The organism is Pseudocitrobacter sp. CD920760 (assembly GCF_057782505.1).
Map to the genome: position 1 here is coordinate 2,402,974 of NZ_CM173490.1, position 56,920 is coordinate 2,459,893.

Sequence of the window (56,920 nt, forward strand, 5' to 3'; positions counted from 1 at the left end):
CATATCACCGTCGGCGAGGATTTACTGGCGCTGAACGCCAGCCAGCAGGATAAAGTAGCGCACTACGTTGATAAAGAAGTGCATTTCGGTATTCGACCGGAGTATGTGGATGTCGCCACTGCACCCTTTGGCGCGAGCTGCGGGCGAGGGACGTTAATCCGTATTGAAAATATGGGGCACGAATATTTTCTTTATTTACAGGTCGGTGATTTCGAACTGACGGCGCGGATCGCCTCCGATGCGGCGAAACCGATTATCGACAACGGGTTACAGCAGCAGGTGTGGTTCCGTTTTGAGATGGACAAATGCCACATTTTTGACGGGGAAACGCAGGAAAATATTTCGCTGTAAAAAAGCCCGCCAGGTTCGCTGGCGGGCTTCATGTTTACTCTTCTTTCAACAGGTGGCCCATCTTGGCCGCCTTGGTATCGAGATAGTAGGCGTTTTTCGGGTTGCGCCCAACGATGAGCGGGACGCGTTCAACGATGTTGATACCCGCTTCGGTCAGGATCTCAACCTTTTTCGGGTTGTTGGTCAGCAGGCGCACTTCGTCTACGCCCAGCAGCTTGAACATATCCGCACACAGCGTGAAGTCGCGCTCATCGGCGGCAAAGCCGAGCTGGTGGTTGGCTTCAACGGTGTCGTAGCCCTGATCCTGCAGCGCATAGGCGCGAATTTTATTCAACAGGCCGATGTTACGGCCTTCCTGACGATGATAAAGCAGAATGCCACGACCTTCTTCCGCGATGTGCGTCAGGGCCGCTTCAAGCTGGAAACCGCAATCACAGCGCAGGCTAAAGAGCGCATCGCCCGTCAGACATTCGGAGTGAACGCGTGCCAGTACCGGTGTTTGCCCGGAAATGTCACCAAAAACCAGGGCGACGTGATCCTGCCCGGTTGCCAGTTCTTCAAAGCCCACCATCAGGAAATCGCCCCAGGGGGTTGGCAGTTTGGCTTCTGCCACACGTTTAAGCTGCATGTGATTCTCCAGATTATGTCAGCGCCAGTAGCGCTTTCTGTTTTTTGTATTTTGCCACAACGTGCTTTGGTTCACCTAATGGTGCGCAAGTGACTGCTGTTAAAGCGCACAATTTTGCCAGTTTCGCCGTTATGTTATTATTCGGTTATTATTGAGGATTCAAAGACAAAGGAGCCGTTATGCTAACAATTGCCAGACGAACCGCCGTGGGGGCCGCCGCATTGTTAGCGATGCCGCTCGCCGTCTGGATCTCCGGCTGGACCTGGCAGCCAGGCCATTCAGAAGTGTGGCTGAAAGCGCTGTATTGGGTCACGGAAACGGTCACCCAGCCGTGGGGAATCATTACCCACGTGGTGCTATTTGGCTGGTTTTTATGGTGTTTACGCTTTCGTCTGCGCCCGGCAATCATGCTCTTTGCGATTCTTGCCGGGGCCATAATGATCGGGCAGGGGGCGAAATCGTGGGTGAAAAGTGTGGCGCAGGAACCACGGCCTTTTGTTATCTGGCTGGAAAAAACGCACCATATTCCCGTTGATGAGTTCTACACTTTAAAGCGTAAGGATCGCGGCGCGCTGGTTAAAGAACAGCTTGCACAACAACAGGATATCCCTTCGTTCTTGCGTAAACACTGGCAAAAAGAGACCGGGTTTGCGTTTCCGTCAGGGCATACCATGTTTGCGGCCAGTTGGGCGCTGTTGGCGGTCGGTCTGCTGTGGCCGCGTCGACGCACGTTCACCATCGCGATTTTGCTGGTATGGGCAACGGCGGTTATGGGCAGTCGCCTGCTTTTGGGGATGCACTGGCCACGCGATTTAGTGGCGGCAACGTTGATGTCCTGGCTGCTGGTTACCGTGGCGACCTGGCTTGCACAAAAAATATGCGGCCCGTTGTCACCGCCTGGTGAAGAAGCGCAGGAAATCAGGAAACGCGAGCAGGAAAATTGAGCAAGGGTTGATTTTCCCCCTTTTAACCCTCAAATCCTGAACTGGCCGTGTGCTTTTCCATTTCGTCTGCGCGGCGAAAATGATACTTTATAAGGCTTGATGCGATAGATCGAACGGGATTTATCAGCTGAAACCACATAACGGGAAGTCGTGTGAAATATTTTCTCATTTTCTTATTGGTGTTAGCGGTCTTTGTCATTTCAGTGACGCTGGGCGCACAAAACGATCAGCTCGTGACCTTTAACTACTTACTGGCGCAGGGCGAGTTCAGAATTTCAACATTACTGGCGGTATTGTTTGCCGTAGGTTTTGCGATTGGCTGGCTGGTCTGTGGCCTGTTCTGGCTGCGCGTGCGTGTTTCTCTGCTGCGTGCGGAGCGTAAAATTAAACGTCTGGAAAATCAGATTGCGCCTGAGAGTGTGCCGTCCGTAAACCCGACCGTGCCAGTAACGAAGGAATAACGATTTATGCTGGAGTTGTTGTTTCTGCTCTTACCCGTTGCGGCAGCCTATGGTTGGTATATGGGGCGCAGAAGTGCACAACAGTCCAAACAGGACGAAGCAAGCCGTTTGTCACGTGATTATGTGGCAGGGGTTAACTTTCTCTTAAGTAATCAGCAAGACAAAGCGGTTGACCTGTTCCTCGACATGTTAAAAGAGGATACCGGCACCGTTGAAGCCCACCTTACGCTGGGCAACCTGTTCCGTTCACGCGGCGAGGTTGACCGCGCCATCCGTATTCACCAAACCTTAATGGAAAGCGCCTCGCTGACCTACGATCAGCGTCTGCTGGCGGTGCAACAGCTTGGGCGAGACTACATGGCCGCCGGGCTCTATGACCGCGCAGAAGACATGTTCAGCCAATTGGTGGATGAAACGGATTTCCGTATCAGCGCGCTGCAACAGCTGCTGCAAATCGCACAACTGACCAGCGACTGGCAAAAGGCTATCGACGTTGCCGAACGCCTGGTGAAACTCGGTAAAGAGAAGCATCGCGGCGAAATCGCCCATTTCTGGTGCGAACTGGCCCTGCAACAGATGGGCAATGATGATATGGACAAAGCGATGACGTTGCTGAAGAAGGGCGCGTCTGCCGATCCGTCCAGCGCGCGCGTCTCTATCATGATGGGCCGCGTCTGGATGGCGAAGGACGATTACGCCAAAGCGCGTGAAAGCCTGCTGCGCGTCATCGATCAGGATAAAGAACTGGTCAGCGAAACGCTGGAAATGCTGCAAACCTGCTATCAGCAGATGGGTAAAACCGATGAGTGGGAATCTTTCCTGCAACGCTGCGTAGAGGAAAATACCGGTGCTGCGGCAGAACTGATGCTGGCGCAGGTACTCGACCAGCGTGAAGGCGGCGACGTCGCGCAAACCTATGTGACGCGCCAGTTACAGCGTCATCCTACGATGCGCGTCTTCCATAAACTGATGGATTATCACCTCAATGAAGCAGAAGAAGGGCGTGCGAAAGAGAGCCTGATGGTGCTGCGAGACATGGTTGGCGAGCAGATCCGCAGCAAACCGCGCTACCGCTGTCAGAAATGCGGTTTTACCGCCTATACGCTTTACTGGCACTGCCCATCCTGCCGTGCATGGTCCACCGTTAAGCCGATTCGCGGCCTCGACGGGCAGTAACATTTAAAAAAACGTTCACTTTAGTTACAACATACTCTTCGGTTTTTTACCCCCCGCAAATTCAGCATCGAGAGCGTAAGGCCCAGCAGGACGAATCGCGCCTGTCAATTTGCCCCACTCGCAGGTAGAATGCTCGCCGTTTACCTTTTCTGCGCCTGAATAGCCGGGCGCCCATCAACAAGAAGGTCTGGTCATGACGTCTACTGCTTCATCTTCTTCCCGTATTGCCACATCCTCTCCCGTCGTTGTTGCTCTCGATTACGATAACCGCGATAAAGCGCTCGCTTTTGTCGATCGTATCGACCCGCGCGACTGCCGTCTGAAAGTCGGAAAAGAGATGTTCACGCTGTTTGGCCCGCAGTTCGTGCGTGATTTACAGCAGCGTGGCTTTGATATCTTCCTGGACCTGAAATTCCACGATATCCCGAATACCACCGCCCATGCCGTTGCGGCAGCGGCAGAGCTGGGCGTCTGGATGGTGAACGTGCATGCATCGGGTGGGGCGCGCATGATGACGGCGGCGCGCGAAGCGTTACTGCCTTTCGGGAAAGATGCACCGCTGCTGATTGCGGTCACCGTGCTGACCAGTATGGAAGCCAGCGACCTGCTGGATCTCGGCGTGACGTTGTCACCTGCGGATTATGCCGCCAAACTGGCTAAACTGACCCGTGATTGCGGCCTGGATGGCGTGGTGTGCTCGGCACAGGAAGCGGTGCGCTTCAAGCAGGAGCTGGGGCAGGCATTTAAACTGGTGACGCCGGGTATTCGCCCTGTAGGCAGTGAAGCGGGTGACCAGCGCCGTATCATGACGCCTGAACAAGCGCAGGCAGCGGGCGTAGACTACATGGTGATTGGCCGCCCGGTTACGCAATCCGCGGACCCGGCGTTGACGCTGCGCACCATTAACGCCTCGCTGCAAAAGGAGGCGTAATGAGCGACTCCAATAGCCGTCTGGTGTACTCCACCGACAGCGGTCGTATCGACGAACCCAAGGCCGTTGTGGAACGCCCAAAAGGTGATGGCATTGTGCGTATTCAGCGCCAGACCAGCGGGCGGAAAGGAAAAGGCGTGTGCCTGATTACCGGCATCGATCAGGATGACGAATCGCTGGCCAAACTGGCCGCAGAGCTGAAAAAGAAATGTGGCTGCGGCGGTTCAGTGAAAGATGGCGTGATTGAAATTCAGGGCGATAAACGCGACCTGCTAAAAACATTACTCGAAGCTAAAGGGCTGAAAGTAAAACTGGCAGGCGGTTAAGAAACAAAAAGGGCCCCGATAAACATCGGGGCCCTGAATTCTTATTTCAAATATACGGACGATTAATTATTTGCCCACCTGGTGGCCGATAATCCCGCCGACTGCCGCGCCGCCCAGGGTACCCAGGGTGCTGCCGTCAGTTAATACTGCACCGCCCAGCGCGCCTGCGCCAGCACCAATAGCTGTGTTACGGTCGCGTTTGGACCAGTTTGAACATGCGCTCAGTGACATTACTAAAGTGGCAGCAATAACCGCTGCAGTGATTTTTTTGTTCATTGAAGTCATCGTATTTTCTCCTGAATATTCGATTCACGGAAAAAGCCTATTTTAATTTTAGCCGCGGGCCAGAGATAAAAACGGCTTATGTCGTGAAGCATGTTGCGCAGGTTGTAGAACTGTTACTTAGTCACGCAAGTGATAGTTACTTCCTGTTATATCGCTAACATTAATTCTACGATTTTATCGCATATTAGACAGGTAAAAAGTCCTAATTGGACCTTCGGAAAAATCTCATAGCGGAGTGGGGAGATCAATACGAGGAATGGATGTTTTGTGAGGGGAAAGGCCCCTCACCCTAACCCTCTCCCATAGGGAGCGGGAACCGACCGAGCACTATTTAAATATTCGTGCGTTTTTCTCCCTCTCCCTGTGGGAGAGGGCCGGGGTGAGGGGGACGCACAATTGCCTATGGCCGCTTAACAATATCCACCTTCAGCCCGGAACGCTCCAGTTGAGCTTGCTGCTCCGCCGCCAGCCCATCATCGGTGATCACCCGACTAAACTTCGTCATTGGCCCCAGCGGGTACGCGTGGGTGACGCCAAACTTGCTGCTGTCACTCAACGCAATCGCTTCACACTCTTTTTCCAGAACCGCATTTACTACGTCGGCACGCATCATATCGCGGCCTGTAAAGCCCGTTGCAGCCTGCCAGCCGTCGATACCAATAAACGCCTTGCTGAAATGAACCTGCTGGATGTACTGGCGAGTCAGCGGGCCAACCATGCTTTCGCTTTTCTTCTGGTAGATACCGCCAAGCAGGATAACTTCTGCTGGCATCTCTTTAAGCAGGTGAGCGATATAGCTGCTGACGGTGATAATCGTGATATCTGGTTGCTCGGCAAGCGTACGCGCCAGCAGAGCATTGCTGCTGCCGTTTTCGATGAACACCGTTTCGCCCGGCAGCACCAGTGATGCGGCAAAGCTTGCCAGCTCGCGCTTAAGCGCAAAATTATTCATCATGCGGGTTTCTACGTCTTCGCTGTCCAGCGGAACCGCAAAGCCGTGGGTACGGCGCAGATAGCTCTCTTTCTCGAGCAGGTTCAAATCCTGACGGATGGTGACCTCGGAGACGCCGGTCATTTTAGCCAGATCGGCGACGCTCATGCGGCCTTTATCGATAACCATCTGTAGGATGGATTGTTGTCGGGCATTCATAATTAATTACGTATCAAAAGTCGGGGCGAAAACGCGCAGGCGCATTTTCGCGAGGTGAGCGGTGTCAGATTTCCCACGGGGATTTAGGCTGACCTGTTTGCGTAGCTTGTTGATCGGCAATTTGTGCCAGCAGTTCAGCTTTAAGAATTTCCAGGTTATTGATTGCAGAGTGGTAATCACCTGCCACCAGGATATCGAGAACGGTATCAATACGTTGAGCAACCTGATGCGCATCAAGATTGGACATGGTGTAACCCTGTTTAGAAATTTGAATGAAATCAATGATGCTAAAAATAGCGGCAAAAGAGAAGAGAAAAAAATGGCAGACGATACAACATTAAGTGAAAAGCGGCTTCGTTTAACGAAGCCGCTGTTTAGTCGGGCTTAAACCGCCGGACGGGCGATGACGCTGCGGGTTTCCATGCGCACTTCAGCGATGGTCACATCGATAACGTCAGTCACTTTGTAAGCGACTTCGCCTTTGATCTGTACGGTGCCGTTTTCCTGGCTGCAAACCATTTCGTCACGCACGGCGTGCAGGAACGGAGCCGGAATAAAGGCGACGGCGCCATTGTCGACCAGACGCACGCGCATACCGCCACGGCTGATATCGATAATTTCTGCCGCGAAGCGCGTCTCTTTGCCCGCCTGCGGGTGCAGATAGCGCGCGTACAACCAATCAGCGACATCACGTTCCGCCATGCGGTTCAGGCGACGGCGTTCTGCCATTTGGACCGTAACATCATCCTGCGGACGCTCAGCGCTTTCACCCTTAATGATCGCTTTCAGCAGGCGATGATTGAGCATATCGCCATACTTACGAATCGGGGAAGTCCAGGTTGCGTAGGCTTCAAGTCCCAGACCGAAGTGCGGGCCTGGATCGATACTGATTTCAGCGAACGACTGGAAGCGACGGATGCGGCTATCCAGGAAGCCTGACGGCTGGGCATCCAGCTCACGACGCAGCTTACAGAAGCCATTCAGGGTCAGCACTTCTTCTGGATCGACATGGACGTCGTGCGTTTTCAGCAACGCGGCCAGCGCTTCCGTATTCGCCGGATCAAAACCGGTATGCACGTTATAAATACCGAACCCGAGCTTGTCACGCAGCACGCGAGCCGCGCAGATGTTAGCCGCAATCATTGACTCTTCGACGATACGGTTCGCAATGCGGCGGGGTTCAGCCACGATATCCAGCACTTCACCTTTTTCACCCAGCACAAAGCGGTAGTCCGGGCGGTCTTTAAACACCAGCGCGTGGGTTTTACGCCATTCGCTGCGCAGCTGACACACACGTTCCAGCAGCGTGATTTGACGCGCGATACTCTCGCTGTCGGGTTTCCATTCGCCGGTTTTTTCCAGCCAGTTGGAAACATCGTCGTAGGCCAGCTTGGCTTTCGATTCAATGGTTGCCGCGAAGAATTCGATATTGTCTTCGATGGTACCATCGGCGGCCAGCGTCATGCGGCAGGCCAGCACCGGGCGAACCACGTTGGCGCGCAGCGAGCAGAGGTCGTCGGACAGTTCACGCGGCAGCATCGGGATGTTAAAGCCCGGCAGATAGTTGGTAAACGCGCGCACTTTGGCGATGTTATCAAGCTTGCTGCCTGCAACAATCCATGCGGTTGGGTCGGCAATCGCCACGGTCAAATTCAGCTTGCCGTCGGCGGCTTCTTCCACATACAGCGCATCATCCATATCTTCGGTGCTGGCGCTATCGATGGTGACAAAGTCGAGGGCGGTAAGGTCGCGACGTTCCAGCCCTTCATCCTGCATCTCTGTCGCTACACCGTCCGGCGCTTCTTTTTCCAGATTATGACGGGCGAGGGTTACCCACCACGGCACGAAATGATCGTCGCCGAAAGTGATGAACTGGGTCAGTTCTGCGTAGAAGGTGCGATCGCCTTTCAGCGGGTGGCGGCGCATTTCTGCAACAGCCCAGTCGCCTTCTTTAAAATCGTGATCCACGCCACGCTCGGCGCGACACGGAATAGAATCTTTGATCAACGGATGATCGGGAACAATAGAGAGACGGTCGTCTTTGCGGTGCACGCGCCCGACAAAGCGGCTCAGGAACGGCTCAACCAGTTCTTCCGGTTCGGCGCTCTCTTTCTCTTTTTCAGAATGGATCACAGCGATAATGCGATCGCCGTGCATCACTTTTTTCATCTGCGGCGGCGGAATAAAGTAGCTTTTCTGCGCATCGACCTCGAGGAAACCGAAACCTTTTTCCGTGCCTTTGACAACCCCTTCCGCACGCGGCGTCTGGGAGTGAAGTTGCTGTTTTAGCTGCGCGAGCAGCGGGTTATCCTGAAGCATAATGATGTATTTTCTTGGCCAAAAGAGCGGCTGACAGTTTTACGCGATTCTCACTGTTGCGGCAAGCGCTCTTTCATCCTTTTACGCAGGTTGCCGCTCGCTTCTCAGCGCGATCCGCAATCGATTTAACCAGCCAAATAGCGCGCTCCAGGCGAGCAGCGTCGTGCTCTCTTCCGTGCTGACTCCGTTATCCGTCAGTGACGCAAATTGTGCAGGGCTAAAACGGTCAGGCGCGCGCGTTAACAGGCCAATAGCCTGGGTCACGGCCTGTTCGCGCGGATATTGATGACACCACGCCTGTACAGCACGATCGCCATTACGAATAGCATCGGGAAGCCCGCTGGCGCCTTGCCATTGCGCGCTGTAGTGATTGAAACAGCTCACGCTGCCGTTAATGCGTGCAGGGACCAGCGCCGCCAGAGCGTGCAAGGGAGGATTTGCGGGCAGCGTGCCGATGAGTTGCCCAAGACAATCCAGAATTGTTTCCTCGTGCGCTAACAGCGGAGCTAACGCAGACAGCGTCGGCTGTGATTGCCAGCGCAGTAGCGATTGCGCCTGGGTTTTGCTTGCATAACGCGCATCGACGGCGGGCAAATCGCTTAGCCACTCGCTTTCTGTCGCCACGAACACTTCAGCGGCGGCATCTTCCTGTGTCGGCATGCCGGGTATCCAGCGAACGGGTTGCCCCAGTTGGGCCTGAAAAGTCGCCACTACACGCGCCTGGAAGCCGACAAAACCCACAATCTGATTAATCAAAATAATGTCATAGGTGGTTAACCCGACATCGTCGAGTTGCTGTCGTGCCAGAGGCGTAATTACAGAAGGGGAACTGGCAAGCTGACGGGCGTACTGGGTAATCTGGGCAAGGCGATGGTTGCTTTCGCGTGACGAATCAGGGCCTGGGAGCGGCGCCAGGCGGGCGGCATAGTGATTACAGAGCCGTTGTACCCCGCAAACCTGTGCGACCGTCAGCGCGCTGCTCAGGCGGTCATAGGCGCTGAATGTCCGTAAGCGGCTAACCGCAACTTCATCCGGGAACAGTTCATTCGCCAGATTCCGGCAGGCGTTAAGCCAGGGAGTACAGTCGCGTTGTAGCGATTCCGGCAGCAACAGCCCCAATAAAAAACGGTCTTCAACGTGAGCGGCTTCAGGCACAAGGGGCAGAACATCACTGTGTTGCGATCGGGACTGGGTCTCATGATACCAGTGGCTTTTACCGTAAGCGCGGCGTTGCTCCATGGGCATTCCTTGAATGGTAAGTGGCGAACCGATGCAAGAATGAGAAGCAACACCGGATCGTTATGGATAAATATCCTGGCGTAAGCGCGCGATAGGAGAAAATATTGTTCGGTGCTAATTAATAACTTACTGGAATAACAGAGGGAAAAACGGGGGGAGGGGAAACCCTTCCGCCAACGCGGAAGGGTAAAGAACTTATTTCAGTTCCAGTTCGTTCATTGCAGCGATGCTGAAGCCGCCATCAACGTGAACCACTTCACCGGAGATACCGGCTGAGAGGTTGGAGCACAGGAATGCAGCAGAGTTACCCACATCTTCAATGGTAACGGTACGACGAATCGGGGTAACCGCTTCGCAGTGCGCCAGCATTTTACGGAAATCTTTGATACCGGAAGCCGCCAGCGTACGGATCGGGCCCGCAGAGATGGCGTTAACACGGATACCTTCCGGGCCCATAGCGTTAGCCATGTAGCGAACGTTAGCTTCCAGAGACGCTTTAGCCAGACCCATCACGTTGTAGTTAGGAATCGCGCGTTCTGCACCCAGGTAGGACAGGGTCAGCAGAGCTGAATCCGGGTTCAGCATGCTGCGGCAGGCTTTCGCCATAGCAACAAAGCTGTATGCGCTGATGTCGTGCGCAATTTTGAAGCCTTCACGGGTGACAGCGTTAACATAGTCGCCATCTAACTGGTCCGCCGGCGCGTAGCCGATGGAGTGAACGAAACCGTCAAATTTCGGCCAAACTTTCGCCAGTTCAGTGAACAGGGATTCGATGCTTTCATCTTCAGCCACGTCACACGGCAGCACGATGCTGGAGTTCAGTTGTGCAGCAAACTCTTCTACGCGGCCTTTCAGTTTCTCGTTCTGATAGGTGAACGCCAGTTCAGCCCCTTCACGGTGCATCGCTTGCGCAATACCGTATGCGATGGACAGTTTGCTGGCAACGCCAGTCACCAGAATGCGCTTACCGGAAAGAAAACCCATAGCTTTTAATCCTTATTGTTGATGCTTATTGTTGCCCAAAGATCAGACAACCAGTTGCTTAAGCGAGCAGTACGAACTGATAAACGCGCATTATAATCGACTCTGGCGAGGGTGACTAGCGCTGGACAGCGCTTTTAGCATTCATCGGATGAGTTGGTTATGGTGTTGGTCGAACAATTAATAATAATTAATTGTGATTTATTTTTATTTAAATATTTATTTTAGAAATGAAAATTTAAATAAAATCCTAAATAATCTCGCGAGATAACTTTCAGATTGTATAAAGGCAACGCAGGTGCGTATGATTTGAATAAATATCTATTTTTGGTGCGTTTTTTGTCTGTTTCCGGAATATAATATTGCATGGAGTCCATTCCAGGTCTACCCTCCGCAACGTCGAATCGACAAGCCTTGCCGAAATAACACAGCAATTGAATGAATTGTTATTCATTATAAAATTGATGAATTAATTATTCGGCGAATAAATAGTAATTAAGCATAAGGTAGTGCGAATGAAATTAACAAAAATCGCTCTCTCTGCGGCACTGGTGTTTGGCATGTTTTCCAGCGCTCATGCGGTACAGGGTAACTACGGTAAAGTTCATCTTTGGGGCGAAATCACCGAATCTCCGTGCGATATGGCGCCCTCTGAAATAAATAAAGATGTGCCAATGGGACAGGTTTCATCAAGCAACCTGAACCAGGGGATTAAGTCCGGGATGACGTCGTTCAAACTGGTACTGACCAATTGTAATTCAGCCACATTAACCACCACCAAAACGTCTTTTACGGGCGAAACGGGGCCTACCGGCGTGGCTAACAGCTTTGCCGTTAAGCAGGCGGGTGTCAATATGGCCGATGTCGGTATGATTCTGACTGATATGCAGAGCAGTTCAGTGGTTGAAAATGCGCCTGTAATTAAGCCCGGTGTGTCTGTCGATCAGGTCTGGACACCGTTTAATGGCGATCACGATCTTCTGTTTGGTGCTTACCTGCTGGGAACACCAAGTGGCACCGCTGCTGAAGGCGATTTCAGCAGTGATGTGAATTTCAGTATTCAGTACCAATAAGCTGATTCGATAAATCATCTGGATCCAGGCGGGGAGAACTCCGCCTGTTACATCGGCAGATAAACCGCGCAAGGAAGATAATGAACTTTAAAACGCGCACCCTAACCGTGGCGGTGACAATGTCGTTACTTGCCAGTTTGGCCGGGGCCAAAGCTGATGATGGCGTCGAATTTAATACCGATTTTTTGGATGTTAAGGACAGGCAGAATATTAGTGTCGGGCAGTTTGCTCAAACCGGGTATGTGGTGCCTGGCCAGTATTGGTTAACCGTGAAAATTAACGGGCGAGCACTACAGAAGGAATATTTTATTGCGTTTGCTGTACCTGAGGGTAAACCGGTTGGTAGTGCTTCCGCACCCTGTATTTCACCCGAACTGGCGGAACAGTTCGGTATAAAGCCGGATATTTTTAAGCAACTAAAATGGCTTAATAACGCGTCCTGTCTCGCGCAGGATCAACTGGATGGCATGCGTGTTAAAGCCAATCTGGCGCAGTCAGCGCTGGACGTCTCTATTCCGCAGGCATTTCTCGAATATACCGATCAAAACTGGGACCCACCAGCCCGGTGGGACACGGGAATCAACGGCGCGATCATGGATTACCACCTTGATGGACAGTTTCGCCATGACCAGCAGGGGGGAGACAAGACTTTCGATCTCACCGGAAACGGTATTACCGGGGTCAACATAGGTGCGTGGCGTTTGCGTGCCGACTGGCAGCTTAACTACACGCACAGTAACGTGGAGAATAACGCTGAGGATGAGAAAGTTGAATGGCAGGGCTCGCGTTACTACGCCTATCGCCCCATTCCGCTGCTGCGTTCTAAGCTGACGCTGGGTGAAGACTATTTGCAATCTGATGTCTTCGATAGCTTCAGTTTCATTGGCGCGAGTCTGGTTTCTGATGACACGATGTTGCCGCCTAATTTACAGGGATACGCGCCAGAAATCGTCGGCGTGGCACACAGCAATGCCAAAGTGACCATCACGCAGCTTGGCCGGGTGTTATATCAGACTCAGGTTCCTTCCGGGCCGTTCCGTATTCAGGATCTCAGCCAATCGGTGTCTGGCGAACTGGACGTTAAAGTTGAAGAACAAAATGGTGATGTCCAACAATTTACGGTGAACACCGCCAGTGTTCCATTCCTGACACGTCCAGGATTAGTGCGCTACAAGATGGCGCTCGGCCGCCCCCAGGAGTGGGAGCACAGGATAAACGGCCCGCTATTTGCCAGCGCGGAAGCTTCATGGGGTGTGAGTAATGGCTGGTCGCTGTATGGCGGCGTGATAGGGGATGAAAACTACCAGGCGGTTGCGCTGGGCATCGGGCGCGATCTTTCATTCCTTGGCGCACTTTCCGCTGATGTCACGCGCGCAAAAGCAAAAGTTGATGGTGTGGACACGTTTCGCGGTAACTCATGGCGACTCAGCTATTCCAAACGTTTTGATGAGTTTCACAGCAATATTACCTTTGCGGGTTATCGCTTCTCAGATCGTAACTATATGAGTATGAGCGATTATCTCGATGCGCGAGATTATCAGCAGAATGCTACTCCCGGACGTGACGGCTATTCGTATCGTAATAAAGAGATGTATACGGTGACGTTCAACCAGAACATCCCCGATTACGGGCTCAGCTTCTTTCTTAACTACTCGCGCCGTACTTACTGGAACCAGCCTGATGAAGACAACTACAGCCTTTCTGTCTCTAAAACCCTTGATATCGGGCGATTTAAAAATATCAGTTTGTCGTTAACGGGATATCGGAATCAAAGCAGCGATTATTCCGATGATGGCGTTTATGTCTCTGTGTCGCTGCCCTTCGGCAATAGCGACAGCATCAATTACAGCGGTACGTTTGGCAATGGTAATTCCAATCGGGTCGGCTATTACGGGCGCATTAACGAACACAGCAATTACCAAATTAATGCCGGGATGAACAGTGGCAATCATGCTACTGCGGATGCTTATTACAGCCGCGACGGTAGTTTGGCGCGTACCGATCTCAGCGCCAGTTATCAGGATGGACAGTATTCGTCAGTCGGTTTTTCTCTCGAAGGCGGTGCGACGTTGACGGCTAAAGGAGGCGCATTCCACCCGGTTAGCTCCCGGGGAAGCAGTCGTCTGCTGCTGGATACGGCAGGGGTGGCCGATGTCGCGATAGGGGAATGGGGGAACGAAACCCGTTCTAACCGTTTCGGTAAAGCGGTGATCGCGGATATGGGGATGTATACCCGGCGATCGGTGGGGCTGGATTTGCGCAATCTCCCCGAGAAAGCCGAAGCATCACGTTCTGTCGTACAGGCGACGTTGACGGAAGGGGCGATTGGTTACCGTGCATTTGATGTGATTAGCGGTGAAAGGGTTCTGGGCGTGATTCGGCTGGCGAATGGTGAATTCCCGCCATTTGGCGCAGAAGTCCTTAATGCACATCACCAGAATTTGGGAATACTTGCCGACGGCGGGGAAGTGCTTATTGCCGGGGTAAAAGCCGGGGAAAGCGTGCAGGTGCGCTGGGATGAAAAAATTCAGTGTCAGGCTGTTCTGCCTGCGGTATTGCCAGCAGAGGAATTGACACAAACGCTGTTATTGCCATGTGAGGCTATTAAAGCGAATGAAAACAAGGAGTCATGATATGTCAGTGAAAGGGAAATTGGTCATCAGCATACTGTTTTCTGGCTGCGTGGTATCAGCCAGCCAGGCGTCAGTCACGATTGAACAAACACGCGTGATCTATAACGCTAGCGAAAAAGCGGTTAGCCTGAAGGTGATTAACCGCGACAAAGAGCGGCCTTATCTGGCGCAGACCTGGCTTGAAGATGAGCAGGGTAACAAGATATCGTCGCCGCTGTTAGTGGTTCCGCCCATTCAACGTGTTGATCCTGACAGCAGCACACAGGTACGTATTCAGGCATTGCCTGCAGCTGCACAACTCCCACAGGACAGAGAAAGTTTGTTCTGGTTCAGCATCCGGGAAATACCTCCACGCAGTAAAAACGCCAATGTTTTGCAAGTTGCGCTGCAGACCCGGGTAAAACTTTTCTATCGCCCGGCCGCAATCATGAAATTACCGGAACAACCGTGGCAGGAAAAACTGGTGGTGAGGAAAAACGGAGGAACGCTGCAACTCGAAAACCCGACACCGTACCACATCACTATTGTCAATCTGCTGGCGAAGGCGGGGGCGGCGACGTTACCCGGCTTTGAACCTCTGATGCTCAAACCTTTTGAGAAGCAGAGTGCGCCGTGGAACGTGACGGCACTCACCAGTGATGCGGTCATTAGCTATATCAATGACTTCGGTGGACGTCCTGAACTGGCGATGAATTGTTCGCAAACGCCCTGCGCATTATCTCCCTTGAAGGATAAAAAGGCGGCGAAATGAGATGGTTCGCAGGGGTGTTGCTGGTGATCATGTGTCGGGTCCAGGCGACGACCTATTCATCGACGCAGACGCTGACCATTATTATCGACCCGCCGCCGCCGTGTACGCTTACGGTAGACGATCTGGATTTCGGCGCGGTGGTAATCAACCAAATAGATAACAGCAGCTATAAAAAGTTACCGCTGCATTTTGCTTTTACCTGTAGCGAAGCCGACCAGAGTAAAACGGTAAAAATGAAGATTATTGCCGCCGCATTAGATGACCGTACGGCACAAACTTCTGCACCGGGGCTGGGCGTGCAGTTTTTCAATGGTAATGCCACCACGCCGTTATTACTGAACAGTGATATTGCCGATCAGGGGCAGCCTGCGGATGTGGTGGCGCGTGGGCTATCGGTGATGCCGTTTAAACTGGCCGGGCAAACCCCGGACGCAGGCGACTTTCGGGCGCAAATTACGCTGCAGATGGAGTATCAGTAATGAAACGTTATTTACTGATTGGCCTGTGCTGGCTGGTGGGGAGTTGCTGGGCGGAGAGCGCCAGCTTTTCGGTCTACGGTACACTGGTGAATGGGGCATGCACATTGTCTCCCGAAGACAGTGAGATAGACGTCAATATGCGTCGCTGGTCGCCCGGTTCAGCCGAAGTCGGGACAAGGGGAAGTGCCGTCCCTTTTGTGATTCATTTAACGGATTGCGATCCGACGGTTGCGGCAACCGTCACGGCGACATTTAGCGGTACACCTGATGCCCACAATCCGGCGATTCTGGCGCTTGACAGCAGTAGCGTCGCCAGTGGAGTGGCGATTGCGTTATCCGATCAAAATAGTCGTGACATACCTTTGACGGCCCCGACATATATCTGGCGTTTGGTTGCTGGCGCTAATGATATTCCCTTGCAGGCGCAGGTAGAGGTCGTGAGACAGCCTGTCGTGCCAGGGAATTTCTCGGCGACGTTGAATTTTGAATTGAGTTATCCGTGAGAGGAATAAATGTCGTGCGACAAGTGATATTCATTGTTATTTTACATGTTATGATTATCGGTTATAATAATGCTGAGGCTGTGAATGTATCCTGTAATTATGCAATAAGTGGTGATTCGGCGACTTCTTGTAGCGTTCTCGAAGAAAAATATATCGGAATATCCAGGATGCATATGGGACCTGAATTACAGGACAATACAGCGTATACATATGTTGACCTTTGGGATAATCAGGGGGGATATAAACGAGGCCCATTTTGGGGCACGGGATACCCTGTATGTGTGGGACAAATAAGGCCGATTTGTAGTCAATGGGATATGACTATGTACAACCCAACACTAGAAATAATGCTCCGATATGGATGTTCAGGAAGTGATTGTCGTTCGCCGGTAAGTTCAACGTTTATGTTATATAACAACGGCGGTAATACTCCTGTTGAAGTCCAGGGGGGGGCGCTTCCAATATACAGCTACTCCAGAACGTGGTCGAGTCAATATGGAAACTGCATTGAAACCGGACGTGTACAACCGGATATCGGGTATTCGTATGTTGTAAATGGTACAACGGTAGATTTTACTTGTTCTATTAACATTCCAGTTGGTCAATTTTTCTTATCCAAATACTCTACTAGCATTAATCCGGTAACGCCTTCATCAGGAGGGGCGCAGTTGAGCTTCGTTGATCTTGGTGTTGCTTATGTGCCTGATGAATGGCCAGGAGAACCATTTAGATATAACTATGTTATAACCTACCCACAGGCCTCATGTGATGGCCCGGCGGTTGCGAGTTATGTTTTTGATGAAAATAAACAATCAGAATATTCACTTCATTCTGCCTATCAGGCCGATAGCGTTACCGTTAAACTTGTAGCCAAACAATCCATCGATACCTGTACACACAATGTCTATTCAACGCCGGGAGTCGATGCCAATCTTAAAACTAAAGCAAAATTGTCCGTAAAAAGTGAATCTGCCAATTGCGATGTGCCATTAACCAGCAAAACTGAAGTTCTCACTGATGCTGAAACAACCATTAACTGGACGCTCTCGGGGCTTAGCCAATTAGCAGGCGGGACAGAGGTAAAATGTACACATAATCTGGTGACAGAACTTACGTGGTACTAAAGAAAGGGGACTGAATGTCCCCCTCTCTCATCACCGATCCTTCCGCCACGCATCTGCCGTTAATGCCTCGCCAAAGTGCCCGGCAATCAAGCGTTTGGTTAAATCATGCAGCGGGGAAGCCAGCACGTCGGCGGTGCTGCCGCGCTCGACCACTTCACCCTGGTGCATCACCAGCACCTGGTCGCTAATATGTTTCATCATGCCTAAATGCTGGGTGACATAGATATACGAAATACCCTGTTTCTCCTGCAATTCCAGCATCAGGTTCACCAGCTGTGAGCGCATCGACATATCCAGCGAGGCCAGCGCTTCATCGCAGACAATCACTTTAGGACGCAGAATCAACGCGCGCGCCAGCCCCAGACGCTGTTTCTGTCCTGGCGCCAGCATATGCGGGTAATAGCTGACGTGATCCGGCAGCAGCCCAACCATACGCAGCGTTTCAATAATCCGCTTGCGGCGATCCTCCGCTTCAAGCTCGGTGTTCAGGCGCAGCGGGAAATCGAGAATTTGTGAGATTCGCTGACGCGGATTCAAAGATGTTGACGGATCCTGGAAAATCATACGAATACGCTGGCTACGGAAGGAGTAATCACCATAGTGCAGGGGATGATCGTCAATCAGCAGCTCACCGGTGGTCGGCTCAATCATTCCGGCGAGCATTTTCGCCAGCGTCGATTTCCCTGAACCGTTTTCGCCGATGATCGCCAGCGTCTGTTTTTCACGCAGCGTAAAGCTGAGCGGTTTGACCGCCTGAAGCGTCTGACGATGAAACCAGCCAGTACGATAGCGGAAAGTTTTACTCAGATTGCGCACTTCAAGTAATGTTTCGACCACGTCACTCTCTCTCCATGTTCAGCGGAAAATGACAGGCGAAAAGATGGTTTTTCGCACCGGTCAAACGCGGCGTTTCTATGCATTCCCGCTGTGCATAAGGGCAACGCGGCCCCAGGCGGCAGCCGATCGGCAGCTGCTCCAGCAAGGGGATCGCGCCCGGCATGGTATTCAGGCGGCTTTTGTGCGGCATCGGGCTTCCAAAGTCAGGGATGGCGCGAATTAATGCTTGCGTATACGGATGATGGGGAATGGTCACCAGGTCTTCACTGGGCGCCGTTTCCACCGTTTGTCCGCAATACATGACGTTGATTTTATCCGCCCATTTGGTGAGCATTTGCAAATCATGCGAAATCAACAGAATCGTGGTGTTGTTGTTCTGGTTCAGGCGCGTCAGCAGGCGGAAAATCTGTGCCTGGGTGGTCGGTTCCATGGCGTTAGTCGGCTCATCGGCAATCAACAAACGCGGCTGATTCGCCAGGGCGATGGCAATCATCACTTTCTGGCATTCACCTTCCGTCAGCTCGTACGGGAAACTGCGCATGGCGTCTTTATGATCTTTAATCCCGACGCGGTGCAGCAGTTCGATGACACGACGCTTACGCCAGCCAAAACGCTGCCACCAGCGGCCTTTGTAGGTCCAGCCGGGGATGTTCTGCTTGAGCTGCTTACCGATGCGTTCTGACGGGTCGAGACAGGATTGCGGCTCCTGGAAAATCATCGACACGTTATGACCGACCAGCTTGCGTCGCTCGCGGTTGGAAAGGCGGAGCAGGTCGATATCATCAAAGCGCATACGGTCTGCGGTGACGCGCCAGTTATCTTTATTAACGCCGCAAATCGCTTTGGCAATCAGGCTTTTCCCCGAGCCGGATTCGCCAACCAGCCCGCGAATTTCACCTTCAGCCAGCGTCATACTGACGCGGTCAACGGCCTTCACCCAGCCTTCGTTGGTTTTCAGCTCGATGGTTAAATTACGAATATCCAGTAACGGCATTATTCCACCCCCGCGTTAATGGCACGGCGAATACCGTCACCCAGCAGGTTAACCAGCAGTACGCTAATCATTATCGCCGCACCCGGCAGCATCACCGTCCACGGCGCAACGTAGATAAGCTCCAGCGCATCGCCCAGCATCGCGCCCCATTCCGGAGACGGTAGCTGCGCGCCAAGGTCGAGAAAACCGAGCGCAGCAATATCCAGAATCGCCATCGACAGCGCGCGGGTGATTTCTGTCACCAGCCCGGCTGCGATATTTGGCAAAATCGCGAACCACAAAATATTCAGCGTTGATGCGCCATCCAGACGGGCGGCCACCACATAATCACGCTCAAGCTCATCATGCACCATGCTGTAAATGGAACGCACCATGCGCGGTAACAATGCCAGCCAGACGGCAAACATGGCATGCGACAGATGCGGCCCGGCGAACGCGACGACGATAATCGCCAGCAGCAATGACGGAATAGAGAGCAGGGTGTCGAGGATATGGTTCAGCATAGCGGAACGCAGGCCATGCGTTGACCCGGCGAGAACGCCGAGAACCAGCCCACACAGCGTGGCGGCCAACGTCACCACAAAGGCGCCGCCCACGGTCGGCGCAGCACCGCTAAGCAAGCGGCTTAGCACATCGCGGCCGAGATCGTCCGTGCCAAGGAAGAAGGAGACTTCGCCATAGCGCGACCACGACGGCGGCAGCAGTTGATAACCGAGAAACTGCTGATCGATACCATACGGCGCGAACCAGCTTCCGAATACGCACAGCAGCACCAGCCCGCCGCAGCCGTAAAGGCCAATCATCGCGGTGGTGTCGCCGTAGAATTTACGCCACACGGTACGCAGCGCACCGGGCGGGCGCTTCTCGATGTAGACGCTATCGTAAGGCATACCATTCCTTATGTTTCAGAGGGTTAGCCATTGCACCCAAAATATCAGAGATGACGTTTACCACAATCACCAGTGCGCCAATCACCATCACACCCGCAGAAATCGCGGCGTAATCTTGCTGGCGAATCGCGTTAATCATCCAGCGTCCCAGCCCGGGCCAGCTAAAGACCATCTCGGTGATCATCGCCAGTGTCAGCATGGTGGAGAATTGCAGCCCTAAACGCGGGATTACCGGCGGCAGGGCGTTATGCAGCACATGACGACGTAAGATGGTTAACCGGGAGACGCCGCGTGTCGCGGCGGCTTTCACGTAGTTGGAATCGAATACCGCCATGGTGCTTAAACGCATCAGACGCACCACTTCGGTTGTCGGAGCCACCGCCAGCGTCAGAACCGGCAGCACCATATGACGCAGCGCGCTGGCAATCATCTCTTCACGCCAGGGCGAATCAGAGAGCCAGGCGTCAATCAGCGCAAACCCGGTCACGCTTTTGACCTGATAAAGCAGATCAAAACGTCCGGAAACCGGCAGCCAACCGAGCGTCAGCGAGAAGAAAAGGGTGAACAGCAGGGCCAGCCAGAACACGGGCACAGAAAAACCGACCAGCGCCAGCGCGCTGATTAATTTGTCCTGCCATTTATTGCGCGTAATACCGGCTACCATTCCCACCGGAATACCGACCAGTAGGGCAAAACCGAAGGCGAGGATACACAGCTCCATCGTCGCCGGGAAAACCTCTTTTAGCTGTTCGGAAATCAGCTGGCCGTTGATGCTCGAAACGCCGAAATCCCAGTGCAGTACGCCGTTAAACCAGAACACCAGCGCATTCCAGAACGATGCGCCCTGTAAAGGCGCATGCGGCGTGAAATAGCTCAGGCTGAAGCCGACCAGCGCAAGAAGGAAGAGCGTCACCAGCAGAAGCAGCAAACGACGAAGGGTAAAAATGATCATGGCTTTTTCACCTTTTCTTCTTTCTCACGCGAGACGCCCGCAAACGAGGCGTTGCCGAACGGGCTCAGTACCAGGCCTTTAATATCATAGCGATAGGCCTGTAAACGCAGTGATGAGGCCAGCGGCAGCACCGGCAATTCGCGCGCCAGAATCTGCTGGGCTTCATCGTAAGCATCGATGCGCGACGCCAGCTGTTGTGAGGCCAGGGCTTTGCGCAGTACGTCATCGAACTCGCGGTTACACCAGTGGGCAAAGTTGGTTTGCGAAGATATGGCCGCGCAGCTCAGCAACGGGCGGAAGAAACTGTCCGGGTCGTTACTGTCTGTCGCCCAACCGGACAACGTCAAATCATGGTTCATATCCATCAGGCGCGCCTCCTGGAAACGGCCTTCAACCGGCACAATCACTACCTTCACGCCAACCTGCGCCATATCGGCCTGAATCAGTTCGGCGGTTTTCAGTGGGCTGGGGTTCCACGCCTGGGAACTGGTCGGCACCCACAACTGAAGCGTCAGGTTTTCCGCACCCAGCGACTTCAGCAACTGGCGTGATTTTTCCGGATTGTATTCAGTAATTTTAGCCTCGTTATCGTAAGCCCAGGAGGCGCGAGGCAAAATTGAGGCCGCTGTTTCCGCCGTACCATAATAAATAGACTGCATCAGGCGCTGGTTGTTAATTGACAGGGCCAGCGCGTGGCGAATTTCCGGATTATTCAGCGGCGGTTTATCGGTATTAAACGCCAGATAGGCGATGTTCATCCCCGGACGCAGCGTCAGGCGCAGACGTGGGTCGTCACGCAGAATGGTTAACTGGCTGGCGGCAGGCCAGGCCAGCACATCACACTCACCGGTCAGCAGTTTCGATAAGCGACCGGTACCGCCGGAGCCTAAATCAACAACAACCTGCGGCATCAAGGGCTTGCCGCGCCAGAAATTTTCGTGACGTTGTAACCGAATATATTGCCCGGTGCGATACTCATCGAGCAGGAATGGCCCGGTGCCCACAGGCTGGCGATCGAGCAGCTCTTCGTGGTCCTGCTTCGCCAGTTGGTTGGCATATTCTGATGACATGACGGAAGCATAGTGGGTCGCCAGATGCCATAAGAAGGAGGCATCCGGGCGATTAAGACGGAATTCTACCGTGTGGCTGTCGAGTTTACGCACGCTCTGAACCGTATCAGCGAATTGTAAACTGTCGAAATAAGGGAAGTTGCCGCCATTGACGTTATGCCATGGGTGATTACGGTCAAAGATACGCTCGAAGGTGAAGACGACATCGTCTGCATTGAGATTTCTGGACGGCTTAAACCAGCGGGTGGTCTGGAACTGTACGTCGTTACGCAGGTGGAAGCGGTAGGTTGCGCCGTTGTCCAGCACCTCCCAGCGTTCCGCCAGTTCCGGTACCAGACGATAAGTATACGGGTCGACATCCAGCAGGCGATCATAAAGCTGGGCCGCCAGCGTATCGACAATAAGACCGCTGCCTGCTTTTTGCGGGTTAAACGTGTTGACCTGCCCACTGACACAGTAGACAAAGCCGCTATCGCGAATGTCGGCATTGGCGGGCAGGGAAGCGGGCGGCGCGGCAATCGCCTGACCACAAACTAACCCTAACGCTGCCAGGAGTGATGACAAATTCAGGCGCATAATTCTTTTGTATTTTAGAGTGATCTGCAAAGTGTATCGCACTTCAGGCGCTCAGGTACAAATGTCTGAAAACAACTGCTGAAAAAGCCGCCAGATTGCAGGGTTGGTGTCGCCGAATTGGGCAAAATACGGAATATAAAAGCCTATGGCTGCGAAATTCATCGATTTTACAGACGCTGTTTTTTAATCCGCTTCCGTGGTCGATTAAACCAGGACATTACCCCGGAGAAAAGCAGCACCACCCACACGCATTCGTGCAAAAAAACGCCGATATAGACGCGATTGAAGATGAAAAGCAGGTACAGGATCGTTACACAGCAAAAAATCGTGAAGCTATAGCGAAAGGTTTTAGCGCGCATAATGGGGTTTCGATTGATAAAGATAAGTGATTATACGATCACAATCATTCGTAGATGTAGTGAGTTTTTCGAACGCGAGGTTCGTCCTCATCAACGACTAAGTGGCCTAAACTTTACCTAACCCCTTTTTTCATCTTATCGACGATGTCGGGAGGTGACAATGAGCCTCTATCAACGTATTCATGGCGACCTCTGGCGCCATATCTGGGTGGTGGGCGATCTCCACGGCTGCTACGGATTATTGATGCAACATCTTGACCGCGTTGCATTTCAGCCTATGCAGGATCTGCTGATTTCGGTGGGGGATTTAATCGATCGGGGAAGTGAAGATGTAGAATGCCTGATGTTGCTGAATCAGCCCTGGTTCCGGGCGGTGCGCGGCAATCATGAGGAGATGATGCTGGACGCCCTGGAGGGGAACGGTCACGCAAATCTGTGGGTGGCCAACGGTGGTGGATGGTATTTTGACCTCAATGTGAACGAGCAAAATCGCGTGAAAACGCTGCTGTATCGTATTGCCGAATTACCATTGATTATCGAAGTGGTGACCGGGGATAAAAAAATGGTTATCTGTCACGCGGACTACCCGGATGACCATTATGCCTTCAACAAACCGGTTGACCCTTTTCAGGTGGTGTGGAACCGCCAGCGTATCAATCGCGCCCAACGCGGTTCCATGAGTTTGATTGGTGGGGCCGCTCAGTTTTTCTTTGGCCACACGCCTGTACGTAAACCCTTTAAATCCGCCAATCAGCTCTACATTGATACGGGCGCCGTGTTTTGCGGCAACCTGACGCTGATTCAGCTTCAGCATCGCGTTAAAGCTGATGCTTCTTCAGTAACGCCCGTAACTGGTGATAGGTGAGCCCAAGCAATTCCGCCGCCTGCTTCTGATTAAACCGCGCCTGCTGCAAACTCTTTTGCAGCAGATCTTTTTCCTGATCCAATTGAAACTGGCGTAAATCGAGCGGTAATTCAGGCGTGTTCTGGCTGCTTTTTTCCACGGCTTTTAGCTCACTTCGCCGTTGGAAAGGATCGATAATAATGTCGTCCAGCGGGATTTCGCTGCTGCCATGTCGATAAACGGAGCGCTCTACAACGTTTTTCAGTTCACGAATATTGCCTGGCCAGCGATAGCCCATCAAAGTTTCACGGGCATGCTCGGTGAAGCCTGGAAACAGCGGCATCCTCAGTTCACGGCACATCTGAATAGCGAAGTGGTTTGCCATCAGCATGATATCACTCTGACGCTCGCGCAGCGGTGGGAGCTGTACGACGTCAAAGGCTAACCGGTCAAGCAGGTCGGCGCGGAACGTACCGTCTTCTACCATCTGGGGTAAATCGGCGTTGGTGGCGCACACCAGACGCACATTAACCTGCAACGGCTGGCTGCCGCCGACGCGCTCCAGCTCACCATATTCAATTACGCGCAGCAGCTTTTCCTGCACCAGCATGGGCGCGGTCGCCAGCTCATCAAGAAACAGTGTGCCGCCATCGGCGCGTTCAAAACGCCCCGGATGTCGCTTTTGCGCGCCGGTAAATGCGCCTGCTTCATGGCCGAATAATTCCGAATCGAGCAGATTTTCATTTAGCGCCGCGCAGTTAAGCGAGATAAACGGCCCTTGCCAGCAGGAGGAGAGATAATGCAGACGGTTAGCAATCAGCTCTTTCCCCGTACCTCGTTCACCGATGATTAACACCGGTTTATCCAGTGGCGCGAGGCGTGAAACCTGCTCCAGCACTTCCAGAAAGCCGTTGGCTTCGCCGAGAAGATTGTCTTTGTATTCTGCCATGATGAAATTCACCACTTGTTAGTGTAATTCGCTAATTCACTCTACGTCTAAAGCGGGTAAATTTCAATCACCCTTAGCAGAATCAATAAGATACAAAGTTGGCACGCGAATTGTATTATCCATACAGCAGGCTAATGCCTAAAACAGAAATTATGAGGACTATATTATGGGTATCTTTTCTCGTTTTGCCGACATCGTGAACGCCAACATCAACTCCCTGCTGGAGAAAGCGGAAGACCCGCAAAAGCTGGTACGTCTGATGATTCAGGAAATGGAAGACACGCTGGTGGAAGTGCGCTCTACGTCGGCGCGTGCGCTGGCAGAGAAGAAAGATCTGACGCGTCGCGTTGAGAAAGCTTTTGCACAGCAGGCCGAATGGCAGGAAAAAGCCGAACTGGCACTGCGTAAAGAGAAAGAAGATCTGGCGCGTGCGGCATTGATTGAAAAGCAGAAGCTGACCGATTTAATCACCACCCTGGAACATGAAATTACGCTGGTGGATGAAACCCTGGCGCGTATGAAGAAAGAGATTGGCGAGCTGGAAAATAAACTGAGCGAAACGCGTGCGCGTCAACAGGCTCTGGCGTTGCGTCATCAGGCGGCAAACTCTTCCCGCGATGTGCGTCGTCAGTTAGACAGCGGTAAACTCGATCAGGCGATGGCGCGTTTTGAATCCTTTGAGCGCCGCATCGACCATATGGAAGCGGAAGCCGAGAGCCACCGTTTCGGCAAACAACCGTCGCTGGATCAGCAATTTGCCGAGCTGAAAGCCGATGATGAAATCGGCGAACAGCTGGCGCAGCTGAAAGCCAAAATGAAGCAGGACAACCAATAATTATTCAGGCGGCACGCGGCGTGCCGCTGCTCATCATTGTAAGGAGTACCTATGAGCGCGCTTTTTCTTGCCATTCCGCTGACATTATTTGTGTTGTTTGTTCTGCCGGTGTGGATTTGGCTGCATTACAGCAGCCGCTCGCGCAGCAGTGGATTAACGCAAAATGAGCAGCAACGTCTGTTACGGCTCACCGATGATGCTCAGCGTATGCGTGAACGCATCCAGGCGCTGGAAGCGATTCTGGATGCCGAGCACCCGAACTGGAGGGATAAATAATGGCCTTAGATTTTAATAAAAAATTGTGGCGTATTCCCCAGCAGGGCATGGTGAAAGGGGTTTGCGCAGGTATCGCGCACTACCTGGATGTGCCGGTAAAACTGGTGCGGATTATTACCGTACTGGCGATGATATTTGGCCTGTTTTTCTTTGTGGTCGTCGCCTACATCATCCTGACTTTCGCGCTTGATCCGATGCCGGAGGGGGCGATGGGCGAGGCGAACAGCCCCACCAGCAGTGAACTGCTGGATGCGGTGGATGCACAACTTGCTGCAGGCGAACAACGTCTGCGCGAGATGGAACGCTACGTCACGTCCGATACTTTTTCGCTGCGTAGCCGTTTTCGTCAACTGTAATTGAGGATACACATGAATACTCGCTGGCAACGTGCCGGGCAACAGGTAAAACCCGGTTTAAAAATCGCAGGTAAGCTGGTGCTTCTGACCGCGTTACGTTACGGCCCGGCAGGGGTTGCTGGCTGGGCGGTGAAATCCGTCGCCCGACGTCCGTTGAAGATGCTGCTGGCCGTGGCGCTGGAGCCATTGCTGAGCCGCGCGGCAGCGAAACTGTCGAAACGGTATAACCGACAGTAAAATAAACCAAGCGGCACAACAGGGGTTGTGCCCATTGTTTTCTTTGAGCTTTTACATCTTTCCTTTTCACCCTCATGTAATATCTACCTAATACGTTTTTCCTTCAGGGCATAATGGAACCGCAATGAAGCGACTAAAAAATGAATTCAACGCGCTGGTTAATCGTGGTGTCGACAGACACCTGCGCCTCGCCGTTACCGGCCTGAGCCGCAGCGGGAAAACCGCATTTATCACCGCGATGGTAAACCAGCTATTAAGCCTGCACGCCGGGGCGCGTTTGCCGCTGCTGAGCGCAGTGCGCGAAGAGCGCCTGATTGGCGTGAAGCGCGTGCCGCAGCGTGATATGGGCATTCCGCGCTTTACCTACGATGAAGGGCTGGCGCAGCTATACGGGCAACCGCCGACCTGGCCGACGCCGACGCGTGGCGTCAGTGAGATTCGCCTGGCATTACGTTTTCGCTCCAATGAATCACTATTACGCCACTTTAAAGACACTTCCACGTTGTATCTGGAAATTGTCGACTACCCCGGCGAATGGCTACTGGATTTGCCAATGCTGGCGCAGGATTACCTGAGCTGGTCGCGGCAGATGACTGGCCTGCTACAGGGGCAACGCGGCGAGTGGTCTGCACATTGGCGTACGCTGTGCGAAGGTCTTGATCCGCTAGCTCCCGCCGATGAAAATCGTCTGGCGGCGATTGCCCAGGCGTGGACCGATTATCTGCATACCTGCAAACAGGAAGGCCTGCACTTTATCCAGCCGGGGCGCTTTGTGCTGCCGGGGGATATGGCAGGCGCGCCCGCGTTACAGTTTTTCCCGTGGCCGGATGTCGATGGCGTCGGTGAGGCGAAACTGGCACAGGCTGATAAACACACCAACGCGGGCATGCTGCGCGAGCGTTTTAACTACTATTGCGAAAAAGTGGTGAAAGGTTTTTATAAGGAGCATTTTCTGCGCTTTGACCGTCAGATAGTGCTAGTTGACTGCCTGCAACCGCTGAACAGCGGGCCACAGGCTTTCAATGATATGCGCCTGGCCTTAACGCAATTAATGCACAGTTTTCACTACGGCCAGCGCACGCTGTTCCGTCGGCTGTTCGCGCCCGTTATCGACAAACTGCTGTTTGCCGCTACGAAAGCGGATCACGTTACTGTCGATCAGCACAGCAACATGGTGTCGTTGCTTCAGCAACTGATTCAGGATGCCTGGCAGAATGCGGCCTTTGAAGGCATCACCATGGATTGCCTGGGGCTCGCCTCCGTGCAGGCGACGCAAAGCGGGCTGATTGACGTAGACGGAGAGAAAATCCCGGCGCTGCGCGGTCATCGGCTCAGCGATGGTCAGCCGCTCACGGTCTATCCGGGGGAAGTTCCCGCGCGTTTGCCGGGGCAGGCGTTCTGGGATAAGCAGGGCTTTCAGTTTGAGGCGTTTCGTCCGCAGGTAATGGATGTTGACCAGCCGCTTCCGCATATTCGTCTTGATGCGGCGCTGGAATTTTTGATTGGAGATAAATTGCGATGAACGAACCGTTAAAACCGCGCATCGATTTCGACGGCCCGCTGGAAGCGGAAAAAAGCGAACAATTCCGGCAGTCGCAAACCTTCGCTGACGATATCGCAGATAAGTTTGCACCTGCGGTGATTGATGAAACCCTGCCGGAAGAGGGGCAGGCGGAAGCGGTTGTGGAATCGGTGCTGCGTCCTAAACGTAGCCTTTGGCGCAAGATGGTCACCGCGGGCCTCACTATCTTTGGCATTAGCGTGGTGGCGCAGGGCGTGCAGTGGACGATGAATGCCTGGCAAACTCAGGACTGGGTGGCGCTGGGCGGTTGTGCGGCCGGGGCGCTGATTGTCGGCGCGGGCGTGGGGTCGGTGGCAACGGAATGGCGGCGCCTGTGGCGTTTACGCCAGCGCGCGCAGGAGCGGGACGAAGCCAAAGAACTCATGCAGAGCCACGGCGTCGGGAAAGCCCGTGCGTTTTGTGAAAAGCTGGCGCAGCAGGCGGGTATCGACCAGGCGCATCCGGCGCTGCAACGCTGGTATGCGGCGATCCACGAAACACAAAACGATCGTGAAGTGGTCAGCCTTTACGCGCATCTGGTGCAACCGGCGCTGGATGCGCAGGCGCGGCGGGAAATCAGCCGCTCTGCGGCAGAATCTGCCATGATGATTGCCGTCAGCCCGCTGGCGCTGGTGGATATGGCGTTTATCGCCTGGCGCAATTTGCGTTTAATTAATCGCATCGCCACGCTTTACGGCATTGAACTGGGCTATTACAGCCGTTTGCGCCTGTTCAAACTGGTGCTGCTCAATATCGCTTTTGCCGGGGCCAGCGAACTGGTGCGCGAAATCGGTATGGACTGGATGTCGCAGGATCTTGCCGCGCGCCTTTCCGCACGTGCCGCGCAGGGGATAGGCGCCGGGTTGCTGACCGCACGCCTGGGCATTAAGGCGATGGAACTGTGTCGCCCACTGCCGTGGATCGACAACGACAAACCTAAGCTCGGCGATTTCCGTCGCGAGTTGATTGGTCAGTTAAAAGGCGTCGTCCAGAAAGGCAGCGCGAAGTGATCTACTACAGGCCGACCCCGTGTCGGCCTGTGCGCATTTCCCCCCTGAACGAAAATCTTTACGGCACAATGGCGATTTTTCCGCCATACTGTCAATAATTGTTGACAGCCTGCTTCCCGCCGAACGATAAGTGTCTTATTATTCACGAGTCTTTGGCTTATAAGGGTGAAAATTCCCATGCGTCTTGAAGTCTTTTGTGAGGACCGCCTCGGTCTGACACGTGAATTACTCGATTTGTTGGTGCTGCGCGGCATTGATTTGCGCGGGATCGACATTGACCCTATTGGCCGAATCTACCTCAATTTTGCCGAGCTGGAGTTCACCAGCTTCAGCACCTTAATGGCGGAGATCCGCCGCATCGCGGGCGTTACCGACGTACGTACCGTGCCGTGGATGCCTTCTGAACGTGAGCATCTGGCACTAAGCGCGCTGCTTGAAGCAATGCCGGAGCCGGTACTCTCGCTCGACACCCGCAGCAAAATCGAACGCACTAACCCGGCAAGCTGCCAGTTGTTTGGCATGAGCGCCGACAAAATGCGCAACCATAACGCCAGCCAGCTCATCAGCGGTTTCAACTTCCAGCGCTGGCTGGAGAGCGAGCCGGTGGAAACACAGGCGGAACACGTGGTGATCAGCGGGCAAAACTTTTTGCTGGAAATCACCCCGGTTTACATGAGCGGCGAGCACGAACAACGTATCCTGGCCGGGGCCGTTGTGATGCTGCGCTCGACCGTTCGCATGGGCCGCCAGTTACAGACCCAGACTCCCCAGGATGTGAGCGCATTCAGCCAGATCGTCGCCGTGAGCCCGAAAATGCGTCATGTGGTCGATCAGGCGCGTAAGCTGGCGCTGCTGACCGCGCCGCTGCTGATTGTCGGCGAAACGGGGACCGGCAAAGACCTGCTGGCGCATGCCTGCCACCTGGCCAGCCCACGCGCGGCAAAACCGTACCTGGCGCTAAACTGCGCGTCGATTCCGGAAGATGCGGTTGAGAGCGAACTGTTTGGCCACGCGCCAGAAGGTAAGAAAGGTTTCTTTGAGCAGGCGAATGGCGGCTCGGTGCTGCTGGACGAAATTGGCGAGATGTCGCCGCGCATGCAAACCAAACTGCTGCGTTTCCTGAACGATGGTACTTTCCGTCGCGTCGGGGAAGATCATGAAGTACACGTTGATGTGCGCGTGATTTGCGCCACGCAGAAAAACCTGGTGGAACTGGTGCAGAAAGGGTTGTTCCGCGAAGATCTCTACTATCGTTTGAACGTCCTGACGTTGAATCTGCCGCCGCTGCGCGATCGTCAGCAGGACGTGATGCCGCTTACTGAGCTGTTCGTGGCGCGCTTTGCCGATGAGCAGGGGATCTCTCGCCCGAAACTCTCTGCCGATCTCAGTAATGTGTTAACCCGTTACGGTTGGCCGGGCAACGTCCGCCAGTTGAAGAATGCGGTCTATCGCGCGTTAACGCAGCTGGAAGGTTATGAACTGCGTCCAAATGATGTACTGCTGCCGGATTATGACGTTACCACCACGGCGGTGGGCGAAGAGGCGATGGAAGGTTCGTTAGATGAGATAACCCGTCGCTTCGAGCGTTCGGTGCTGACGCAGCTTTATCGCAGCTTCCCGAGTACGCGTAAGCTGGCGAAACGTCTTGGAGTGTCGCACACGGCGATTGCGAATAAACTGCGTGAATACGGTTTAAGTAATAATAAAACAAAAGAATAATTTTGTTTTTCTTCCCGGCATCGAACGGTTGCCGGGAAGAATTCACCGTATCAACAAAGAAAAACTTGCATCATTATTATTAAACTTTTGCCCTGGTTTTCGTTTTTAAACGCATTGTTTTCCAAAAAACATGTTTTTTTGTGATCCCGATGGGATTTCATCGTCAGTCGCACGAATATTGTTGCCTCTCCAAAACAAGGAGGGCAGTATGAACAAGGGCGATAATCTCGTTAAAGCACGGCGTAAAATCTATATTACGCTCAGTCTTTTTATTCTGGTTTATTTCTTCTCATGGAAAGCAACGCTGGATACCTATTCATTTTGGTTATCAGAAAAGATAGGCCTTGATGGCGTGGCGATTGGTATTGTTTTTTCCGTGAATGGATTTTGCGCAGTATTAATTAAACCCGTATATGGTTTCCTGATTGACCGACTGGGGTTGCGCAAAGATCTGCTCTTTTTTATTGCATTAGTCTCCATCACCGTTTTCCCATTCTTTTTTTACATCTATAAACCATTACTGCAAAATGCGCTCTATTTAGGTATTGCTGTGGGCGCCGTATTCCTGAGCATGGGATATTACGCAGGCTGCGCGGCGGCGGAGTCATATCTGGACCGGTTTGGCCGTCTGTTTGACCTCGAATTCGGCCAGATTCGTATGTGGGGCGCATTAGGTTCGGTCTTTTCTGCGGCAAGTACCGGGTACATTTTTAACATCAACCCGATGATTAACTTTGGCATCAGTTCTGCGGGTGCACTCGTCATTCTGATCATCGTTTTGACCATGAAGATAGACGTCAGCGACGAGGCCAAAAGCCGGGTGATTGCAAAAGAGAAGACAACCCTCGCAGACGTCACTGCGCTGTTCAGATTACGTAGTTTCTGGACCTTTGTGATTTACGTTTGCGGGGTGGTATGGGTGCTTTTCGTGGCGGAACAGCAATATCCTCGATTCTTTATCACCTTTTATGAGAGCAAAGAAGCCGGGCACCAGATGTTTGGTTATCTGGGCGCTGCAAGCCTTGGCTGTGAGTTTATCTTTATGATGATCGCACCTGGTATTGTGAACCGTCTGGGGCCAAAGGCCGGGATGCTGATTACCGGGTTCGTTGTCGCGGCCCGTTTTATCGGCTCCGGGCTCGCCACCAGCGCGCTAACGATTGCGATAATCAAGCTTTCCTGGGGCATTGAAATGTCCTTCCTGCTGGTTTCGGTGTTTAAATATCTGGAGTTTAACTTTGATAAAAAAGTGAATGGCACCATGTATCTGTTGGGCTATCAGAGTGTGAACTATGTCGGCACCGTTTTATTATCACCGTTAAGTGGTTTTCTGTATGAAAAAATTGGCTTTGCGGATACCTACTTGTTGATGGGTAGTACCGTGCTGGTCTTTACGCTTATTTCCGCTGTTCTACTTACCAATAATCGTAAATCAACACCTTTATATCCTGCTGCGAATCATTAACGAGCAAAACAATGAAAAGAGAACACGTTATTCATGATATTTATCAGCACCTGGCCACTATTGTCTCCAGGACGCTGCGGGGTGAATCCAGCTTTGGTCATCAATTAACGCTAAAGGGCGACCCCTATGCCAGCGGGAAATTTGCGCTTGCGTTGGCCATGTTAATAGAGAAATCAGGTACGACTCAAGCCGAGTGGGCAGACGCATGGCCTGAACTGATTGCTGCGCCCTGCGAAAACTGGGGGAAATATTATTTCCTTAAGGCATTGGTAAAACTTAATGCATTAGGGCGACTGCATACGCTGTTTTCACAAGAACAGCTTAATCAGTTGAAAAATAAGCTTCTGTGGCAGGAAATGGTCGAGGAAGATACGTGGCAACTTAACGAACGGTTTCCAACGAATTTCTACGGTGTGGCCTTCAGCGTGGCGCGATTCCGCTACCTACTGGGGTGGGAATCGGCGTACGCCTCGCAGGAAATCCTGACGCGTTTGTGTGAGCATTATCGCGCGCATTCCAGCAACGGCTTCAGCGACGAAACAGAGGGAAAAGGGCGATACGATCGCTACAGCGTGTTGCTGATCGCGGAGATTTGTCAGCGCCATCTGGAAACCGGCCTGATGGTCCCGGATGAGTTAAAAATGGCGCTACGGCAAGCCGCGACGCTGGTGCTGTCTGTGCTGACAGAGGACGGCGGTGGATTCCTGTGGGGGCGTTCAATTGGCGCTTACGGCGACAGTGCATTTAATGAAATTCTGGCCGTCAGCCAGCAGCTTGGCCTGTTAAATGCGCAGGAGCGTCAGGTTGCAGAAACGTTTTCTCTGGCGTGCAGTGAGCGGTTTCTGAGCTTCTGGATTGACCACGATGAACAGAGCGTGAATCTCTGGTTTAACGGGCGTCGGACGGATGCTTATCGCGCCGAGCATCGGCTGGTGGGCGAGAACATCAGCTTATGTGTTCAGCACCTCTATGTGCAGCAAGTTTGGGCGGGAGGTCGAGACAGAGCCGTTCAACGGTTGAACACACCGCTTCAGCTTGCTTTCACGTCCTTTTGCAAAGGTGATTATATTCGCGGGCTTTTCCACTGGCATGATGGCGAACGTTCGTTTGCACTGCCGTTAATTAATGGCGATAAAGGCTATCATGCGTCTTCACCCTACTGTCCGATTCCTTTCTGTGCCGGGTTGCTCAGCGGCGTGGCCGACGAGGAGGGACCGCTGTGGGTGCCCGTCATTCGTGATAGTGACAACCGGATGTTGAGCCCGCTGGTATGGTTTACCGAATGTACGCAGCGGCAAACGGAAAACGGGTGGGAAATTATTATTCATAATGATGCGATGGATGTTATCGCCGTCAACGGTACAGTAAGCCTATTGCCTGCGCGGGAATCCGCGATACGTTCCCGGACACGCTATCTGATTGAAAAGGGCTGCATTACACGGGAAGATACTTTCTTTAATGACAGTAAACGGACGTTGCACGTCAGTATAACCGGCGCGGTGTTTTCTGATGACATGTCTGTCGAATTCACCGGTTACGCGCAGACCAGCAAAACCCCGACATCCCTGTGCAGCCCTTATGGGCCGCTGCAAAGCGCATTCGTTGCCCGGCAAGAGATCGCCGAAAGTGATTGTTTTAAGGTGAGCTGGCGAGTGTGTTACTGACGCGTCACTTTTCAGGATGAGATACGATGGCAATACGGCGTGGTTACGGCAAGGATGTTACGTTACTTGAAACGATCGATCTTGATGAAACCGCGCTGTGTTTTAATCCCATGAAAAACACGCCTGCCGATTATTATCATTTTCATGAATGTACGGAACTGCTTTTTATCAGCAGGGGCGTGGGAATTGCCGTCGCAGAACATCACCAAATTACGGTCAAACCAGGGCGTTTGTTTGTGTTTCCGCCGGGCAGGGTGCATAAAATTCATGTCGAGCAGGATTCACGTAACCAATATCATCGGACAACGCTTCACTTTAATAGCGCCGTGCTTGAGCCGTATCTCCGCGATTTCCCTCGGCTGCAAAAACGCTTTTGTCAGCTCAGCCGTTATGGCGAAAAGATACGCATCTTTGATGTTTCTGACATGCAGGCTAATTTTGAAGCGCTTTTCGTTCTGTTTGAGAAACGCTATTCCGCCTCTAAATCTACCGTCAACGACAGCGCCTTTCTGCTAATGCAGTTAATAAGCCTGCTTCCCGAGCAGGAAGAGGAAGAGTCGCTCGTCATAGAGCAAAATGCATTTTCCCGAGAAATCATTGGCTGGATTGAACAACACTTCCAACAACAATGTTCTTTGAAAACGCTTGCCGGAGCGATGGGCAGTTCTGAAGGGCATGTTTCAAGACGTTTTCGTCAGGAAACCGGCGGAACGCTTCAGGAGTATCTGGTGATGCGCCGAATTCGGCACGCCTGCGAATTGCTGGTGCATACGCGGCTGTCGGTCAAAGAGGTGGGGGCGCAATCAGGATTTAACGAATATGCCTGGTTTATCACCAGTTTTCGAAAATATATGGCCAGGACGCCCCTGCAATATCGAAAATCATATAGTCTACGAGGATAGCGGGCGTGAATACGTCCTGGCCCTAATGAGCCAGGACGTTGAGGTTACGCTTTCAGCGCAGCCAGCGCCGCATCGTAGTCTGGCTCGTTGGTGATTTCGTCAACCAGTTGGCTGTAAACCACGTTGTCGTTCTCATCGATAACCACAACCGCACGCGCCGCCAGGCCTTTCAGTGCGCCGTCAGCGATACCCACGCCGTAAGTTTGCAGGAATTCTGGCGCACGCAGGGTGGACAGGGTAACCACGTTGCTCAGGCCTTCTGCGCCGCAGAAGCGAGACTGGGCGAACGGCAGGTCAGCAGAAACGCACAGCACAACGGTGTTGTTCAGCTCGGAAGCCAGCTGGTTGAATTTGCGAACGGATGCCGCGCAAACGCCGGTATCGATGCTTGGGAAAATATTCAGCACTTTGCGTTTGCCCGCATACTGGCTGAGTGCGACGTCAGAGAGGTCTTTCGCAGTCAGCGTGAAAGGTTGAGCTTTGTCGCCTGCCTGCGGAATAGCGCCTTGAACAGAAACGGGATTGCCCTGGAAATGTACAGTTTGTGACATGATAATCTTCCTGTTTACATATAATTAACGTCGAAACTAGTGTATGTCATCAGGTGTTAACACGGCAAACCCTATTTACCGTTGTCCGTAAGGAGTAAGGGATGAGAAATGTAAGAGTTTTTGAAGAGGCGTGGCCGTTACATACACCGTTTGTCATTGCCCGTGGTAGCCGCAGCGAGGCGAAAGTGGTCGTGGTTGAGCTGGAGCAGGACGGCATTAAAGGCGTCGGCGAATGTACTCCTTATCCACGCTATGGTGAAAGCATCCCTTCTGTGATGGCGCAAATTGTTTCGATTGGCGAACAGCTGGAGAAGGGGCTCACCCGGGAAGCGCTTGCTGAATTACTTCCGGCGGGGGCGGCGCGCAACGCGGTGGATTGTGCGTTGTGGGAGCTTGAGGCTGGCCTTGCGAAAGCCACAGTATCCGCCATGCTCCATCAGACACTGGCAAAAACAGTAACTACGGCGCAAACCGTGGTGATTGGCACACCAGAGCAGATGGCGGCCAGTGCCAAAGCGCTTTTCGAAGGCGGCGCGCGCCTGTTGAAAGTGAAACTGGACGATCGTCTGATTGCCGAACGCATGGTGGCTATCCGCGCCGCTGCGCCGGATGCAACATTGATAGTTGATGCTAATGAGTCGTGGCACGGTGAAGGTCTGGCGGCGCGCTGTCAGCTGCTGGCCGATCTGAACGTGGCGATGCTTGAGCAGCCGCTGCCCGCCACAGATGACAGCGCGCTGGAAAATTTTATTCACCCGCTGCCTATCTGTGCCGATGAAAGCTGTCATACGCGAGCAAGCCTGCCTGCGCTTCGTGGGCGATATGACATGGTTAACATTAAGCTCGATAAAACGGGCGGTCTCACTGAAGCGCTGGCGCTTGCGCAAGAGGCGCGCGCGCAGGGGTTTTCCCTGATGTTGGGTTGCATGCTCTGCACCTCGCGCGCCATTACCGCCGCGCTACCTTTGACACCGCAGGTTACCTTCGCGGATCTCGACGGCCCAACCTGGCTGGCGGTAGATGCAGAGCCTGCGTTACATTTTACTACCGGTCAGCTTCATCTTTGAGCCGCCGCGCGCCAGCGTAGCAGGGCGGTCATCGCGCCGAGATATTTCTCGCTCGCTTCATCCGAGGAGATGGGCGGGAACTCGGCGGTGATACAGTGCAGGCCAATATCGTTGCACCAGCTGCCAAACGAGCCCGGCGTCTCATATCCGACGCTGCCGACCAGCGGCAGCGCGAAGGATTCAGCCAGCCAGCGGCCCAGTTCGGTGTGACGCGGGTCCTCAATGCAGGCCAGCGGATCGTGAAAAGAGACAACCCAGGCGGGGTGGATCTGATGAATCAGCTGGCAAAGCGCCTCGCTTTCTGGCTCAGAACCGGGGCTATCCCCCGTCAGCAGCACGACGTCACGGCTGTCTGCCGAACTGTTCCAGCGATACACGGTTTCACCGGCTTTCCAGTTTGCTGACGGGAAATTACGATTTAAATCAACGCCGTTGGCATTGGCGCGTAACCCCAACTGACAGCCATCCGGATTCACCGTTAACACCACATGATGCCGTCGCAGCTCGGGCGAAAGCGTCCGCAGCGCGCAGGAGAGGGTGACGATGGAGGAATTTTCGTCGCCATGCGTCCCGGCAATAATTAACCCACTGGTATGATCGGCGAGCGGCGCGGGAAACCAGATAAGCGGCGCGCCCAAAAGTGAACGACCATAGTGTTGCGTACCGGGCGGAAAAGCGCCCCGCAGGGCGCGAGGACGAGTGGCGGACATAGAGAATCCTGATTATGAGTACTGATATAAGCAGTGTTGTGCAAAATTCACCGTGAATCAAATGGTTTCCGATTCAGAAAAACATTCGTTATATCAATTTTATGTGATAAGCCGTTTGCATTTAAGACGCCTGAAACAAATAATATTTTCATCAAGTTGGCTTATTAAGGGGATGTCATGAAGTATCCTTCCACGTTGTCGTGCTGTGCGTTATGGCTCAGTAGTCTGAGTTCTGTTGCCCTGGCGGCAGATGTACCCGCCGGGACGGCACTGGCAGCGAAGCAGGAGCTGGTTCGTCACATTAAAGATGAGCCCGCGTCTCTGGACCCGGCAAAAGCGGTAGGCCTGCCGGAAATCCAGGTGATCCGTGACCTCTTCGAAGGGTTGGTTAACCAGGATGAAAAAGGGAACATTGTTCCCGGCGTCGCGACGCGCTGGCAGAGTAATGACCATAAAATCTGGACCTTCACGTTGCGTAACAACGCAAAATGGTCCGACGGTACACCTGTCACTGCTGAGGACTTTGTCTATAGCTGGCAGCGTCTGGTTGATCCTAAAACTACCTCACCGTTTGCCTGGTTTGCGGCGCTTGCCGGCATTAATAACGCCCAGGCGATTATTGATGGTAAAGCGAAGCCGGAAACCCTGGGCGTGACAGCAGTCGATGCGCACACCTTGCGTATCCAGTTAGATAAACCGCTGCCGTGGTTTGTGAATTTGACGGCCAATTTCTCGCTCTATCCGGTGCAAAAAGCCAATGTTGAAAGCGATAAAAACTGGACGCGTCCAGGCAAGCTGATTGGCAATGGCGCATACGTACTGGCCGACCGTGTGGTGAATGAAAAACTGGTGGCAACACCCAACGTTCATTACTGGGATAACGCTAAGACGGTGATTAAAAAAGTCACCTTCTTACCGATCAATCAGGAATCGTCGGCCACGAAACGTTATCTGGCCGGGGATATTGATATCACTGAGTCCTTCCCGAAAAACCTGTATAAGAAACTGCTGAAGGACATTCCGGGACAGGTCTATACCCCGGCACAGCTCGGTACGTATTATTATGCTTTCAATACCCAGAAAGGGCCGACGGCGGATGCGCGCGTCCGTTTAGCGCTGAGCATGACCATCGACCGTCGCATTATTGCGGAGAAGGTGCTGGGTACCGGCGAGAAACCGGCATGGCACTTTACGCCGGATGTCACCGCAGGATTTAAAGCCGAGCCAACGCAAATGGAGCAGAGCAGCCAGGCGGAGCTGAATGCCCAGGCGAAAACCTTGTTGCAGGCGGCAGGCTATGGCCCGAACAGACCGTTGAATTTGACGCTGCTGTATAACACCTCGGAAAACCACCAGAAGATTGCGATTGCGGTGGCATCAATGTGGAAGAAAAACCTGGGTGTAGATGTGAAGCTGCAAAATCAGGAGTGGAAAACCTATATCGACAGCCGCAACACCGGCAATTTCGATGTGATCCGCGCATCCTGGGTGGGCGACTATAACGAACCGTCAACCTTCCTGTCGCTGTTAACGTCGAACAATACCGGGAATATCTCCCGTTTCAGCAATCCGGCGTATGACAAGGTGGTGAATCAGGCTACGCTTGAGAACACTGAAAAAGCGCGGAATGCCGATTACAACGAAGCAGAGAAAATTCTTGCTGAGAAAGCCCCTATTGCGCCGATTTATCAGTATACCAATGGCCGTTTAATTAAACCGTGGCTGAAGGGGTATCCTATAGAGAACCCGGAAGACGTGGCGTATACCCGTACAATGTATATTGTGAAGCACTAAGTTTACGCTCAACCCCTGACGCACTGCTGTGCGTCAGGGGTTTTTACGCATGCTTCATCATATTTCGTCGAATGGGAATAGGCGGCGCAACGCTGCTCGTGGTGGTGATATTAAACGGCATCCGGTTTAATGCCGCATCAATATCCTGTGGCGGTACCGGCTCAGAGAACAGCGAGCCCTGCAAAGCATCGCATCCCAGTTGCGTCAGCAAACGCTGTTGTTCTTCCGTCTCAATGCCTTCTGCCACTACATTCATATTCATTGAATGCGCGATATGAATAATCGATGAGACAATTTTCACATTTTTACTGTCATCACGAATATCCTTCATAAAGCTTCGGTCTATTTTCAACTCGCGGGCGGGCAGGTTTTGTAACAGCAACATATTGGAATAGCCGGTCCCAAAGTTATCGATGGATACGGTCAGGCCAATACGATTGAAGTCGTGGAATATTTGTAAGCTGCGATCGAGACCGCGCATGGCTGTCGTTTCGGTTAATTCAATGGTTAGCCGAAGCGGTGAAAGATGATATCGTGAAAGCGTATTGCACAGTAATTCGTAGATATTCTGCTGTTCGAACTGGTTAGCCGAAATATTAATGGAAAGCGTCCAGTCATCATGACCCTCTTTGCTCCACTGACGCAATTGCTTGCAGGCCTGGTCGATTGCCCAGTTGCCCACCGGAAGAATTAAACCGGTATTTTGCAAGGTCGGTAAAAACACACTCGGCAGTAAAATCCCTTTTTTGGGATGACGCCAGCGCAGCAACGCCTCGAAACCGTAAATGCGATTTTCCTGAACGTGATATTTGGGCTGATACCACAGCTCAAACTGATTACGTTCCAGCGCCTGCGTTAGGTCCTGTAACAGATGTGCCCCTTGCCACGAGCTATCGAGCATTGCATCACCATAGACTGCCCAGCCGTTACGCCCATTGCGTTTGACATGATACATCGCGGTGTCCGCGCACAGTTTGAGTTCTTGTGGAGAATCACCGTCAGCAGGATACATACTGATGCCCGCGCTCAGGGAGATTTGCAGGATCTGCCCGGAGTGATAAAAAGGCCGACGAATACTCTCAACCATGCGATTACACAGTTCCGCCATTTCAGATTCGGTGCTATGAGGCGCCAGCAGAATAAACTCATCGCCGCCAATGCGGGCAAGCGTCATTTTGGGAGGCAGGCAGGTGCTCAGCCGATTGGCAACGGAAACCAGCAGGTTGTCACCGACGTGGTGACCCCAGGCGTCATTAATCAGCTTGAAACGATCGAGATCCATCAACACCAGGCCAAACTCAGCGCCGGTAAGCCGCGCCTGTTGCAGGCAAGCTAGAAGCCGCATGTCGATCTGGCTACGATTTGCCAGCCCCGTCAGCCCGTCATAGCGTGCCTGCTGTTCGAGCTGCTTGTTCAACTGTTGCAGGTTTTCGGTCAGACGTGTGGTGCGCATTTGCGAATCCACCATCGAAATCACCAGCATCGTGCCCAATAGCAGTAGCGTGATGGCAGAAACCCAGACCGAAAGCCCTTCTTCGCCAACCTGATGCACGTGGTTTACCATCATATGGGCGTGGCTTGAAAAAGTGGCCGCGCTCATCCCGGTGTAGTGCATCGCGGCGATGGCGATGCCCATTGCCATCGCTGCGGCGATACGACAGAGCAGCACGCGCTTGCTGTTCAACCGCAAGCTGAAGGCCAGCCATAGACCCACGCAGGAGGCAATAACCGCAATCACCACGGAGATGATAATTCGTGGGATATTCCAGATAATGCCGTCATGCATCATCAGCGCTGCCATGCCGACGTAGTGCATCGTGACAACGCCGCTACTGAGTAACACGGTCGCGAGCGCCAGCCGCTTTGGCGATAAAGTCGGCCCGGCAACGGCAATGTTAATCGCCAGGGTGGCCGCCAGAATCGCGGCCAGCAGCGAGAGCAGGGTTAATTCCAGGTGATAGCTCATCTCCATCGGCATTTTCATCGCCAGCATGCCGATGAAATGCATAGACCAGATGCCAATGCCTAAGGTTGCGCCACCTGAGACGCGCCAGAACATGGCCGCATTTTTATTAGATGCAGCAATTTTCCCTGCGCTATCAAGGGCCACGAAAGATGCGATGAACGCCACCAGAAATGAAATGCCAACCAGAACCGGGTCCCACGAAACATGCAGCATCATGTCATCCACATTTCTTAGATTTTGGAATTAATCTATCAGGAATAATCTGAAATAAGCTACAGAAATAACATGATAGATCACGGCTTTTTAACGGATTGACGGTATTTAACTGAAATAAGTATTGCTGAATCGCGTTAAACTAAAAGGGCGCAGATAATTTATTTTAAAATACCCATAACGATGATGTTGTTTAATTTGTTGGGTGTTTTTTAATTTTATTAGATATGTGATCTTCATAAAGTTATGCAAGAATATATTCTTGCATGTAGGCTAAGTCTGAGCATTGGCAATAGTGCTTTTTCATTAAAATGCTTTATTGGACGGATATGGATGCTTTTATGAGCAATTTCAGCGTGATGGACGCAGGAGTGATTGCGTAACCGGGGCAGATGGCTAGACTAGCAGAAGGGCGAGTTGTCAGTGGAGGTAAAGTGGAAGCCATAAAGGGATCGGATCTTAATGTACCGGATGCTGTGTTCGCATGGATACTCGATGGCAAAGGTGGGGTAAAGCCGCTCGAGGCGAGCGATGTGATCACCAAAGAAAATCCATGCTGGCTGCATCTGAATTACACCAACCCGGATAGCGCGCAATGGCTGGCGTCGACGCCACTGCTGCCAAATACCGTGCGCGATGCGCTGTCCGGTGAAAGCCTGCGCCCGCGCGTGAGTCGGATGGGCGAGGGCACATTGATTACGCTGCGCTGTATCAACGGCAGCACCGATGAACGCCCCGATCAACTGGTGGCGATGCGTCTTTATATGGATGAGCGGCTCATTGTCTCCACGCGTCAACGCAAGGTGCTGGCGCTGGACGATGTGATTAGCGATCTTGAAGAAGGGAGCGGGCCAGCAGACTGCGGCGGCTGGCTGGTGGATGTCTGTGACGCGTTGACCGATCACGCCAGCGAATTTATTGAGCAACTGCATGATAAAATCATCGATCTGGAAGATAACCTGCTGGAGCAACAAATCCCCCCGCGCGGTTTTTTAGCGCTGCTGCGTAAACAACTCATCGTGATGCGTCGCTACATGGCCCCCCAACGCGATGTTTACGCCAGGCTTGCCAGCGAACGTCTGCCGTGGATGACGGACGATCATCGCCGCCGTATGCAGGATATCGCCGATCGCCTGGGGCGTGGGCTGGACGAAATTGACGCCTGTATCGCGCGTACGGCAGTCATGACCGATGAAATCGCCCAGGTGATGCAGGAATCCCTTTCTCGTCGAACCTATACCATGTCGCTGATGGCGATGGTGTTTTTACCCACCACGTTTTTAACCGGTTTATTCGGTGTCAACCTGGGTGGGATACCCGGTGGCGAATGGCATTTAGGCTTCTACTCCTTTTGTATCATGCTGCTGGTACTCGTCGGTGGTGTTACCTGGTGGTTACATCGCAGTAAATGGCTGTAAAAATTAACCTTTTTAACAGTAATTGAACACAAAAACGGCAATTAAATTGAGCGAGGTCAATAAACGATACCCCCATTCAGGGCAATATCTCTCTCGCAGGTGAATGCAACGTCAAGCGATGGGCGTTGCGCTCCATATTGTCTTACTTCCTTTTTTTGAATTACTGCATAGCACAATTGATTCGTACGACGCCGGCTTGAATAGTCGGCTTTTTTTTTGCCTGAATTCCTGCGGCATCTACCCTTAAAGAACCAACCTGATTTTTAGAGGGGAAGATGATGTACCAGGTATTACGACTCGACGCATACCTTCACATTCATTCGGTTCCGACCGATCCCATTCCGGTAGAGCCGCCTCCGGGGCGAGATCCCATCCCGCGTCCGCAGCCAATGCCGGACCCGCCACCGGACGAAGAACCGATTAAATTGTCGCATCAGACGCGCAGATCTGCGAGGATACGCGCCTGCTGACGATAGCCTTTTACCGCGAGAAAATATTGTGACCGCTTTTTCAACACTGAATGCACTGCCCACCGCCCAGATCGACAACCTTAACGATCTGGGCTATCTCTCTATGACCCCTGTTCAGGAAGCTGCGCTGCCCGCGGTGCTCGCCGGGAAAGATGTCCGCGTACAGGCGAAAACCGGGAGTGGGAAGACGGCGGCATTCGGGTTGGGCCTGTTGCAGCATATCGACGCCGGGCGTTTCCAGACGCAGTCGCTTGTACTGTGCCCAACGCGCGAGTTAGCCGATCAGGTGGCCGGTGAGATCCGCCGTCTGGCGCGCTACCTGCCGAATATTAAAGTGCTGACCTTGTGTGGCGGCCAGCCGTTTGGCGCGCAGCGCGATTCCCTCCAGCACGCGCCGCACATTATTGTCGCCACGCCGGGCCGTCTGCTGGATCACCTGCAAAAGGGCACGGTTTCACTGGAGAATCTGCAAACGCTGGTGATGGATGAAGCTGACCGCATGCTGGATATGGGCTTCAGCGACGCCATTGATGAAGTGATCCGTTTCGCGCCAGCCAGCCGCCAGACGCTGCTGTTTTCCGCCACCTGGCCGGAGGCTATCGCCGCGATCAGTGGCCGCGTTCAGCGTGATCCCGTCACCATTGAAATCGACAGCGTGGATGCGCTGCCTGCTATCGAACAGCAATTTTTCGATGTTCCCCGCCATGGCAAAATTGCCCTGCTGCAAAAACTGCTGACCCAGTATCAGCCTGCGTCATGCGTCGTGTTCTGTAATACCAAAAAAGATTGTCAGGCGGTATTTGAAGAGCTCAACGCCGCAGGTCAAAGCACGCTGGCGCTGCATGGCGACCTTGAGCAGCGCGACCGCGATCAAACGCTGGTGCGTTTTGCTAACGGCAGTGCACGCGTTCTGGTAGCAACCGATGTCGCTGCGCGTGGTCTGGATATTAAATCTCTGGAGCTGGTGGTGAACTACGAGCTGGCATGGGATCCTGAAGTGCACGTACACCGTATTGGTCGTACGGCGCGTGCGGGGAACAGCGGTCTGGCGATCAGCTTCTGCGCCCCTGAAGAAGCGCAGCGCGCGAATATTCTGGCCGAAATGCTGCAACTGAAGCTGAACTGGATGCCTGAACCGTCTCAAAGCCGCATTGCGCCACTGACGCCGGAAATGGCGACCCTGTGCATCGACGGCGGCAAAAAGGCCAAGATGCGCGCGGGAGACGTGCTGGGCGCGTTAACCGGCGATATGGGTTTAGTGGGTGCGGATATCGGCAAGATTGATGTGCATCCGGCGCATGTTTATGTTGCCGTGCGCGAGAAAGTCGCTCACCAGGCATGGAAGCAGTTGCAGAAAGGGAAGATTAAAGGGAAGGCGTGTCGCGTTAGACTGCTGAAGTAATGCTTTAGTCAGGCCGACCAGAATGTCGGCCTGATGAATGCGTTTATTTTACTTCAACCACATTCAGACGCAGCTCATCAAGCTGTGCATCGTCCTCTTCAGGCTGCCAACCCGCCGGTTGTAACGGCATCTCTTCGCGGTCAAACGCCAGATCGCCACCGTTAACCACTTCAGAACCGTGCGTAATTCCTTTGAAATCGAACAGTTCGGTGTCGCACAGATGCGACGGCACCACGTTTTGCATGGCGCTGAACATGGTCTCAATACGGCCCGGATAACGCTTATCCCAGTCGCGCAGCATATCGCCGATAACCTGACGTTGCAGGTTGGGCTGTGAGCCGCACAGGTTGCAAGGGATTATCGGGAAGGCTTTGGCTTCAGAGAAGCGCTCAATGTCCTTCTCGCGGCAGTAGGCCAGCGGACGGATGACAATATGTTTGCCATCGTCGCTCATCAGTTTCGGCGGCATCCCTTTCATTTTCCCGCCGTAGAACATGTTCAGGAACAGAGTCTGTAAGATATCGTCACGGTGATGGCCGAGGGCGATTTTGGTCGCACCCAGTTCAGTCGCCGTACGGTAAAGGATCCCGCGACGCAGACGTGAGCAGAGTGAGCAGGTGGTTTTGCCTTCCGGGATCTTCTCTTTCACGATGCCGTAGGTATTTTCTTCAACAATCTTGTACTCGACGCCCAGTGTCTCCAGATACTCCGGCAAAATGTGCTCCGGGAATCCTGGTTGCTTCTGGTCGAGGTTTACCGCCACCAGGCTAAAGCTAATCGGTGCGCTTTGTTGCAGATTGCGCAGAATTTCCAGCATGGTATAGCTGTCTTTGCCGCCGGAGAGGCAAACCATAATGCGGTCGCCATCTTCAATCATGTTGTAGTCAGCAATGGCTTCACCGACGTTACGACGCAGGCGCTTTTGCAATTTGTTGAGGTTGTATTGCTCTTTTTTACTAATATCTTGATTCTGTTGCATTTAATGATTACTCAAAAATCGAAAGGAGCGCGATGCATACGCGGAAACGTCCGCTAAGCATAGGCTAGCCTGAGTTAGCTTACGACTGTGTGGCGTGTATGGTACGGATTACGGCGACGAATGCCAGCATGTTTTGCAGTGGCGTTGCCTGACGGCGACAGCTCATGGGGCTGTGAATCAGCCTGCGAACCAGACCCAGGCTAATAATGATGGTGTTGGGGCGATAGTTAATCCGCAATCATGCGACAGCTTCACTCTGAGAGACGGGCGATAAAATGTTCTCACTGTGTAATAGATAATTGTCTTTTGACCAATAACTACGGGTCAGGCTGTGCAGGTCCACAACCCATTTGAACACGCCTGCATGAGCCAGCTCAGTATAAAATTGCTCATAGGTAGATTCCCCTGAGAAAATTCGTCTGGCTGCCTCACGTGTTAATTCGCTACAGGAACAACCATTTACCTTCACCAGGCGCCGATGATTTTTTAAGGAGATATACGAATCAGTACAGGTAATGAGTTTAATATTCCCCGTCGCAACAAAATAGATGTAATGAGAGATGTTGTTACGGCGTAAATCCGATGACAGAGAAATAAAGTCCAGATTATGCCTTACTCTTTCGAAAAAACCATAAAATTCATCATGTAACTCCATTTCTGCCTCGTATATTGTGTTGAGCTCTAATAATTATAATTGATATCGTAATGATCAAGTTTTAGTGTTATTTGGATTCTAATAGTCACTATCTGTTATTTTATATGGCTAGGTAAAAAGGAACAGCGTTTCAATTGTTACGGAGTATTGCTGTCATGGCCTGGACGCGGCAGAGAACAGTGCAATAAGTCTCGACATTATTGATTACTCGGGCATTTCGACTCTTCTTTTATAGAAAGTGGAGGGGACTGTTTTGTCTTGAAATGTATAGGGTTATCCTTGCAGGTAAATGTAAGGTGCGTTTTGGTTATACAGATTAAATGTTTCCTCTTTTCATTGAATATCTCAAAAATGGCTTATACTGTTACAGGCTAAGACAAAACGTTAACAGGAGAGTATGCGATGAAAAAAGTATTGTTAGGGACAATGGCTGCGTTATCTATGGTGGCATTTAGTACTTCTGCAGCAGACCTGATCTCCAAGGATGAAGCCCATCACTTTAAACTGGAATACATCGGTAACGTTTCAGTAGGCGCAACCAATGGACAGGTTTCTTCTCCGTCCGATCTGCACAAAAAACTGTCCGAGCTGGCGGATAAGAAAGGCGGAAAATATTACGTGATTATCGCGGCGCGTGAGCATGGTCCGAACTTTGAAGCCGTTGCAGAAGTCTTTAAGTAAAAGCTAAAGCATTCGTAATTGATAAGGCTCGCTTCGGCGGGTCTTTTTTGTATTTTAAGGCCATTAACGTGTTATGCGTGAAACTGGATGTTGTCGAGTGGACCGTGTCGCCGCATAATAACGCCGACCTCCGCAGGTGCGGGGTTAAGTTCGAGCTTTTACTCGTGACTGAAGGAATTGTAATGGAACGGCGTAATTTTCTAAAAAGCGCAGCCGCACTCTCCACGCTGGGTCTTGTCAGCCCGGTCTTCTCCGAAAGTAAACAGGTTGCTCAACCTGCTGTTGTCTCCTCAGGCAAAGCCCGTCGTTTCGTGATGACGCAAACCTATAGCCTGAAAGCGCCGAAAGGGTCTGAAGGGCTGGTGAATTTGTGGATCCCGGTGCCAGAAGATACCGCCTTCCAACAGTTACTCGATCTCTCCTTCAGTGGTAACTATCAGAAAGCAACGCTCAATGCCAACAACCGCTATGGCGCAAAAATGTTGTTTGTGACCTGGGCTGATTCGAAAGGTGCGCTGGATATTAAAGTCGAAATGACCATTGAAACACGCGACTGGGAAGTGCTTAAAGAGAATAAACTGGCGGACTGGCAGTTACCTGAAAGCGATGCCGTAATTCCGGATGAAATTAAACCGTTCCTGCAGCCGACAGCCCATATTCCGGTTGATGGTCTGGTGAAAGAGACCGCGCTGAAGATCATCGGTAAGGAAAAAGCACCGATAAAACAGGCTCGCCTGATTCATGACTGGGTCAGCACCCATATGCATCGTGACGATGCGGTGATTGGCTGCGGTACCGGTGACGTCGGTGAGATTCTGAAAACCAATAAACTCGGCGGAAAATGTACCGATATTAACTCCGTGTTTGTCGCGCTGTGCCGCGCGGTCGGTATTCCGGCGCGTGAGATGTTTGGTATTCGTCTGGGCTCAACCATTAAGCTTGATAGCTATTCCAAAAAAGCCTTTGGCAGCGCGGATGCTCAGGGTGTAGCGAAAGTGAGCGGGGGGCAGCACTGCCGCGCGATGTTCTGGCTGGCTGGTTTTGGTTGGGTGCCTGCGGACCCGGCGGATGTGACAAAAATGCGCCTCACCGAGAAAAAAGAAAACGGTGACCCGGCGGTGAAAGCGGTTAACGACTATCTCTTCGGCAACTGGGAGATGAACTGGGTCGGCTTTAACCACGCACGCGATTTCGCGCTGTTCCCGGCGTCTGAACAGGGTGACATTAACAACCTTGGCTACCCGTATGCGGAAGTGGACGGCGACCCGCTGAACTTCTACGATCCTGCGCTTTTCAGCTATGACTATGTCAGCGTCGAACAGCATTAAGGGCGGGCTGGTTACGCTTCTGGCGGCGGTTATCGCCGCCGGAGCGTCAACGCTGTGCTGCATCGGGCCGCTGTTGTATCTGGTATTTGGTATCTCTGCGGCGGGGCTTATCGGTATTCCTGGCGCAACCTGGTTACAGATCCCTATGTTACTGCTGTCGCTCGGTCTGATGGCGCGCGGTTTCTGGCGTTTATATCTGTCGCCGAAGCCTATCTGCGTGAACGTGGTGAGCCGTCGGGTACTGGTATGGCTGTACTGGCTGTCGGTTCCGCTGGTGCTGGCTCTGCTCACGTATCCGTACGTGTTGCCCTGGATTTGGGAGATGATGGAATGAAAAAGCTACTGTGTATCGCGCTGCTGCTGGCCGCGCCCCTGAGCTGGGCGGGTGACAAGCTGGTGACCATCGATGTCGGTGAAATGAACTGTTCGTTGTGCGTGATTTCCATAAATCAGGCGTTGCGTAGCACCGATGGTGTGATTAAAGCCAAAGCGTCGTTGAAGACGCGTCAGGCGCTGGTGACTGTTCCTGACAACTTTGATAATCAGCGACTGCTCGCGGCAATTGCGAAGACCGGTTTTAGAGGCGAAATAAACAACGTCTCTGAAGTACAATAAGGCCTGGCTGGCGAGTCGGATAAAAACGGGCTCGCCACGATTGCCCTCATTTTATTTATATCCTGAATATATTCTATTTTTGGCTGATCGGCGCCATGAGCTCTTTTAAACGTTCATAGCGTTGCTCTGGGGTTAAATAATAGACCAAAAAGGAATTTTTAATTTTTGGCTCCCGCTGCCAGAGCTTTTTCATAATCTGAAGATATGATTCAATGTTTTTCATTGTGCACCTCCTGTGGTGTGATAAAAATATAACCCACAAAAAGATGAAGAAAAACGGATGGGATGGTTTGAAGTGTTCCGGGTTTAGGAAATGCCCGCCGTTGCCAGCGGGCGATAACGCTTAGAACTGATATACCAGACCGACACCGACAACGTCATCGGTAGAAATACCGTTGTTGTTGTAGAATGCATCGTCTTCGTCCAGCAGGTTGATTTTATAATCAACGTAGGTGGACATATTTTTGTTAAAGAAGTAGGTCATACCTACTTCAGCATATTTCACCAGATCTTTATCACCCACATTTACGCCGTTTGTCGCTTGCAGATCGATACCCTTGGACATCAGGAAAGAGAGGGACGGGCGCAGGCCAAAATCGAACTGGTATTGAGCCGTCACTTCGAAGTTCTGCGTTTTGTTAGCGATAGTATTGTCGAACTCATTACCGAACGGTGTCATATTGCGCGTTTCCGCGTACATGGTTGCCAGATAGATGTTGTTAGCATCGTACTTCGCACCCAGCGTCCAGGCATCAGCTTTATCGCCGCCTGCTGTGGAGTTGTTGACCTGCTCGTTAGTACGATCAGAACTGGTGTACGCGGCACCCAGGGTGACCCCCATACCGGTGTCGTAGGTGGTCGAGAGACCGAAGCCGTCACCGTTGGAATTCTTCATGTTACGTCCGTTGCTGTTACCTGTGCCTTCCTGGTCCCAACCCTGGCTCTCATCAGATGCCTGATTTTCATTCGCACCCTGGTACTGCAGCGCAAAGTTCAGGCCATCCACCAGACCAAAGAAGTCGCTGTTGCGATAGGTTGCCACGCCGTTAGCACGGCCTGTCATAAAGTTATCTGCTTTGGTGTACGAGTCGCCGCCGAATTCCGGCAGCATATCGGTCCAGCCTTCAATGTCGTACAGGACACCATAGTTACGGCCATAATCGAAGGAACCGTACTCGCCAAACTTCAGGCCCGCGAAAGCCAGACGCGTCCATGACTGATCGCTGCTGGACTCAGTATTGTTCGCCTGGATGTTATATTCCCACTGACCGTAGCCAATCAGCGTGTCGCTAATCTGTGTTTCGCCTTTAAAACCGATACGCACATAGCTCATGTCGCCATCGCTGCTGGTATCATCAGAGAAATAATGCAGACCATCCACTTTACCGTAGAGATCTAATTTGTTGCCATCTTTGTTATAAATTTCTGCTGCGTGAGCGGCGCCTGCGCAAAGCAGTGCAGGGATGACAAGGGCCAGTACTTTTCTTTTCATTTAATTATTCCTTTAGATTGTTTTTATACACTCGATTCCCGTTAGGGAACTCACGCATGCTAATTGAGTCAAAGAAGAGATGGTAAAAAACAATTGTTACGGAATAAGTAAAATCTCAAGAATATAATTCCTGTGAAATGATGATAATTATGGTGAATATATTCAGCAAATGTATATAAAATAAAAATTATACAAAGCGATATTTTCGCAGTAAGATGCCGCCGTTATATGCCTTTATTGTCACACACTGTTTTATTGACGTGTGCCGTTTTTATTTTCGTCTTTATAAAAGACAAGCCCGAATAACAATTCGGGCTTTTTTTTTTACTGATTGAGCAACAACTTATTCTCCAGCTGTTGGTTTTTCTGCTTTCCCGGCCAGCATCGCAAGGAAGTCATAGCGTTTTTGCAGATCTTCCGCCGCATCTTTCCAGAGCTGCTCCGCCACTTCCGGTTGCTGCGTATTAAGACGGCGGAAGCGCTGTTCGTTCATCAGCGTTTCGTCCAGCGCTGCTGACGGCGGGCGAGAATCCAGCATCAGCGGGATTTTCCCTTCATCGGCACGACGCGGGTCGAAACGGAATAACGGCCAGAAGCCGGATGCGGTTAGCTGACGCATCTGATCGTGGCTGAGTGCCAGGTCGTAACCGTGCTCTTCACACGGGCTGTAGGCGATAATCAACGACGGCCCTGGATACGATTCCGCTTCCTGTATCGCTTTCACCGTCTGGTTAAGCTGCGCGCCCAGCGAAATTTGCGCCACGTACACATGTCCGTACATCATCATGCTTACGCCAAGGTCTTTGCGTGCTTTACGCTTCCCATGCTCGCCAAATTTCGTGACTGCGCCGAGCGGGGTGGCTTTCGAGGCCTGGCCGCCGGTGTTGGAGTAACATTGGGTATCCAGCACCAGAATATTGACGTTCTCGGTCAGACTCATCACGTGATCCAGACCGCCAAAGCCAATATCGTAGGCCCAGCCATCACCGCCAATCAGCCAGACCGATTTCTCGACCAGCGCATCGGCGTCCGTCAGCAGCTCGTGTGCGCCCTCGACATTTACCAGCGCCGCGCGAAGCTGTGCGACCTGTTCCCGGCGGACTTCCGGCGTGGCGTCAGCGTGCAGCGCCTCATTCAGTTCTGCCGGAATGTGTTCTGCAAAGCCGTCCAGCAGACGCATCACGCGCTGGCGATGCTGATCGACCGTCAGGCGGAAACCAAGACCGAATTCGGCGTTATCCTCAAACAGTGAGTTCGCCCATGCCGGACCGCGACCATTAATATCGGTGGTATACGGCGTAGAAGGCAGGTTCCCGCCATAAATTGAGGAACAGCCGGTGGCGTTGGCAATCAGCATGCGGTCGCCGTAAAGCTGGGTCAGTAACTTGATATACGGTGTCTCGCCGCAGCCGGAACAGGCACCAGAGTACTCGAACAGCGGGGTGATCAACTGCGAAGTACGGATATCGATACGTTCCAGTTTGCTGCGGTCGATTTCCGGCAGGCCGAGGAAGAAGTCATAGTTCACTTTCTCTTCTTCCACATGTTCCAGGCGCGACATCATATTGATGGCTTTGATGTCCGGGTTCTGTCGGTCTTTGGCCGGGCAAACTTCGACGCACAAATTACAGCCGGTGCAATCTTCCGGCGCGACCTGCAGAACATATTTCTGACCGCGCATATCGCGGGATTTCACATCCAGCGAGTGCAGAGAAGATGGGGCGTTTTCCATTGCTTCCGGGGAGACCACTTTGGCGCGGATTGCCGAGTGAGGACAGGCGGCGACACAGTGGTTGCACTGGGTACAGAGTTCCTCTTTCCAGATGGGGATCTCTTCGGCAATGTTGCGTTTTTCCCATTTAGTGGTGCCTACAGGCCAGGTACCATCCGGCGGCAGCGCAGAGACGGGCAGGGCGTCGCCCAGGCCCGCCAGCATCGCGGCGGTGACGGTTTTCACAAAATCAGGCGCAGCGTCGGAAACGACCGGTGGGCGATGCGGGCTGCTGGCAACCACAGGCTGTAGCGGTACTTCAAAAAGTAACTCGCGGGCCAGCGCCAGCGCCTGCCAGTTACGCTCAACCAGATCCTGGCCTTTGCTGCTGTAGCTTTTGGCAATCGCACCCTGCAATTCCATTAGCGCGCTATCGCCTGGCAGGATTTGCGTCAGATGGAAGAACGCCATCTGCATCACCGTGTTGATACGCGCTGCCAGGCCGCATTCACGGGCGATTTTCGCGGCGTTAATCACATAGAAACGTGCTTTTTTCTGATTCAGTACCGCCTGTACTTCCTGCGGCAGACGCGCCCATACTTCATCCGCGTGATACGGCGTATTGAGCAGGAAAATACCGCCAGGTTTGAGGCGTTCCGCCATCTGGTACTTATCAATAAACTGTAGCTGGTGGCAACCGACGAAATCGGCCTGAGCTACCAGGTATGCTGAGCGAATCGGCTCCTCGCTGACGCGCAAATGCGACACGGTCAGACCGCCGGCTTTTTTTGAGTCATAGACGAAATAACCCTGCGCAAACCACGGCGTCGAGTTACCGATAATCTTAATATTATTTTTGGTTGCAGAAACGCTGCCGTCGCTGCCGAGCCCGTAGAAGAGGGCTTCCAGCTTCGCGCGGGACGGCAGGCTGTTTTCTGGCAGCGCCAGCGACAGGTTCGTGACGTCATCATAAATGCCGACGGTGAAGCGCGGTTTCGGTTTTGCCTGCGAGAGCTCGCTAAAGATGGCCAGCACGCATTCCGGGCCGAACTCCTTCGAGGAAAGACCGTAGCGGCCACCGATGACGCGCGGCAGCGTTTCGCGCTCACCCTGATTAAAGGCTTCCGCCAGCGCGGTCATCACGTCGAGATAGAGCGGTTCGGCCTGTGCGCCGGGTTCTTTGGTGCGATCGAGCACCGCCACGCTACGTGCGCTATCCGGCAGCACCTGTAACAGATGTTGCGCCGAGAAAGGACGATACAGTCGCACTTTCAGCACGCCCACTTTTTCACCGCGCGCCAGCAGTTCATCAACCACTTCTTCGCAGGTGCCGATGGCGGAACCCATAATAACGATGACGCGTTCCGCCTGCGGGTGGCCGTAGTATTCAAACGGTTTGTAATCACGCCCGGTCACTTCGGCGAAGTCGCGCATGGTTTGCTCGACGTGCTCGTAAACAGCGTTGTACCACGGGTTAGTGGCTTCACGAGACTGGAAATAGGTGTCCGGGTTGGCGGATGTGCCACGGATAACCGGATGTTCCGGGTTCAGCGCCCGGGCGCGGTGCGCGGCAATCTCGTCTTCCGGCATCAGCCCACGAATGGTGTCGTCGGCCAGCGGCACAATCTTGTTAATTTCGTGCGACGTCCGGAAACCATCGAAGAAATGAATAAACGGAATGCGGCTCTTGAGCGTGGCGACATGGGAAATCAGCGCGAAATCCTGTGCTTCCTGTACGCTACCGGCGCACAGCATCGCGCAACCGGTCTGGCGGACGGCCATCACGTCAGAGTGATCGCCAAAAATTGAGAGCGCGTGTGTGGCCACGGTACGCGCGGCGACGTGCAGCACAAACGGCGTTAACTGACCGGCCAGTTTGTACAAGGTTGGGATCATCAGCAGTAATCCCTGCGATGACGTGAAAGAGGTGGAGAGGGCACCGGTCTGCAATGCGCCGTGCACCGCACCGATGGCCCCGGCTTCGGACTGCATCTCTACCACGCGAGGCGTATCGCCCCATACGTTTTTCAGGCCGTTGCCTGCCCAGGCATCAGCCTGTTCAGCCATCGTGGAACTGGGTGTAATGGGGTAAATCGCGATAACTTCGCTGGTGCGAAATGCCACGCTGGCGACTGCGCCATTACCATCAACTGTGATCATTGAGAACACCTTACATTGCGCAAAAAGACGCTCGGGGAAAAATCCGCGAACCTGATAAACATCATTCTGTACGTCGTAAAGCCAACAAAAATCCGCGACGTTACTGGGGATGATTTCTTATAAAGTCTAGCAAACGTCAGGCTGAATCATTTTTGCTTTTGTGTCCTTGATACGGGTCAGTGACCCGCATCAGATGATTCTGGTCATAAAAATTGACAGAAAATGTTTCTGGAGCGCATAAATGCGCGTTCCCTCTCTCGACGGGCCGGCTTGCGATGCCTATGATGCATAGGTTTGCTAATTATTTTGCTACGGAGAGAGACACATGCGAGCAGCGTTTTTCGTGGGGTGTGCTGCATTATTATTGTCAGCGTGCAGCAGTGAGCCCGTTCAGCAGGCTACCGCCGCACACGTTTCACCAGGGATGAGAGCCGCGATGTCCAATTCAGGGCAGGCTAATTGCGCCATGATTGGCGGGTCGCTTTCTGTGGCCAGACAGCTCGACGGTTCCAGTATCGGCATGTGCGCGTTACCTAACGGTAAACGTTGCAGCGAGCAATCCCTCGCCGTCGGAAGCTGTGGAAATTACTAACCCGGTTAATTCACCAGGTCAGACAGTTTATAAATCAGCGTGTGCTGCGCCGTGGCCAGGGTCAATTGCGACTCGGTCAAATCAACCTGCGCGCCTTGTGAAAGCATGGTGCTGATAGTTTTATCCAGTTCATTAAGCTGCGGGTCGGTGCAGAGCTTGCGCGTCATCGCCAGTTCTTTCACTTTCAGCTCACCGTCAGATACACGGCCCGTGCCATTGAACTGGTTACACATATTGCCGGAAACGTGTAGCTGATGAATGATACCCGTTTGCTGGCCGAAACTGAGTTCCAGCGGCGTTTTACTCTTTGCTAACGCTTTGCCATCCACGCTTTCCAGTACGAAGCGGTGGTGCTGAAGTTGTTCCGCACCCGTCGAGACTTTGCTGTTGTAGACACATCCCGCCAGCAGTGCAACGGCTGCTACCAGGCAGACCTTTCTGTTCATTAGTATCCCCGAGAGATTATTCACACAATCAATGTTTCTGGAGTGTAACTTTACAACCAACAGAGTCTGTGGGGATTATCTGAAAGTGCTTCGGGGAAATCTTATGCGGGCATCAGCATCATCTTATGCCCGCATGCAATAAATCTAGCGATCGGCGACTCTTTTTCCAAGCGTATCAAAGAGATGGAGATGGGATTCCTGCACGCAGAGCGTTAGAGTTGTGCCCGGAGTGAAGCTCAACTGCTGGAAAGATTTCAGACAAAGTGAATGTCCGTTAAGGTCCATCCACACCAGTGTGGAATCGCCCTGAAGCTCACAAAGCCGCGTTTGAGCCGTCAGGGTGAAATCACCCGACTGCTGGTACTGAATGTTTTCCGGGCGGATCGCGACGAACACTTTTTCGCCCTCGCTAACGCCGGTTAGCGGACGAGAAAGGGGGAAAGTGAGCGTGTCCGTAATCTGTAGCGCACCCTCGCGCCAGACGGCAGGCAGAATGTTGATTTTAGGCGTGCCGATAAACTCCGCGACAAACAGGTTTGCCGGATGATTGTAGAGCTCGAGTGGCGTGCCAACCTGCTCAATTTTTCCTTTATATAACACCACAATGCGGTCAGCGAGGGTCATTGCTTCAACCTGATCGTGCGTTACATAGATCATGGTGTTTTGCAGGGTATTATGCAGTTGCTGAATTTCCTGGCGCATTTCGACGCGCAGTGCGGCATCCAGGTTGGAGAGCGGTTCGTCAAACAGAAACAGCTCAGGCTGCTGGACAATCGAGCGGCCAATCGCCACGCGCTGGCGCTGGCCGCCGGACAAGTTTTGCGGCAGTCGGTCGAGCATTTCATCCAGCTTAAGCATTGCCGCCGCCTGAGTGATGCGTTTTTCAATTTCATCGGCAGGCGTGCGCAGATTACGCAAACCAAACGACAGATTTTCTTTCACCGTCATATGCGGGTATAGCGCGTATGACTGGAATACCATCGACAGATTTCGCTTTCCGGCGGCAACGTCCGTGACGTCGCGATCACCCATTTTAAGCGTACCGCCATCGGGCGACTCCAGCCCGGCGATAATGCGCAGCAGGGTCGATTTCCCGCATCCTGATGGCCCCACCAGCACGATGAACTCCCCGGAAGCGATCTCCAGCGACAGGTTCTCAATAATGGTGCTTTTATCATAAACCTTGTGAATGTTTTTCAGACTTAGCGCGGTCATAGCGGCTCCTTGTCATTTGCGTACGCGGCAATCAGGGTGAGGAGTTCGTCCGTTTTATCCGCCAGCAGGGCAGCATTGGCGCGGGTTTCCACATTCAGTCGCAGCAGCGGCTCAGTGTTGGAGGCACGCAAATTAAAGCGCCAGTCGGCGAAATCGAGACTCAGGCCGTCGCAGTCGTCGCGTTGTGCTTTTTCATGCTGATAGTGCTGCGCCACGCAGGCCATCACATGCGCGGGATCGGCAACGGTCATATTCAGTTCGCCGGAAACGGGAAAACGCGCCTGTGCCAGGGTCACTAAAGAGGAGAGAGAGCACTTACCCTGGCCGACAATTTGCAGCATCAGCACCAATGGGATCATGCCGCTGTCGCAGTAGCCAAAATCACGGAAATAGTGATGACCGCTCATTTCACCGCCGTATATTGCGTCTTCCTCACGCATCCGAGCTTTGATAAACGCATGGCCGGTTTTGCTGATAATCGGTTTCCCGCCAAACTGACTGACCCTCTCCAGCGTGTTCCAGGTCAGGCGCGGGTCCAGAAGAATGGTGCCCCCCGTGACCTGCTGGAGAAAATGCTCGGCAAATAAGCCCACGAGATAATAACT

58 protein-coding genes (2 of these 58 running past the window's edge) are annotated in these 56,920 nt (G+C 52.7%); 34 read left to right on the top strand and 24 right to left on the bottom strand.

The features are described 5' to 3' along the window. Positions 1-351: the final stretch of an ABC transporter ATP-binding protein gene (locus tag AC1MKH_RS11335; RefSeq protein WP_276224257.1), read on the top strand. Its footprint begins 777 nt before the window's first position; 351 of the gene's 1,128 nt are visible here — the last part of the coding sequence; its start codon lies off the left edge, out of view; it ends in the stop codon at positions 349-351. A 34-nt stretch (positions 352-385) separates the two neighbouring features. On the opposite strand, the gene ribA is transcribed toward AC1MKH_RS11335, so the two are convergent. Further along, positions 386-979, bottom strand: a complete 594-nt coding sequence (gene ribA, locus AC1MKH_RS11340) for a GTP cyclohydrolase II (protein ID WP_015964640.1) — start codon at positions 977-979, stop codon at positions 386-388. Positions 980-1,158: 179 nt separating this feature from the next. On the opposite strand from ribA, the gene pgpB reads away from it, so the two are divergent. The 5 genes from pgpB to yciH all read left to right on the top strand — a co-directional run bounded on the left by pgpB (position 1,159) and on the right by yciH (position 4,817). After that, entirely contained in the window at positions 1,159-1,923 is a 765-nt protein-coding gene (gene pgpB / locus AC1MKH_RS11345) for a phosphatidylglycerophosphatase B (RefSeq protein ID WP_276224254.1), read from the top strand. 152 nt (positions 1,924-2,075) lie between these two features. Then, positions 2,076-2,384, top strand: a complete 309-nt coding sequence (locus tag AC1MKH_RS11350) for a LapA family protein (protein ID WP_015964638.1) — start codon at positions 2,076-2,078, stop codon at positions 2,382-2,384. 6 nt (positions 2,385-2,390) lie between these two features. After that, positions 2,391-3,560 (top strand): lipopolysaccharide assembly protein LapB, encoded by a 1,170-nt coding sequence (gene lapB / locus AC1MKH_RS11355; RefSeq protein WP_276224252.1) that lies wholly within the window; start codon positions 2,391-2,393, stop codon positions 3,558-3,560. 193 nt (positions 3,561-3,753) lie between these two features. After that, the gene (pyrF, locus tag AC1MKH_RS11360) at positions 3,754-4,491 is read left to right on the top strand and encodes an orotidine-5'-phosphate decarboxylase (RefSeq protein ID WP_276224250.1); all 738 of its coding nucleotides are present in this window, start codon (positions 3,754-3,756) and stop codon (positions 4,489-4,491) included. Next, complete coding sequence (yciH, locus tag AC1MKH_RS11365) at positions 4,491-4,817, top strand: stress response translation initiation inhibitor YciH (protein WP_276224248.1); 327 nt, start codon at positions 4,491-4,493, stop codon at positions 4,815-4,817. Before pyrF ends, yciH begins: the two co-directional genes overlap by 1 nt. A gap of 66 nt (positions 4,818-4,883) precedes the next feature. On the opposite strand, the gene osmB is transcribed toward yciH, so the two are convergent. The 3 genes from osmB to AC1MKH_RS11380 all read right to left on the bottom strand — a co-directional run bounded on the left by osmB (position 4,884) and on the right by AC1MKH_RS11380 (position 6,499). After that, positions 4,884-5,102, bottom strand: coding sequence for an osmotically-inducible lipoprotein OsmB (osmB, locus tag AC1MKH_RS11370; protein ID WP_015964634.1), 219 nt, complete (start codon positions 5,100-5,102; stop codon positions 4,884-4,886). 400 nt (positions 5,103-5,502) lie between these two features. After that, positions 5,503-6,252, bottom strand: a complete 750-nt coding sequence (gene yciT / locus AC1MKH_RS11375) for a DNA-binding transcriptional regulator YciT (protein ID WP_015964633.1) — start codon at positions 6,250-6,252, stop codon at positions 5,503-5,505. A 64-nt stretch (positions 6,253-6,316) separates the two neighbouring features. Beyond that, on the bottom strand, positions 6,317-6,499 hold the full coding sequence (locus tag AC1MKH_RS11380; RefSeq protein ID WP_113856780.1) for a YciZ family protein: 183 nt from the start codon (positions 6,497-6,499) through the stop codon (positions 6,317-6,319). On the opposite strand from AC1MKH_RS11380, the gene AC1MKH_RS11385 reads away from it, so the two are divergent. After that, entirely contained in the window at positions 6,479-6,640 is a 162-nt protein-coding gene (locus tag AC1MKH_RS11385; RefSeq protein WP_231827484.1) for a hypothetical protein, read from the top strand. The genes AC1MKH_RS11380 and AC1MKH_RS11385 overlap by 21 nt on opposite strands. Here AC1MKH_RS11385 and AC1MKH_RS11390 read toward each other — a convergent pair. The 3 genes from AC1MKH_RS11390 to fabI form a co-directional block, all read right to left on the bottom strand. After that, entirely contained in the window at positions 6,637-8,571 is a 1,935-nt protein-coding gene (locus tag AC1MKH_RS11390; RefSeq protein WP_276224244.1) for an exoribonuclease II, read from the bottom strand. The two genes, AC1MKH_RS11385 and AC1MKH_RS11390, sit on opposite strands and share 4 nt — an antisense overlap. Positions 8,572-8,652: 81 nt before the next feature. Then, positions 8,653-9,810, bottom strand: a complete 1,158-nt coding sequence (locus tag AC1MKH_RS11395) for a CMD domain-containing protein (RefSeq protein WP_276224242.1) — start codon at positions 9,808-9,810, stop codon at positions 8,653-8,655. Between the two features lie 195 nt (positions 9,811-10,005). After that, on the bottom strand, positions 10,006-10,794 hold the full coding sequence (fabI, locus tag AC1MKH_RS11400) for an enoyl-ACP reductase FabI (RefSeq protein WP_015964629.1): 789 nt from the start codon (positions 10,792-10,794) through the stop codon (positions 10,006-10,008). Between the two features lie 512 nt (positions 10,795-11,306). Between fabI and AC1MKH_RS11405 the strand changes: the two genes are divergently transcribed. The 6 genes from AC1MKH_RS11405 to AC1MKH_RS11430 all read left to right on the top strand — a co-directional run bounded on the left by AC1MKH_RS11405 (position 11,307) and on the right by AC1MKH_RS11430 (position 17,354). Then, positions 11,307-11,864: a fimbrial protein gene (locus AC1MKH_RS11405; protein ID WP_276224240.1), complete on the top strand. Its 558-nt coding sequence runs from the start codon at positions 11,307-11,309 to the stop codon at positions 11,862-11,864. An 80-nt stretch (positions 11,865-11,944) separates the two neighbouring features. Next, positions 11,945-14,497, top strand: a complete 2,553-nt coding sequence (locus AC1MKH_RS11410; RefSeq protein WP_276224237.1) for an outer membrane usher protein — start codon at positions 11,945-11,947, stop codon at positions 14,495-14,497. 1 nt (position 14,498) lies between these two features. Then, complete coding sequence (locus AC1MKH_RS11415) at positions 14,499-15,248, top strand: fimbrial biogenesis chaperone (RefSeq protein WP_276224235.1); 750 nt, start codon at positions 14,499-14,501, stop codon at positions 15,246-15,248. Then, positions 15,245-15,727: a fimbrial protein gene (locus AC1MKH_RS11420; protein WP_276224233.1), complete on the top strand. Its 483-nt coding sequence runs from the start codon at positions 15,245-15,247 to the stop codon at positions 15,725-15,727. Before AC1MKH_RS11415 ends, AC1MKH_RS11420 begins: the two co-directional genes overlap by 4 nt. Continuing rightward, on the top strand, positions 15,727-16,230 hold the full coding sequence (locus AC1MKH_RS11425) for a fimbrial protein (RefSeq protein WP_276224231.1): 504 nt from the start codon (positions 15,727-15,729) through the stop codon (positions 16,228-16,230). Before AC1MKH_RS11420 ends, AC1MKH_RS11425 begins: the two co-directional genes overlap by 1 nt. Before the next feature lie 14 nt (positions 16,231-16,244). After that, on the top strand, positions 16,245-17,354 hold the full coding sequence (locus AC1MKH_RS11430; protein ID WP_327621883.1) for a hypothetical protein: 1,110 nt from the start codon (positions 16,245-16,247) through the stop codon (positions 17,352-17,354). Positions 17,355-17,384: 30 nt separating this feature from the next. Here the strand turns inward: AC1MKH_RS11430 and sapF are convergent, their stop codons facing one another. From sapF to sapA, 5 genes are read right to left on the bottom strand one after another with little or no spacing between them, the layout of a single operon-like run. After that, complete coding sequence (gene sapF, locus AC1MKH_RS11435) at positions 17,385-18,191, bottom strand: putrescine export ABC transporter ATP-binding protein SapF (RefSeq protein ID WP_015964628.1); 807 nt, start codon at positions 18,189-18,191, stop codon at positions 17,385-17,387. A 1-nt stretch (position 18,192) separates the two neighbouring features. Continuing rightward, positions 18,193-19,185 carry a putrescine export ABC transporter ATP-binding protein SapD gene (gene sapD / locus AC1MKH_RS11440; protein WP_015964627.1) on the bottom strand — a complete coding sequence of 331 codons (993 nt, stop codon included), beginning with the start codon at positions 19,183-19,185 and terminating at the stop codon, positions 18,193-18,195. Continuing rightward, entirely contained in the window at positions 19,185-20,075 is an 891-nt protein-coding gene (sapC, locus tag AC1MKH_RS11445) for a putrescine export ABC transporter permease SapC (RefSeq protein WP_015964626.1), read from the bottom strand. The genes sapD and sapC overlap by 1 nt, the downstream gene beginning before the upstream one ends. Continuing rightward, a complete protein-coding gene (gene sapB / locus AC1MKH_RS11450; protein WP_015964625.1) occupies positions 20,062-21,027 on the bottom strand; it encodes a putrescine export ABC transporter permease SapB in 966 nt (321 codons plus the stop codon). The genes sapC and sapB overlap by 14 nt, the downstream gene beginning before the upstream one ends. Then, on the bottom strand, positions 21,024-22,673 hold the full coding sequence (sapA, locus tag AC1MKH_RS11455) for an ABC transporter substrate-binding protein SapA (RefSeq protein WP_276221546.1): 1,650 nt from the start codon (positions 22,671-22,673) through the stop codon (positions 21,024-21,026). The genes sapB and sapA overlap by 4 nt, the downstream gene beginning before the upstream one ends. Before the next feature lie 519 nt (positions 22,674-23,192). Here sapA and AC1MKH_RS11460 point away from each other — a divergent pair. Further along, complete coding sequence (locus AC1MKH_RS11460) at positions 23,193-23,897, top strand: metallophosphoesterase (protein WP_276221545.1); 705 nt, start codon at positions 23,193-23,195, stop codon at positions 23,895-23,897. Here AC1MKH_RS11460 and pspF read toward each other — a convergent pair. After that, positions 23,851-24,825, bottom strand: coding sequence for a phage shock protein operon transcriptional activator (gene pspF, locus AC1MKH_RS11465; RefSeq protein ID WP_276221543.1), 975 nt, complete (start codon positions 24,823-24,825; stop codon positions 23,851-23,853). The genes AC1MKH_RS11460 and pspF overlap by 47 nt on opposite strands. A gap of 166 nt (positions 24,826-24,991) precedes the next feature. On the opposite strand from pspF, the gene pspA reads away from it, so the two are divergent. From pspA to AC1MKH_RS11515, 10 genes are all read left to right on the top strand, one after another. Beyond that, positions 24,992-25,660: a phage shock protein PspA gene (pspA, locus tag AC1MKH_RS11470; RefSeq protein ID WP_276221541.1), complete on the top strand. Its 669-nt coding sequence runs from the start codon at positions 24,992-24,994 to the stop codon at positions 25,658-25,660. A gap of 51 nt (positions 25,661-25,711) precedes the next feature. Then, the gene (gene pspB / locus AC1MKH_RS11475; protein WP_276221539.1) at positions 25,712-25,936 is read left to right on the top strand and encodes an envelope stress response membrane protein PspB; all 225 of its coding nucleotides are present in this window, start codon (positions 25,712-25,714) and stop codon (positions 25,934-25,936) included. Continuing rightward, a complete protein-coding gene (pspC, locus tag AC1MKH_RS11480; RefSeq protein ID WP_276221567.1) occupies positions 25,933-26,292 on the top strand; it encodes an envelope stress response membrane protein PspC in 360 nt (119 codons plus the stop codon). Before pspB ends, pspC begins: the two co-directional genes overlap by 4 nt. A gap of 12 nt (positions 26,293-26,304) precedes the next feature. Beyond that, positions 26,305-26,529, top strand: a complete 225-nt coding sequence (gene pspD, locus AC1MKH_RS11485; protein WP_015964613.1) for a phage shock protein PspD — start codon at positions 26,305-26,307, stop codon at positions 26,527-26,529. A gap of 124 nt (positions 26,530-26,653) precedes the next feature. Beyond that, positions 26,654-28,051 carry a YcjX family GTP-binding protein gene (locus AC1MKH_RS11490; protein WP_276221537.1) on the top strand — a complete coding sequence of 466 codons (1,398 nt, stop codon included), beginning with the start codon at positions 26,654-26,656 and terminating at the stop codon, positions 28,049-28,051. Next, on the top strand, positions 28,048-29,100 hold the full coding sequence (locus AC1MKH_RS11495; protein WP_276221535.1) for a YcjF family protein: 1,053 nt from the start codon (positions 28,048-28,050) through the stop codon (positions 29,098-29,100). The genes AC1MKH_RS11490 and AC1MKH_RS11495 overlap by 4 nt, the downstream gene beginning before the upstream one ends. Before the next feature lie 177 nt (positions 29,101-29,277). Further along, a complete protein-coding gene (tyrR, locus tag AC1MKH_RS11500; RefSeq protein WP_276221533.1) occupies positions 29,278-30,819 on the top strand; it encodes a transcriptional regulator TyrR in 1,542 nt (513 codons plus the stop codon). A 208-nt stretch (positions 30,820-31,027) separates the two neighbouring features. Further along, positions 31,028-32,284, top strand: coding sequence for an oligosaccharide MFS transporter (locus AC1MKH_RS11505; RefSeq protein WP_276221531.1), 1,257 nt, complete (start codon positions 31,028-31,030; stop codon positions 32,282-32,284). Between the two features lie 11 nt (positions 32,285-32,295). Next, positions 32,296-33,948, top strand: coding sequence for a hypothetical protein (locus AC1MKH_RS11510; RefSeq protein ID WP_276221530.1), 1,653 nt, complete (start codon positions 32,296-32,298; stop codon positions 33,946-33,948). A gap of 26 nt (positions 33,949-33,974) precedes the next feature. Next, complete coding sequence (locus AC1MKH_RS11515; RefSeq protein WP_276221528.1) at positions 33,975-34,850, top strand: AraC family transcriptional regulator; 876 nt, start codon at positions 33,975-33,977, stop codon at positions 34,848-34,850. A gap of 44 nt (positions 34,851-34,894) precedes the next feature. Here AC1MKH_RS11515 and tpx read toward each other — a convergent pair whose 3' ends face one another. Continuing rightward, complete coding sequence (gene tpx, locus AC1MKH_RS11520; protein ID WP_015964609.1) at positions 34,895-35,401, bottom strand: thiol peroxidase; 507 nt, start codon at positions 35,399-35,401, stop codon at positions 34,895-34,897. Positions 35,402-35,502: 101 nt separating this feature from the next. Here tpx and ycjG point away from each other — a divergent pair, with 101 nt between their 5' ends. After that, positions 35,503-36,468 (top strand): L-Ala-D/L-Glu epimerase, encoded by a 966-nt coding sequence (gene ycjG, locus AC1MKH_RS11525; protein ID WP_276221525.1) that lies wholly within the window; start codon positions 35,503-35,505, stop codon positions 36,466-36,468. On the opposite strand, the gene mpaA is transcribed toward ycjG, so the two are convergent. Beyond that, the gene (gene mpaA / locus AC1MKH_RS11530) at positions 36,459-37,178 is read right to left on the bottom strand and encodes a murein tripeptide amidase MpaA (RefSeq protein ID WP_276221523.1); all 720 of its coding nucleotides are present in this window, start codon (positions 37,176-37,178) and stop codon (positions 36,459-36,461) included. The genes ycjG and mpaA overlap by 10 nt on opposite strands. Positions 37,179-37,355: 177 nt before the next feature. Between mpaA and AC1MKH_RS11535 the strand changes: the two genes are divergently transcribed. Beyond that, positions 37,356-38,972, top strand: coding sequence for a peptide ABC transporter substrate-binding protein (locus tag AC1MKH_RS11535; RefSeq protein WP_327621882.1), 1,617 nt, complete (start codon positions 37,356-37,358; stop codon positions 38,970-38,972). A gap of 43 nt (positions 38,973-39,015) precedes the next feature. Here the strand turns inward: AC1MKH_RS11535 and AC1MKH_RS11540 are convergent, their stop codons facing one another. Continuing rightward, on the bottom strand, positions 39,016-41,151 hold the full coding sequence (locus AC1MKH_RS11540; RefSeq protein WP_327621885.1) for a bifunctional diguanylate cyclase/phosphodiesterase: 2,136 nt from the start codon (positions 41,149-41,151) through the stop codon (positions 39,016-39,018). 434 nt (positions 41,152-41,585) lie between these two features. Between AC1MKH_RS11540 and zntB the strand changes: the two genes are divergently transcribed. From zntB to dbpA, 3 genes are all read left to right on the top strand, one after another. After that, positions 41,586-42,569, top strand: a complete 984-nt coding sequence (gene zntB / locus AC1MKH_RS11545; RefSeq protein ID WP_276221564.1) for a zinc transporter ZntB — start codon at positions 41,586-41,588, stop codon at positions 42,567-42,569. Between the two features lie 278 nt (positions 42,570-42,847). Beyond that, on the top strand, positions 42,848-43,039 hold the full coding sequence (gene ynaL / locus AC1MKH_RS11550) for a proline-rich small protein YnaL (RefSeq protein WP_276221562.1): 192 nt from the start codon (positions 42,848-42,850) through the stop codon (positions 43,037-43,039). Positions 43,040-43,067: 28 nt separating this feature from the next. After that, a complete protein-coding gene (dbpA, locus tag AC1MKH_RS11555) occupies positions 43,068-44,441 on the top strand; it encodes an ATP-dependent RNA helicase DbpA (RefSeq protein WP_276221519.1) in 1,374 nt (457 codons plus the stop codon). Between the two features lie 43 nt (positions 44,442-44,484). Here dbpA and ttcA read toward each other — a convergent pair whose 3' ends face one another. Both ttcA and AC1MKH_RS11565 read right to left on the bottom strand, forming a co-directional pair. Further along, positions 44,485-45,420, bottom strand: coding sequence for a tRNA 2-thiocytidine(32) synthetase TtcA (ttcA, locus tag AC1MKH_RS11560; RefSeq protein ID WP_276221517.1), 936 nt, complete (start codon positions 45,418-45,420; stop codon positions 44,485-44,487). Between the two features lie 238 nt (positions 45,421-45,658). Further along, the gene (locus tag AC1MKH_RS11565) at positions 45,659-46,075 is read right to left on the bottom strand and encodes a DUF1398 family protein (RefSeq protein ID WP_276221515.1); all 417 of its coding nucleotides are present in this window, start codon (positions 46,073-46,075) and stop codon (positions 45,659-45,661) included. A gap of 402 nt (positions 46,076-46,477) precedes the next feature. On the opposite strand from AC1MKH_RS11565, the gene AC1MKH_RS11570 reads away from it, so the two are divergent. The 4 genes from AC1MKH_RS11570 to AC1MKH_RS11585 all read left to right on the top strand — a co-directional run bounded on the left by AC1MKH_RS11570 (position 46,478) and on the right by AC1MKH_RS11585 (position 48,699). After that, a complete protein-coding gene (locus AC1MKH_RS11570; protein ID WP_015964590.1) occupies positions 46,478-46,756 on the top strand; it encodes a YdgH/BhsA/McbA family protein in 279 nt (92 codons plus the stop codon). A 182-nt stretch (positions 46,757-46,938) separates the two neighbouring features. After that, positions 46,939-48,084, top strand: coding sequence for a transglutaminase-like domain-containing protein (locus tag AC1MKH_RS11575; protein ID WP_276221512.1), 1,146 nt, complete (start codon positions 46,939-46,941; stop codon positions 48,082-48,084). After that, entirely contained in the window at positions 48,062-48,418 is a 357-nt protein-coding gene (locus AC1MKH_RS11580; RefSeq protein ID WP_253897632.1) for a hypothetical protein, read from the top strand. The genes AC1MKH_RS11575 and AC1MKH_RS11580 overlap by 23 nt, the downstream gene beginning before the upstream one ends. Continuing rightward, on the top strand, positions 48,415-48,699 hold the full coding sequence (locus tag AC1MKH_RS11585; RefSeq protein WP_276221508.1) for a heavy-metal-associated domain-containing protein: 285 nt from the start codon (positions 48,415-48,417) through the stop codon (positions 48,697-48,699). Before AC1MKH_RS11580 ends, AC1MKH_RS11585 begins: the two co-directional genes overlap by 4 nt. 73 nt (positions 48,700-48,772) lie before the next feature. Here AC1MKH_RS11585 and AC1MKH_RS11590 read toward each other — a convergent pair whose 3' ends face one another. The 3 genes from AC1MKH_RS11590 to nifJ form a co-directional block, all read right to left on the bottom strand. Further along, a complete protein-coding gene (locus tag AC1MKH_RS11590) occupies positions 48,773-48,922 on the bottom strand; it encodes a hypothetical protein (RefSeq protein ID WP_276221506.1) in 150 nt (49 codons plus the stop codon). Between the two features lie 120 nt (positions 48,923-49,042). Continuing rightward, positions 49,043-50,191, bottom strand: a complete 1,149-nt coding sequence (ompC, locus tag AC1MKH_RS11595) for a porin OmpC (RefSeq protein ID WP_276221505.1) — start codon at positions 50,189-50,191, stop codon at positions 49,043-49,045. 343 nt (positions 50,192-50,534) lie between these two features. Then, positions 50,535-54,062, bottom strand: coding sequence for a pyruvate:ferredoxin (flavodoxin) oxidoreductase (nifJ, locus tag AC1MKH_RS11600; protein WP_276221503.1), 3,528 nt, complete (start codon positions 54,060-54,062; stop codon positions 50,535-50,537). A 325-nt stretch (positions 54,063-54,387) separates the two neighbouring features. On the opposite strand from nifJ, the gene AC1MKH_RS11605 reads away from it, so the two are divergent. Then, positions 54,388-54,654 (top strand): putative hemolysin, encoded by a 267-nt coding sequence (locus AC1MKH_RS11605; RefSeq protein WP_015964583.1) that lies wholly within the window; start codon positions 54,388-54,390, stop codon positions 54,652-54,654. A 5-nt stretch (positions 54,655-54,659) separates the two neighbouring features. Here AC1MKH_RS11605 and hslJ read toward each other — a convergent pair whose 3' ends face one another. The 3 genes from hslJ to AC1MKH_RS11620 all read right to left on the bottom strand — a co-directional run. After that, a complete protein-coding gene (hslJ, locus tag AC1MKH_RS11610; protein WP_276221500.1) occupies positions 54,660-55,100 on the bottom strand; it encodes a heat shock protein HslJ in 441 nt (146 codons plus the stop codon). 144 nt (positions 55,101-55,244) lie between these two features. Further along, positions 55,245-56,315, bottom strand: coding sequence for an ABC transporter ATP-binding protein (locus AC1MKH_RS11615; protein ID WP_276221498.1), 1,071 nt, complete (start codon positions 56,313-56,315; stop codon positions 55,245-55,247). Continuing rightward, on the bottom strand, positions 56,312-56,920 hold the 3' portion of the coding sequence (locus AC1MKH_RS11620) for a phosphohexomutase domain-containing protein (protein WP_276221496.1). 780 nt of this gene lie beyond the right edge of the window; the window shows 609 of its 1,389 coding nt (coding positions 781-1,389); its start codon lies off the right edge, out of view; it ends in the stop codon at positions 56,312-56,314. The genes AC1MKH_RS11615 and AC1MKH_RS11620 overlap by 4 nt, the downstream gene beginning before the upstream one ends.

Coding starts and splice junctions, on each gene's coding strand:
- AC1MKH_RS11495 (WP_276221535.1), top strand. CDS start 28,048: ATGAACGAACCGTTAAAACCGCGCATCGATTTCGACGGCCCGCTGGAA.
- AC1MKH_RS11605 (WP_015964583.1), top strand. CDS start 54,388: ATGCGAGCAGCGTTTTTCGTGGGGTGTGCTGCATTATTATTGTCAGCG.
- hslJ (WP_276221500.1), bottom strand. CDS start 55,100: ATGAACAGAAAGGTCTGCCTGGTAGCAGCCGTTGCACTGCTGGCGGGA.
- ompC (WP_276221505.1), bottom strand. CDS start 50,191: ATGAAAAGAAAAGTACTGGCCCTTGTCATCCCTGCACTGCTTTGCGCA.
- AC1MKH_RS11565 (WP_276221515.1), bottom strand. CDS start 46,075: ATGGAGTTACATGATGAATTTTATGGTTTTTTCGAAAGAGTAAGGCAT.
- yciH (WP_276224248.1), top strand. CDS start 4,491: ATGAGCGACTCCAATAGCCGTCTGGTGTACTCCACCGACAGCGGTCGT.
- AC1MKH_RS11410 (WP_276224237.1), top strand. CDS start 11,945: ATGAACTTTAAAACGCGCACCCTAACCGTGGCGGTGACAATGTCGTTA.
- AC1MKH_RS11490 (WP_276221537.1), top strand. CDS start 26,654: ATGAAGCGACTAAAAAATGAATTCAACGCGCTGGTTAATCGTGGTGTC.
- ttcA (WP_276221517.1), bottom strand. CDS start 45,420: ATGCAACAGAATCAAGATATTAGTAAAAAAGAGCAATACAACCTCAAC.
- yciT (WP_015964633.1), bottom strand. CDS start 6,252: ATGAATGCCCGACAACAATCCATCCTACAGATGGTTATCGATAAAGGC.
- AC1MKH_RS11570 (WP_015964590.1), top strand. CDS start 46,478: ATGAAAAAAGTATTGTTAGGGACAATGGCTGCGTTATCTATGGTGGCA.
- lapB (WP_276224252.1), top strand. CDS start 2,391: ATGCTGGAGTTGTTGTTTCTGCTCTTACCCGTTGCGGCAGCCTATGGT.
- AC1MKH_RS11505 (WP_276221531.1), top strand. CDS start 31,028: ATGAACAAGGGCGATAATCTCGTTAAAGCACGGCGTAAAATCTATATT.
- pspA (WP_276221541.1), top strand. CDS start 24,992: ATGGGTATCTTTTCTCGTTTTGCCGACATCGTGAACGCCAACATCAAC.
- AC1MKH_RS11585 (WP_276221508.1), top strand. CDS start 48,415: ATGAAAAAGCTACTGTGTATCGCGCTGCTGCTGGCCGCGCCCCTGAGC.
- AC1MKH_RS11385 (WP_231827484.1), top strand. CDS start 6,479: ATGCGCATCAAGATTGGACATGGTGTAACCCTGTTTAGAAATTTGAAT.
- AC1MKH_RS11535 (WP_327621882.1), top strand. CDS start 37,356: ATGAAGTATCCTTCCACGTTGTCGTGCTGTGCGTTATGGCTCAGTAGT.
- AC1MKH_RS11425 (WP_276224231.1), top strand. CDS start 15,727: ATGAAACGTTATTTACTGATTGGCCTGTGCTGGCTGGTGGGGAGTTGC.
- sapD (WP_015964627.1), bottom strand. CDS start 19,185: ATGCCGTTACTGGATATTCGTAATTTAACCATCGAGCTGAAAACCAAC.
- sapB (WP_015964625.1), bottom strand. CDS start 21,027: ATGATCATTTTTACCCTTCGTCGTTTGCTGCTTCTGCTGGTGACGCTC.
- AC1MKH_RS11575 (WP_276221512.1), top strand. CDS start 46,939: ATGGAACGGCGTAATTTTCTAAAAAGCGCAGCCGCACTCTCCACGCTG.
- AC1MKH_RS11460 (WP_276221545.1), top strand. CDS start 23,193: ATGAGCCTCTATCAACGTATTCATGGCGACCTCTGGCGCCATATCTGG.
- sapC (WP_015964626.1), bottom strand. CDS start 20,075: ATGCCTTACGATAGCGTCTACATCGAGAAGCGCCCGCCCGGTGCGCTG.
- tyrR (WP_276221533.1), top strand. CDS start 29,278: ATGCGTCTTGAAGTCTTTTGTGAGGACCGCCTCGGTCTGACACGTGAA.
- pyrF (WP_276224250.1), top strand. CDS start 3,754: ATGACGTCTACTGCTTCATCTTCTTCCCGTATTGCCACATCCTCTCCC.
- ycjG (WP_276221525.1), top strand. CDS start 35,503: ATGAGAAATGTAAGAGTTTTTGAAGAGGCGTGGCCGTTACATACACCG.
- ynaL (WP_276221562.1), top strand. CDS start 42,848: ATGTACCAGGTATTACGACTCGACGCATACCTTCACATTCATTCGGTT.
- AC1MKH_RS11390 (WP_276224244.1), bottom strand. CDS start 8,571: ATGCTTCAGGATAACCCGCTGCTCGCGCAGCTAAAACAGCAACTTCAC.
- pspB (WP_276221539.1), top strand. CDS start 25,712: ATGAGCGCGCTTTTTCTTGCCATTCCGCTGACATTATTTGTGTTGTTT.
- nifJ (WP_276221503.1), bottom strand. CDS start 54,062: ATGATCACAGTTGATGGTAATGGCGCAGTCGCCAGCGTGGCATTTCGC.
- AC1MKH_RS11395 (WP_276224242.1), bottom strand. CDS start 9,810: ATGGAGCAACGCCGCGCTTACGGTAAAAGCCACTGGTATCATGAGACC.
- AC1MKH_RS11615 (WP_276221498.1), bottom strand. CDS start 56,315: ATGACCGCGCTAAGTCTGAAAAACATTCACAAGGTTTATGATAAAAGC.
- AC1MKH_RS11420 (WP_276224233.1), top strand. CDS start 15,245: ATGAGATGGTTCGCAGGGGTGTTGCTGGTGATCATGTGTCGGGTCCAG.
- AC1MKH_RS11380 (WP_113856780.1), bottom strand. CDS start 6,499: ATGTCCAATCTTGATGCGCATCAGGTTGCTCAACGTATTGATACCGTT.
- AC1MKH_RS11540 (WP_327621885.1), bottom strand. CDS start 41,151: ATGCTGCATGTTTCGTGGGACCCGGTTCTGGTTGGCATTTCATTTCTG.
- ribA (WP_015964640.1), bottom strand. CDS start 979: ATGCAGCTTAAACGTGTGGCAGAAGCCAAACTGCCAACCCCCTGGGGC.
- tpx (WP_015964609.1), bottom strand. CDS start 35,401: ATGTCACAAACTGTACATTTCCAGGGCAATCCCGTTTCTGTTCAAGGC.
- AC1MKH_RS11580 (WP_253897632.1), top strand. CDS start 48,062: ATGTCAGCGTCGAACAGCATTAAGGGCGGGCTGGTTACGCTTCTGGCG.
- osmB (WP_015964634.1), bottom strand. CDS start 5,102: ATGACTTCAATGAACAAAAAAATCACTGCAGCGGTTATTGCTGCCACT.
- pspD (WP_015964613.1), top strand. CDS start 26,305: ATGAATACTCGCTGGCAACGTGCCGGGCAACAGGTAAAACCCGGTTTA.
- AC1MKH_RS11590 (WP_276221506.1), bottom strand. CDS start 48,922: ATGAAAAACATTGAATCATATCTTCAGATTATGAAAAAGCTCTGGCAG.
- AC1MKH_RS11510 (WP_276221530.1), top strand. CDS start 32,296: ATGAAAAGAGAACACGTTATTCATGATATTTATCAGCACCTGGCCACT.
- pgpB (WP_276224254.1), top strand. CDS start 1,159: ATGCTAACAATTGCCAGACGAACCGCCGTGGGGGCCGCCGCATTGTTA.
- AC1MKH_RS11515 (WP_276221528.1), top strand. CDS start 33,975: ATGGCAATACGGCGTGGTTACGGCAAGGATGTTACGTTACTTGAAACG.
- sapA (WP_276221546.1), bottom strand. CDS start 22,673: ATGCGCCTGAATTTGTCATCACTCCTGGCAGCGTTAGGGTTAGTTTGT.
- fabI (WP_015964629.1), bottom strand. CDS start 10,794: ATGGGTTTTCTTTCCGGTAAGCGCATTCTGGTGACTGGCGTTGCCAGC.
- AC1MKH_RS11415 (WP_276224235.1), top strand. CDS start 14,499: ATGTCAGTGAAAGGGAAATTGGTCATCAGCATACTGTTTTCTGGCTGC.
- mpaA (WP_276221523.1), bottom strand. CDS start 37,178: ATGTCCGCCACTCGTCCTCGCGCCCTGCGGGGCGCTTTTCCGCCCGGT.
- pspF (WP_276221543.1), bottom strand. CDS start 24,825: ATGGCAGAATACAAAGACAATCTTCTCGGCGAAGCCAACGGCTTTCTG.
- AC1MKH_RS11405 (WP_276224240.1), top strand. CDS start 11,307: ATGAAATTAACAAAAATCGCTCTCTCTGCGGCACTGGTGTTTGGCATG.